The sequence below is a fragment of the Methanoculleus formosensis genome (assembly GCF_025384765.1).
Classification (GTDB): domain Archaea; phylum Halobacteriota; class Methanomicrobia; order Methanomicrobiales; family Methanoculleaceae; genus Methanoculleus; species Methanoculleus formosensis.
The window spans coordinates 165,107-211,569 of the sequence record NZ_VHLL01000004.1 but is presented as its reverse complement, the minus strand read 5'-3'; the positions used below and the strand labels follow the sequence as shown (position 1 = coordinate 211,569).

General features: G+C 61.5%; 41 protein-coding genes and 2 tRNA genes (1 of these 43 cut by a window edge). 27 read left to right on the top strand and 16 right to left on the bottom strand.

The window, feature by feature from the left end:
- Positions 1–155 precede the first annotated feature (155 nt).
- The 5 genes from FKB36_RS09185 to FKB36_RS09165 all read right to left on the bottom strand — a co-directional run bounded on the left by FKB36_RS09185 (position 156) and on the right by FKB36_RS09165 (position 5,712).
- A complete protein-coding gene (locus FKB36_RS09185) occupies positions 156–524 on the bottom strand; it encodes a hypothetical protein (RefSeq protein WP_261597760.1) in 369 nt (122 codons plus the stop codon).
- Between the two features lie 264 nt (positions 525–788).
- Positions 789–1,742 (bottom strand): methyltransferase domain-containing protein, encoded by a 954-nt coding sequence (locus FKB36_RS09180; RefSeq protein WP_261597759.1) that lies wholly within the window; start codon positions 1,740–1,742, stop codon positions 789–791.
- 472 nt (positions 1,743–2,214) lie between these two features.
- Complete coding sequence (gene dnaJ / locus FKB36_RS09175; RefSeq protein ID WP_261597758.1) at positions 2,215–3,366, bottom strand: molecular chaperone DnaJ; 1,152 nt, start codon at positions 3,364–3,366, stop codon at positions 2,215–2,217.
- Between the two features lie 5 nt (positions 3,367–3,371).
- Positions 3,372–5,198 carry a molecular chaperone DnaK gene (gene dnaK, locus FKB36_RS09170; RefSeq protein ID WP_261597757.1) on the bottom strand — a complete coding sequence of 609 codons (1,827 nt, stop codon included), beginning with the start codon at positions 5,196–5,198 and terminating at the stop codon, positions 3,372–3,374.
- Between the two features lie 4 nt (positions 5,199–5,202).
- Positions 5,203–5,712: a nucleotide exchange factor GrpE gene (locus FKB36_RS09165; RefSeq protein ID WP_261597756.1), complete on the bottom strand. Its 510-nt coding sequence runs from the start codon at positions 5,710–5,712 to the stop codon at positions 5,203–5,205.
- Between the two features lie 257 nt (positions 5,713–5,969).
- Between FKB36_RS09165 and purH the strand changes: the two genes are divergently transcribed.
- The 3 genes from purH (at position 5,970) to FKB36_RS09150 (ending at position 8,744) form a co-directional block, all read left to right on the top strand.
- The gene (gene purH, locus FKB36_RS09160; protein ID WP_261597755.1) at positions 5,970–7,454 is read left to right on the top strand and encodes a bifunctional phosphoribosylaminoimidazolecarboxamide formyltransferase/IMP cyclohydrolase; all 1,485 of its coding nucleotides are present in this window, start codon (positions 5,970–5,972) and stop codon (positions 7,452–7,454) included.
- A 14-nt stretch (positions 7,455–7,468) separates the two neighbouring features.
- The gene (locus FKB36_RS09155; protein WP_261597754.1) at positions 7,469–7,912 is read left to right on the top strand and encodes a GNAT family N-acetyltransferase; all 444 of its coding nucleotides are present in this window, start codon (positions 7,469–7,471) and stop codon (positions 7,910–7,912) included.
- Between the two features lie 130 nt (positions 7,913–8,042).
- Positions 8,043–8,744, top strand: coding sequence for a DUF4013 domain-containing protein (locus FKB36_RS09150; RefSeq protein WP_261597753.1), 702 nt, complete (start codon positions 8,043–8,045; stop codon positions 8,742–8,744).
- Between the two features lie 592 nt (positions 8,745–9,336).
- Here the strand turns inward: FKB36_RS09150 and FKB36_RS09145 are convergent.
- A complete protein-coding gene (locus FKB36_RS09145; RefSeq protein ID WP_261597752.1) occupies positions 9,337–9,681 on the bottom strand; it encodes a zinc ribbon domain-containing protein in 345 nt (114 codons plus the stop codon).
- Between the two features lie 467 nt (positions 9,682–10,148).
- On the opposite strand from FKB36_RS09145, the gene FKB36_RS09140 reads away from it, so the two are divergent.
- From FKB36_RS09140 to FKB36_RS09075, 14 genes are all read left to right on the top strand, one after another.
- On the top strand, positions 10,149–10,823 hold the full coding sequence (locus FKB36_RS09140) for a DUF4013 domain-containing protein (protein ID WP_261597751.1): 675 nt from the start codon (positions 10,149–10,151) through the stop codon (positions 10,821–10,823).
- Positions 10,824–11,237: 414 nt separating this feature from the next.
- On the top strand, positions 11,238–11,930 hold the full coding sequence (locus tag FKB36_RS09135) for a DUF4013 domain-containing protein (RefSeq protein ID WP_261597750.1): 693 nt from the start codon (positions 11,238–11,240) through the stop codon (positions 11,928–11,930).
- Between the two features lie 307 nt (positions 11,931–12,237).
- Entirely contained in the window at positions 12,238–12,948 is a 711-nt protein-coding gene (locus FKB36_RS09130; protein WP_261597749.1) for a DUF4013 domain-containing protein, read from the top strand.
- Positions 12,949–13,042: 94 nt separating this feature from the next.
- On the top strand, positions 13,043–14,554 hold the full coding sequence (locus tag FKB36_RS09125; RefSeq protein WP_261597748.1) for a 2-isopropylmalate synthase: 1,512 nt from the start codon (positions 13,043–13,045) through the stop codon (positions 14,552–14,554).
- A complete protein-coding gene (gene ilvB / locus FKB36_RS09120) occupies positions 14,526–16,202 on the top strand; it encodes a biosynthetic-type acetolactate synthase large subunit (RefSeq protein ID WP_261597747.1) in 1,677 nt (558 codons plus the stop codon). Before FKB36_RS09125 ends, ilvB begins: the two co-directional genes overlap by 29 nt.
- Positions 16,199–16,702: an acetolactate synthase small subunit gene (gene ilvN, locus FKB36_RS09115; RefSeq protein WP_261597746.1), complete on the top strand. Its 504-nt coding sequence runs from the start codon at positions 16,199–16,201 to the stop codon at positions 16,700–16,702. Before ilvB ends, ilvN begins: the two co-directional genes overlap by 4 nt.
- A gap of 207 nt (positions 16,703–16,909) precedes the next feature.
- Positions 16,910–18,493 (top strand): sodium:solute symporter family protein, encoded by a 1,584-nt coding sequence (locus FKB36_RS09110; protein WP_261597745.1) that lies wholly within the window; start codon positions 16,910–16,912, stop codon positions 18,491–18,493.
- Positions 18,494–18,615: 122 nt separating this feature from the next.
- Positions 18,616–19,407 (top strand): EFR1 family ferrodoxin, encoded by a 792-nt coding sequence (locus FKB36_RS09105; protein ID WP_261597744.1) that lies wholly within the window; start codon positions 18,616–18,618, stop codon positions 19,405–19,407.
- On the top strand, positions 19,304–20,263 hold the full coding sequence (locus FKB36_RS09100; RefSeq protein WP_315901832.1) for an EFR1 family ferrodoxin: 960 nt from the start codon (positions 19,304–19,306) through the stop codon (positions 20,261–20,263). Before FKB36_RS09105 ends, FKB36_RS09100 begins: the two co-directional genes overlap by 104 nt.
- A gap of 450 nt (positions 20,264–20,713) precedes the next feature.
- Positions 20,714–22,105, top strand: coding sequence for an NAD(P)H-dependent oxidoreductase (locus tag FKB36_RS09095; protein ID WP_261597743.1), 1,392 nt, complete (start codon positions 20,714–20,716; stop codon positions 22,103–22,105).
- Between the two features lie 108 nt (positions 22,106–22,213).
- Entirely contained in the window at positions 22,214–23,527 is a 1,314-nt protein-coding gene (locus FKB36_RS09090; RefSeq protein ID WP_261597742.1) for a protoporphyrinogen/coproporphyrinogen oxidase, read from the top strand.
- Positions 23,524–24,501: a glycosyltransferase family 4 protein gene (locus tag FKB36_RS09085; RefSeq protein ID WP_261597741.1), complete on the top strand. Its 978-nt coding sequence runs from the start codon at positions 23,524–23,526 to the stop codon at positions 24,499–24,501. The genes FKB36_RS09090 and FKB36_RS09085 overlap by 4 nt, the downstream gene beginning before the upstream one ends.
- A 70-nt stretch (positions 24,502–24,571) precedes the next feature.
- Positions 24,572–25,270 (top strand): glycosyltransferase, encoded by a 699-nt coding sequence (locus tag FKB36_RS09080; protein WP_261597740.1) that lies wholly within the window; start codon positions 24,572–24,574, stop codon positions 25,268–25,270.
- Between the two features lie 4 nt (positions 25,271–25,274).
- On the top strand, positions 25,275–25,700 hold the full coding sequence (locus tag FKB36_RS09075; RefSeq protein ID WP_261597739.1) for a PaaI family thioesterase: 426 nt from the start codon (positions 25,275–25,277) through the stop codon (positions 25,698–25,700).
- Between the two features lie 418 nt (positions 25,701–26,118).
- Here the strand turns inward: FKB36_RS09075 and msrA are convergent, their stop codons facing one another.
- Positions 26,119–26,613, bottom strand: coding sequence for a peptide-methionine (S)-S-oxide reductase MsrA (gene msrA, locus FKB36_RS09070; protein ID WP_261597738.1), 495 nt, complete (start codon positions 26,611–26,613; stop codon positions 26,119–26,121).
- An 88-nt stretch (positions 26,614–26,701) separates the two neighbouring features.
- Here msrA and FKB36_RS09065 point away from each other — a divergent pair, with 88 nt between their 5' ends.
- Positions 26,702–27,253, top strand: a complete 552-nt coding sequence (locus FKB36_RS09065) for a ferredoxin domain-containing protein (RefSeq protein WP_261597737.1) — start codon at positions 26,702–26,704, stop codon at positions 27,251–27,253.
- A 15-nt stretch (positions 27,254–27,268) separates the two neighbouring features.
- Complete coding sequence (locus FKB36_RS09060) at positions 27,269–28,351, top strand: GHMP family kinase ATP-binding protein (protein ID WP_261597736.1); 1,083 nt, start codon at positions 27,269–27,271, stop codon at positions 28,349–28,351.
- A gap of 332 nt (positions 28,352–28,683) precedes the next feature.
- On the opposite strand, the gene FKB36_RS09055 is transcribed toward FKB36_RS09060, so the two are convergent.
- From FKB36_RS09055 to FKB36_RS09045, 3 genes are all read right to left on the bottom strand, one after another.
- Complete coding sequence (locus FKB36_RS09055; RefSeq protein WP_261597735.1) at positions 28,684–29,640, bottom strand: endonuclease NucS domain-containing protein; 957 nt, start codon at positions 29,638–29,640, stop codon at positions 28,684–28,686.
- A gap of 20 nt (positions 29,641–29,660) precedes the next feature.
- Positions 29,661–29,840, bottom strand: a complete 180-nt coding sequence (locus tag FKB36_RS09050) for a hypothetical protein (protein ID WP_261597734.1) — start codon at positions 29,838–29,840, stop codon at positions 29,661–29,663.
- A gap of 194 nt (positions 29,841–30,034) precedes the next feature.
- Complete coding sequence (locus tag FKB36_RS09045; RefSeq protein ID WP_261597733.1) at positions 30,035–30,346, bottom strand: nucleotidyltransferase family protein; 312 nt, start codon at positions 30,344–30,346, stop codon at positions 30,035–30,037.
- Positions 30,347–30,776: 430 nt separating this feature from the next.
- On the opposite strand from FKB36_RS09045, the gene FKB36_RS09040 reads away from it, so the two are divergent.
- The gene (locus tag FKB36_RS09040) at positions 30,777–32,504 is read left to right on the top strand and encodes a TIGR03768 family metallophosphoesterase (RefSeq protein ID WP_261597732.1); all 1,728 of its coding nucleotides are present in this window, start codon (positions 30,777–30,779) and stop codon (positions 32,502–32,504) included.
- A gap of 129 nt (positions 32,505–32,633) precedes the next feature.
- Here FKB36_RS09040 and FKB36_RS09035 read toward each other — a convergent pair whose 3' ends face one another.
- Together FKB36_RS09035 and FKB36_RS09030 are read right to left on the bottom strand one after the other, a co-directional pair.
- Positions 32,634–34,115 (bottom strand): PH domain-containing protein, encoded by a 1,482-nt coding sequence (locus FKB36_RS09035; protein WP_261597731.1) that lies wholly within the window; start codon positions 34,113–34,115, stop codon positions 32,634–32,636.
- Positions 34,112–34,630, bottom strand: a complete 519-nt coding sequence (locus tag FKB36_RS09030; protein WP_261597730.1) for a PH domain-containing protein — start codon at positions 34,628–34,630, stop codon at positions 34,112–34,114. Before FKB36_RS09030 ends, FKB36_RS09035 begins: the two co-directional genes overlap by 4 nt.
- 401 nt (positions 34,631–35,031) lie before the next feature.
- Between FKB36_RS09030 and FKB36_RS09025 the strand changes: the two genes are divergently transcribed.
- Positions 35,032–35,436 carry a hypothetical protein gene (locus FKB36_RS09025; RefSeq protein WP_261597729.1) on the top strand — a complete coding sequence of 135 codons (405 nt, stop codon included), beginning with the start codon at positions 35,032–35,034 and terminating at the stop codon, positions 35,434–35,436.
- Between the two features lie 527 nt (positions 35,437–35,963).
- Here FKB36_RS09025 and FKB36_RS09020 read toward each other — a convergent pair.
- The gene (locus tag FKB36_RS09020) at positions 35,964–37,145 is read right to left on the bottom strand and encodes a bifunctional 5,6,7,8-tetrahydromethanopterin hydro-lyase/3-hexulose-6-phosphate synthase (RefSeq protein WP_261597728.1); all 1,182 of its coding nucleotides are present in this window, start codon (positions 37,143–37,145) and stop codon (positions 35,964–35,966) included.
- A gap of 247 nt (positions 37,146–37,392) precedes the next feature.
- On the opposite strand from FKB36_RS09020, the gene FKB36_RS09015 reads away from it, so the two are divergent.
- Positions 37,393–37,917: a DUF421 domain-containing protein gene (locus tag FKB36_RS09015; RefSeq protein ID WP_261597727.1), complete on the top strand. Its 525-nt coding sequence runs from the start codon at positions 37,393–37,395 to the stop codon at positions 37,915–37,917.
- 202 nt (positions 37,918–38,119) lie between these two features.
- Here FKB36_RS09015 and FKB36_RS09010 read toward each other — a convergent pair.
- A tRNA-Trp gene (locus tag FKB36_RS09010) sits at positions 38,120–38,272 on the bottom strand.
- Between the two features lie 94 nt (positions 38,273–38,366).
- Here FKB36_RS09010 and FKB36_RS09005 point away from each other — a divergent pair.
- Positions 38,367–40,067, top strand: a complete 1,701-nt coding sequence (locus FKB36_RS09005) for an AMP-binding protein (protein ID WP_261597726.1) — start codon at positions 38,367–38,369, stop codon at positions 40,065–40,067.
- 18 nt (positions 40,068–40,085) lie between these two features.
- On the opposite strand, the gene FKB36_RS09000 is transcribed toward FKB36_RS09005, so the two are convergent.
- Positions 40,086–41,393 (bottom strand): amidohydrolase family protein, encoded by a 1,308-nt coding sequence (locus tag FKB36_RS09000; RefSeq protein ID WP_261597725.1) that lies wholly within the window; start codon positions 41,391–41,393, stop codon positions 40,086–40,088.
- A complete protein-coding gene (locus FKB36_RS08995) occupies positions 41,390–42,061 on the bottom strand; it encodes an MTAP family purine nucleoside phosphorylase (protein WP_261597724.1) in 672 nt (223 codons plus the stop codon). The genes FKB36_RS09000 and FKB36_RS08995 overlap by 4 nt, the downstream gene beginning before the upstream one ends.
- Before the next feature lie 140 nt (positions 42,062–42,201).
- Here FKB36_RS08995 and FKB36_RS08990 point away from each other — a divergent pair, with 140 nt between their 5' ends.
- The 4 genes from FKB36_RS08990 to FKB36_RS08975 form a co-directional block, all read left to right on the top strand.
- Positions 42,202–43,326 carry a nicotinate phosphoribosyltransferase gene (locus FKB36_RS08990; protein ID WP_261597723.1) on the top strand — a complete coding sequence of 375 codons (1,125 nt, stop codon included), beginning with the start codon at positions 42,202–42,204 and terminating at the stop codon, positions 43,324–43,326.
- Between the two features lie 58 nt (positions 43,327–43,384).
- A tRNA-Ala gene (locus tag FKB36_RS08985) sits at positions 43,385–43,456 on the top strand.
- Between the two features lie 306 nt (positions 43,457–43,762).
- Positions 43,763–44,950 carry a hypothetical protein gene (locus FKB36_RS08980; protein ID WP_261597722.1) on the top strand — a complete coding sequence of 396 codons (1,188 nt, stop codon included), beginning with the start codon at positions 43,763–43,765 and terminating at the stop codon, positions 44,948–44,950.
- On the top strand, positions 44,934–46,463 hold the 5' portion of the coding sequence (locus tag FKB36_RS08975; RefSeq protein WP_261597721.1) for an AAA family ATPase. It continues 126 nt past the right edge of the window; the window shows 1,530 of its 1,656 coding nt (coding positions 1–1,530); the start codon lies at positions 44,934–44,936; its stop codon lies off the right edge, out of view. The genes FKB36_RS08980 and FKB36_RS08975 overlap by 17 nt, the downstream gene beginning before the upstream one ends.

The window sequence follows — 46,463 nt, the reverse complement described above, 5'->3', positions numbered from 1 at the left end:
GGGAGGGGGGAGTACTCCCCCCTCCCCGTCAGCCCCTCCCCCAGACGCGATATCCACGGGAAACCCGTACACGGGCAGACACGACCAAAAAAAAGGCGCATGAACCCTCAGCACCATCTTATCAGATCGTGCTGACTCCTCTGGGGTTCCCTCCTTCAGTGCTTCACACCCCGTTTCTTGAGCTCCTCCGACTTCTTCTTCGAGCACGCCTCGCACCGGAACTCGGGCGCCGGATCGTTCGATTTGTCGTAGTTCTCTGCCCGGACCAGGCGGTAGCCCCGGGCGACCTTCCTGCAGTCCACGCACCGGACTTCCTCTTTGACCTCCCACTGGGCGGCGAGCGTCTCGGAGGTGAAGATGAACCGGTCGACCCAGAAGAAGATGAGGCCGCCGATGAGGTTCGCGACGACGGTGGCGGCGAGCGCCCCGAGGCCCGCGAGCCAGTAGAGCACGCCGGCGAGGATCGGCGTCGAGAGCTGCCACCGGATGAGATACAGGCCGTATCGCTTAAGATTTACTCCCACATCTAACCCTTGACGGGCGACCTCATAAAACCGGGGTCGGCATCAGTACCTCGCTAACGATCTTGAGGAAGTTCCCGGGAGATCAAACCACCGATCGTTCTTCGCACCTCTCGGTGCTCATGCTCTTGTCGTTCCGACAGTCTCACTTCGCGTCCTTCGCGGCTTCGCGTGAGCTAACCGGAATGGGCAACAATACGGTCTCACGCGAAGAACGCGAAGCCGCGAATGCCGGTGCCCGGTGCTGCTGAATCCGCGTTTAAGGCGTCACCCGAGCACCAGTATCCGGCGGGTCAGGCTCTTGTGCACCCGCTGCTCGTGCTCCTGCAGGACGGTGAAGTGGCGGGCGGCGATCCCCTTGATATCGCGGTGCGTGACGACGACCGCGCGCCGCCCCGGCCGGAGGACACGCCGGATCTCCGCAAGCGATCCGTCGTAGAGCCGGTCCATGCTCTCGCCGTGGATCCTGACTGACTGGCCGTAGGGCAGATCGGTCACGACCGCATCGAGCGCTCCGTCGCAGATGGGAACCATCGTAGCGTCGGCGGTCATCACCTCCGAGCCCGGGAGGTTCTGTCGGTAGCCGTCGACCATCGCGGGGTCGAAGTCGCTCCCGAGCACCCGGACGCCGATCTCCCGGGCTTCGAGGAGGATCCCGCCGGTGCCGCAGAAGGGGTCATAGACCCATTCCCCGGGCGCAACCAGGGAGATGTTCACGAGCGCCCGGCCCATCCGGGGCATCATCACGCCGGGGTGGAAGAACGGCCGGCGCATGGGGTTTCGCGCCTCGAACCCGCCCCGGTCGATCTTCAGGATGACGCGGCCGAAGTAGCAGCGGTCATCCGAGACGACGGCGCGGTACTCTTCGACCGGGTCGCGGAGCGATACCGGGCCGGCAATCAGGCTCCCGATCAGCCGCTCCAGGTCGAGCCGCTCGATATCCATCCGGGCGCCCTGGATCATCTTCCCCCGGCCGACGAACGGTTTTTCGGTCGTGATCGCGAGGTCGCGGAGGAGATCCGTAAACGCCGCCCGCGTGGGTTCGCACTCCCCGAGGTACTCCATCACCACGTGCGTCAGGGCAAGTCGCCCGGCGGCCAGGGGGTTGGGGCACTCGGCGACCGCGACCTGGGTCCCGCGGTCGAGGACGGTTCCCACGCACTCCAGTTCCATGGCGGGGAGGTCGGGGTGCTCGCCGGAGAGTTCGAAGAGCAGCTTCATTCCTATGGTATTGGGCCGGGAGGGGGATAAAGCGGGGGGATGAGGAGTTGATTGGTGATGAGGTCTGTATATCCGACCGGTTGGACTCGAAGCCAGGTGACCGCTCAGGCTCCCCGAAACTGTAAAAGCGAAGAAAAAGCCCTGTACTGCGGACCGTGGGGATATCGCCACGCGGGGAGGGGCTGACGGGGAGGGGGCCTGTCCCCTCCCCTGTCTCTACCCCATAAGGGGATACCCGTAACCCCCACCCCGCCCGGCCTCCGGCCTCCTCCCCCGCCCCGAGGGGCGGGGGCAGTGCGTGACGATATCCCCACGAAATCCGTGTCTGGGGATGCTGTTGAGTAGGAGATTACGCATTGCCAGATGCGAGTAACAACGTCCTACAGGAGAGGTTAACTGCATTTCCCCGGCCGTGGCTCATACCTAAATCGTTACCCAAAAAACCGAGCCGCCGAAGCGAGAGGGCCTCCCCTCACTTCACCGACTCTTTCACCTTGTCGACGACGTCCTGAAAGAAGCCCTTGCCCTTCTTGCCGCCCTTCGCGGAGGGCTTGTGCCCCCCGATCTCGAGCAGGCGCTCGTAGAGTTCGCGCTCCTCGTCCGAAAGACGCGTGGGCACGACGATCCGCACCCGCACCAGCATATCCCCGGGCTTCGTCTGCCACCGCACACCCTCGCCCGGGATCTTCAGCCCGGTGTTGTACTGCACCCCGGCCGGGATGTTGAGGGCGACCGTCCGCCCGTCGATCGTCTTCACCTCGACCTCGGAGCCAAGCACCGCCTGGGCCGGGGTGACATCGACCGTCGTCTCCAGGTCGTCGCCCCGCCGGGTGAAGGTCCGGTGCGGCGCGACGCTGATCTCGATGTAGAGGTCCCCCGGCGGCGCCCCATAGTCCCCGGCGTCGCCGTAGCCCTCCATCCGGAGGCGCATCCCCGTATCCACGCCCGGCGGAACCCGGACGCTCACCTTCTGACGGCCGCGCCGGTGCCCCGTTCCGCCGCAGGCCTTGCACCGGGTCTCGGGGACCCTCCCCCGCCCGCCGCAGGCGGTGCAGGGCGCCATCCGGACGAAGTTCCCGAAGATCGACTGGCTCATCTGCCGCATCTGACCGCTGCCGCCGCAGGTCGGACAGGTGGTGGTCTTCTTCGTCTCGCTCCCCGACCCGTCGCACTCAGGACAGGGCTCGATATGGTCGACGGCGACCTCCTTCTCCGTCCCGAGCGCCGCCTCCTCGAGCGTGATGCGCATCTTCATCAGGAGGTCGGCACCGGGGCGCGGGCCGGCACGCTGCCTGCCCCCGCCGCCGCCGAAGAAGGTCTCGAAGATGTCCCCGAACCCGGAGAAGTCGGCGCTGAACCCGCCTCCGTATCCGCCGCCGGAGTACGAGCCCTTCGACGCGTTGCTGTATGCCTCGTGGCCCATGTTGTCGTACTGGGCGCGTTTCTGCGCATCAGAGAGGACGCTGTAGGCCTCGTTGATCTTCTTGAACCGCTCCTCGGCCCCCGGTTCTTTGCAGACGTCGGGGTGGTACTTTCGTGCCAGGCTCCGGTAGGCTTTCTTGATCTCCTTATCATCGGCGTTCTGCGAAACACCGAGGATATCATAGTAGCTGTCCGGACCCATCGACCTCACTCTTTGACTTCGTAGTCGGCATCGACGACGTTATCGTCTTTCTTTGCGGCCCCTTCCGCCTTCTCCTGCTGGGCGGCCGCCTGTGCCTGCTGGTACATCTTCGTCGTCAGTGCATATACCGCTTCGGTCAGGGCATCCATCTTCTGCTTGATCGCCTCCAGGTCGTCGCCCTCGAGCGCCTTCTTGAGGTCGACGATCGCGCTCTCGATCTTCTCCTTATCCGCGGCCTCGATTGAATCGCCTGCATCCTTCATCGCCCGCTCGGCGGTGAAGATCGCGGTGTCGGCGGTGTTTCTGAGTTCGATCTCCTCGCGCTTCTTCTGGTCTTCCTCCTCGAACTTCTTCGCGTCGTCCATCATCCGCTGGATCTCGGCCTCAGACGGGCGGGAGTCCTGCGGCTTGATGGTGATCGACTGCTCGTTCCCCGTGCCGAGATCCTTCGCCGATACATGGACGATACCGTTTGCGTCGATATCGAACGTGACCTCGATCTGCGGGATGCCGCGCGGCGCCGGCGGGATACCGGTGAGCTGGAACCGGCCGAGCGTGAAGTTGTCCTTCGCGAGCGCCCGCTCGCCCTGCATCACGTGGATCTCGACCGAGGTCTGGCCGTCGGCGGCGGTCGAGAAGATCTGGCTCTTCCGTGTCGGGATGGTGGTGTTGCGCTCGATCAGCTTCGTCGCGACGCCGCCGAGCGTCTCGATGCCGAGCGAGAGCGGGGTCACGTCGAGGAGCAGCACGTCTTTCGTCTCGCCGGTCAGGACGCCGGCCTGGATGGCGGCGCCGAGGGCGACGCACTCATCGGGGTTGATCCCTTTGTCGGGCTCCTTCTTGAGGACCTTCTTCACCGTCTCCTGCACGAGCGGGACGCGGGTCGACCCGCCGACGAAGAGGACGTGGTCGATCTCGTCGGCGCTCAGTTTGGCGTCGGCGAGCGCCTGTTTCACCGGGCCGAGGGTCGAGTCGACGAGATCGGCGATCAGGCTCTCGAACTTCGCGCGGGAGAGATCGGTGTCGAGGAACTTCGGGCCGCTCTCTGTCGTGGTGATGTAGGGGAGGTTGATGCTGGTCTTCTGGACGGTGGAGAGTTCGATCTTTGCGTTCTCGGCTGCGTCCCGGAGCCGCTGCATCGCGACCGGGTCCTTCCTGAGGTCGGCGCCCTCCTTCTTCTTGAACTCATCGGCCAGGTAGTCGACGACCCTCTTGTCGAAGTCGTCGCCGCCGAGGCGGTTGTTGCCTGCGGTCGACTTGACCTCGAAGACGCCGTCACCGAGCTGGAGGATCGAGACATCGAACGTCCCGCCGCCGAGATCGTAGACGAGCACCGTGGAGTCGCCTTCCTTGTCGATACCGTAGGCAAGGGCGCTCGCGGTCGGTTCGTTGATGATCCGGAGCACTTCGAGGCCGGCGATCGTCCCGGCATCCTTCGTCGCCTGCCGTTGCGCGTCGTTGAAGTAGGCGGGCACCGTGATGACGGCCTTCGTGATCTTCTCGCCGAGGTACTCCTCCGCGTCCAGTTTCATCTTCTGGAGGATCATCGCGGAGATCTCCTGCGGGGTATGCGTCTTGTCCCCGATGGTGACCGTCTCGCTCGTGCCCATCTTCCTCTTGATCGACTGGATGGTGCGGTTCGGGTTCGTGATCGCCTGCCGTTTTGCGACGTTGCCGACAAGCCGTTCGCCCTCTTTGGTGAACGCTACGACGGACGGGGTGGTCCTGCCGCCTTCGGCGTTGGCGATGACCGTCGCCCGCCCGCCTTCCATGATTGCCATGCACGAGTTGGTTGTCCCGAGATCGATACCAAGAACTTTTTCCGAAACCATTCTGTTATTCCTCCTTTCCTTTAGATACGACGACTTTTGCGCATCTGATGATCTTATCCTGCATACAGTATCCACGGACGGCCTCGTCGATCACGGTGCCCTCCTCCGCGTCCGAGGGGACGTAGGCTATCGCCTCGTGCCGCTCGGGGTCGAACGGAAGGTTCCGACATTCGATGGGGGTGATGCCGTGCCGCTCGAGGATGGTCATGAAGAGTTTCCTGATCTGGGCCATCCCTTCCGTGAGGCCTGCACCCTCGGCCTTCTCGGCCCGCTCGAAGTTGTCCAGGACTTCGAGTAACTCCACCGCGAAGTTCTCGATGGCGAAGGTTGTGCGGGCATCGATCTCCCGGGCCATCCTTTTGCGGTAGTTGTCGAAATCCGCTGCAAGGCGCAGGTAACGGCCGCTCTGGTCGTCATACGCCTTCTGCAGCTCTTCAAGCGCCGGGGATGCTGCATCCGCCTCGCCTGCGAGATTCTGGTGCTTCTCGGTTGGTCCGGATGTATCCTCCTTCATACGCTTAACCTGCTTGAAAACGATGTAATGGGTTTGTTCGATTATTTATTGTAATGTGGTTCTATATAAATATAACTGATAGTGCAGGCATCCGCCCCCGGCAAGATGCCGGATCTCCGATTGGACACTCATCAACCGGTATTCTCCCTCCGATACCGGGATCCGCGCAAGATGTGACGTTCTCCGCGCGAGAGAAAACGCGGCGGATTTCTGCGGACAGCGCCAGATATATCTCTCCACTCCCCATATGTGTACCCATGAAGTGGGCACTGTTGTCTGTCTGGGACAAGGCAGGCATCGTCGATCTCGCAAAGGTGCTGGTTGAACACGATTACGGGCTCCTCTCTTCCGGCGGCACCGGGGCCGCGCTCGCAGAGGCAGGGATCCCGTATACCGACGTCTCGACATACACCGGCTCTCCGGAGATGATGCACGGGCGGGTCAAGACCCTCCACCCGAAGATCCACGGGGGCATCCTCGGCCGCCGGGGGATCGACGACGCCGTGATGCAGGAGCACGGGATCGAGCCGATCGACCTCGTTGTGGTGAACCTCTACCCCTTCGAGGCGATGAGGGACGCGGGGCTCGGCACCGACGAGATCATCGAGTACATCGATATCGGCGGTCCGGCGATGGTGCGGGCGGCGGCGAAGAACCATAAGTACGTCGCGATCGTCATGGACAGCGCCGACTACGACAAGGCCGCGGAGGCCGTCCGGCGGGGCGGTTTCTCCCCTGAGGAGCGCCTCGCCCTTGCCGCGAAGGCGTTTTCCCGGACGGCGGCCTACGACGGCGCGATCGCGAACTACCTCACCGGGATCGACCGGCCGTTCCCCGACGTCCTCACCCTCCAGTACCGGGGCGGGAGGACGCTCCGGTACGGCGAGAACCCCCACCAGGCGGCCGCGGTCTACGGCGATGCCGGCATTGCAGGCGAGCAGCCGCTCCAGGGCAAACAGATGTCCTACAACAACTACCTCGACGTCGACGCCGCGGTCGGCCTGCTGCGGGAGTTCGAGGAGTGCGCCGTCGTCATCGTCAAGCACAACAACCCATGCGGTGTCGCGACCGGCGAGACCCTCCTCGAGACCTACATCGCCGCCCGGGAGATCGATCCGGTCTCGGCCTACGGCTCGATCGTCGCGATGAACCGCGAGGTCGGGGCGGACGTCGCCCGGGAACTGACCGGGACGTTCGTCGAGGTCATCGTCGCCCCGTCGTTCACGCCTGAGGCCCTCGAGATCATGAAGGCGAAGGAGAACATGCGGGTGCTCCGGCTGCCCGAGCCGGTGGTGCAGGACGCGGTCCGGAGCATCGACGGCGGGGTGCTGGTCCAGCGGACGGAGCCGTTCCGCGAGGACTGGCGGGTCGTGACCGAGCGGGAGCCCACCGCCCACGAGATGGAGGCGATGCAGCTCGCCCTGAAGGTCTGCCGGCACACGAAGAGCAACGCCATCATCTTTGCGAACGAAAAAGCGGTCATCGGGATCGGCGCCGGGCAGATGAACCGGGTCGAGTCGGCGGAGATCGCGGTCAGGAAGTCCCGGACCCCCCTCGCCGGGTCGGCGGTCGCATCCGACGCCTTCCTCCCCTTCCCCGACACCCTGGAGGTCGCGGCGGCGGCGGGCGCGACGGCGCTCGTCCAGCCCGGCGGCTCTATCCGGGACCAGGAGGTCATCGACGCGGCGAACCGGCTCAATGTCGCGATGGTCTTCACCGGTGTGCGGCACTTCCGGCACTGATCCTTTTTTTCTCCATGAAGATCGAACTGCTCCGGGAAGATAAGCGGCGGTTCCTTGACCTGCTGCTCGAAGGCGACGAACAGGAGTCGATGATCGATGCCTACCTCGACCGCGGGGATATGTTTGTTCTCTATGACCGGGATCCGGTGAGTGTCTGCGTGGTGACGTGCGAAGGCGACGGCGTCTATGAACTGAAGAACATAGCCACCTACGAGGAGTTCCGGGGCCGGGGCTACGGCAGGCGGCTGATCGAGCACATCTTCGAGCACTACCGGGGCCGGTGCCGCACGATGCTCGTCGGCACCGGCGATTCGCCCCGCATCCTCCGATTCTACGAGCGGTGCGGGTTTACCGTCTCCCACCGGGTCGAGAACTTCTTTATCGACCATTACGACCATCCTATCTTCGACTGCGGCGAACGGCTCGTCGATATGGTCTACCTGAGACGGGATCTTTGACCATTCGGGGCTTTATCGGGCCCTGGTCTGGGTGCGGGCAGGGTATCGGAACGGCAAACCGGCTCAAAAACGTGACTGTTCAAAACGTTTATACGGCCCACCGCCCCTCCACGGCCGAAGGTGGTGTGGTATGGACTACGGCAATCTCATCTCAAGAGCATTCGGCTACACGAAAGAGGCCCTCTGGGGCGAATGGGGGCGGTGGCTCCTCCTCGTCCTCCTCTCGCTCGTCCAGACGTTCACGCTCTTTTTGGTCCCGCTCTACAACGGCTACATCGTCTACATCGTCCGGGTGCTCGCCGGCCGGCGGCCCGCTCCCGAGGTCGACGACTGGGGCAGGCTCTTTCTCGACGGGTGGAAGTTGAACATCATCAATCTTATCTACCTGATCCCGGTCATCGTGGCCCTGGCCGTCTTCGGCGGGGTTGCGGTTCTCTCCGCCGTAGCGGCGAGAGGGCTCGACAACCCGGACGTATGGGCCTCGGCCGTCGCCGCCGCCGTCACCGGGATCGCGATTGCCGCCCTCGTCTGGATCGTCATATCGTTCGTCTCCCTCCTCGCGGTCGTGCGGTTCGCCCACACGGGAAGCCTCCTCCAGGCGTTCAACATCACCGCGATCCTCTCGCAGATCAGCTGGATCGGGTGGGGCGCCTGGATCGCCGCGGTCGTCATCCTCATCCTCATCGGCCTCGTGTATACGGCCGCGACCGCCCTCATCACCTCGCTGCCTGTCCTCGGGTGGATCGCCAACCTCTTCATCGGGGTCGTCTACGGCATCTTCCGCGCCCGTTACCTCGCGGTGGCTTACGAGAGCGCTCCGGCGCCGGGGTGACGCGGGGGACGCCGTCCCTGATGGTTACGACGGGAACCCTTACGGGTTTTTCAAAAATCTGAGGAAAATACTTGTGCAATAGATTATCATCAAGGAAAATACCAATAAATAGTTCCTGTTGGACGCCTTCAAGATAGTCATTCAGCGGGAGCAAATATCAAATGGTAATGTTTAAGATACGCTTCATAAAATTACCTAATTATGTTCGATGACGGAACGGATACATACAGTTACAAGGGTTGGTTGACATCAGACCATTTCTTAAAACGCGCATTCGCGGTATTTGGCTACTATATCGTTGCAGCTCTACTCTTCTGGTTTTGTTTGTTTGCTATCTTCATGCTTTTTGCAATAATGGCAGGGATTGTATTTGGAGCTTACTAACTAATTATAGTACAAGTTGTCAATCTCCTCCTCGGGGTGGTGTACAGCATCTTCCGCGCCCGCTATCTCGCCGCGGCCTACGAGAGCGCTCCGGCTCCGGCGTGAGGCATCAACCTTCATTTAAAGTGGTCATCAGCGTTTCATTGCTTGGTGGAGGTAGATTCTCTCCGGCAAGAGAACGATGTCACTTGATGATTCGTAAAAATAATTAGGTATTAATGAATTTGGATGCATCCTCGCCAGCATTAATCCTTGTGGCAGAGACATATGCATCGACGATCCCGATGAGCCACCAGAGCGGAATCAATAGAAAGCCGATCAGGAAGAATAAGGATAGAAAACAGAACATATAGATGATAAAGTACGCAATGCCCTTGCCAAACTGTCCGTTATATATCTGACCCAACCCAGAGATGAAGAAGGACAATATCGCAGCGAGGACCGGGCTCCTCCGGTTAATCACTATCTCTTTAAGCCTAACGCCACAATGTGGACAAATTTCAGCATTTGGACTGATCAACTCTTTTCCGCATTCGGGACAGTAATTTGGCATAATGTTCCTCCCTGATTTCCGAATTGAATGTGTGTCTACTTAAATATTCTCTTTTTAGTTCTTTGCCTGACATTCTGTTTTAAATAATAGGGCGGTTGCAGAACCTGATCCTGGTCGAAGCACCCCGGCATGCTTGTCGAGGTACCTCCCTGAGGCTGTGGCGTCGTTGCAGATCAAGAGTCCCGGTGGATCATGAGCGCCGCGCTACCGCCCCGCTGCCCGTTCCCGGTTGGATCGCCAGTATTTTCCACCAGGCGACTCACGTCACCTCTTTGTTCCTTTTACGGTCCTGCCTCTGGTTTTACGCCTCGCCGCGCCCTGATCCACAGATAACGCTTCTGCACCATGATTGTCAGATTTTGGTCGAAAAGATTGCTTAATTTCTTCAAAAGAGGGATGTGTGACAAGGGATTATGACAATCCTTTTATACCATTTGGTATTACGTAAAATCATAGGGGTCATACCTATGGATTTTGGAAACATGCTGAGCGATTCGCTCAGCTATGCAAAAGACGCGGTCTGGGGCAAGTGGGTCCAGTGGATCCTGCTCGCCATCAGCACGATCATATTCCCGCTCATCATGGGATATATGGTCCGCATTTACAGCGGTATAAAGCCGGCTCCCGAGGTAGGGAACTGGGTGGAAACGTTTATCGACGGTCTGAAATTCCTCGTCATCGGCATTATCTATGGCATTCCGATGTTTGTCATTACGATCATTTTCATGGTGCCGGCACTCATGGCCGCCATTAACGGGGATTTCATGCTCGCCCTTGGGTCGGTGGGCATCGGCTTCTTGCTCTTGCTCGTCGTCGGAGTCATTATCACCCTGATCTCGGCGATCGGGGTTATTCGGTTCGCACACACGGACAGCATGGGCCAGGCGTTTGCCTTCAGTGCCATCTTCGAGCACATCGGCAAGATCGGCTGGGGGAGCTACATCATTGCCCTCATCATCCTCTGGATTGCCGGAATTGTCTTTGACGTCATCGTCTTGATACTCGCCACCGTATTCGGCCTGATCCCATTCCTCGGCGGGCTCCTCGTCTGGCTGATCATGCTCTTCCTGTTCCCCGTCTGGTTCATCTTCGCGGCACGGTACATGGCGCTGGTCTATGAGAGCGCTCCTGCGCCGGCGTGAGGCTCCCCCCTTCTTTTTGTGACTGCGGTCATGAGAAATTAAAATACATGTCGGTACAACCTTCAGGCACCGGGCAAATGGAATGAACAGCCCAGTGGATTCAGGTGTGCGAATTTTGGACTCGGTTTGGTGCATATATTATCGACATGCTCTTACTTCTGATACCTTATTTTGTCGCCTTGAGTTTTTGGGCTGCATGAGGCCAAGCGCCTCGAAATTGTGATCAGAGTCCGATTAACCTATCCTTTGATCGGGTCCTTGGGCATGAGCAAAAAAAGTTTTCAATAGATGAAGATAGGGAAAAGAACATTATTGTGGCTTTACTTTTCAAGTAACTGACATGACGTTTCTGATGCATATGCAAAAGAATAAATATGATGACCCTAGAGTCTCATTATAAATAGGTGATTGACTATGGAGTACGGATCTATGCTTCGCAATTCCTTCGACTACACCGTAAATGGGCTGTGGGGGAGCTGGGGCAAATGGCTATTGCTATTCATTAGCATGATTATCTTTCCTCTATGGTTGGGATACCAATGGGTGATTTACAAAGGCGAATCCCAACTGCCGCCCCTTGACGACTGGGTTGAGATGTTCATCAACGGCATTAAACTCTTTATTGTAGGTCTCGTCTACAGCATCATACCCTTGATAGTACTCATGGTCTTTGGTGGTGCAGGCGTTTTAATGGGTGGAGCACTGGAGAGTCCGGGTGCTGGAGCACTGGTCGGTCTGCTCATAGGGCTAATTGTCGCTTTCATTTTCTCGCTCATCGCTTTGATGGCCCTGATACGCTTCGCAAGGACTGACAGTTTCGGGGAGGCATTCAATATCAGTGCCATCGTCGCTCACATTGGAAAGATCGGATGGCTGAGCTATATCCTCGCGTTGATCATACTGTGGATTGTTTCTGTTCTGGCTACTATTGTTTATACAATCGTTGTAGCCATTGCTGTTTTCATCCTTGCGCTGATCCCCGTTATCGGTTGGCTCCTAGCACTTATTCTGGCTATCGTCGTGGCGATCCTCATCGGTCCAGTTGTAGCGGTATTTGTGACGAGATACTACACCCTCATCTATGACAGCGCAGCAGCACCTGCCTGAACCGTCTTCCTTTTTTTGAAGCCGCTCCTCACGCCAAGGTCAGCTGTCTTCCCCACCTGCTGCGTCAACTCTCTCAGATGTTCTAAATTGAGGATACAGAGTGGGAATCCGAAAGTTTCCACTGCCGGATCTCAAGCACAACAGGATAGCACCCACATCCTGAATTCAGATGGAGCGCCTTTCGGTGAACACTCAACACCCCCCGACGGTATTCATCCGCAAGTGACAAATCCTCCTTCCGCAAACAAAACAACGCGTTTATCTTCCCAAACGCACGATCCTACATCCGAACAATGCGGTGATACTCATGGACTTAATGCGATTACTCGGCGACTCCTTTGAATATGCAAAGGACGCCATCTGGGGCAGGTGGGTCCGCTGGCTTCTCCTGCTCATCAGCACAATCATATTCCCGCTTATCTACGGCTACACGGTGCGGGTCATGAGCGGCGCAAAGCCCGCTCCTGAGCTCGAAGACTGGATCGGGCTCTTTATCGACGGTATCAAACTGATCGTCATCACGATCATCTACTCGATCCCGCTCATGATCCTCACGCTCCTGCCCGTTGCGATGTACTTCATCCCGGTCTCATCGACGGTAACCCCGGCGGGATCAGGCCCCGAATCGCTTCTGAGCCCGGAACTGGCCGCCTTTGCAGCCCTTGCGATCTTCGTCATCTTCATCGTCGCCGCCATCATCATCGGGATCCTCTCGACGTTTGCGATGGTCCGGTTCGCCCGGACGGGGAGAATGGGCGAGGCCTTCAGGATCCGCACCCTTCTCACTCATATTGGCAGGATCGGATGGCTGAACGTCTTCATCGCCCTCCTCGTCATGGGTATCGTGATCGCGATCGCGGAGTTCATCCTCATGCTCGTCGTGCTGTTCGCCCTTATGCTCGTCCCGATCGTCGGCCCTCTCTTCCTGCTCCTCCTCTTCCTCCTCATGCCGGCGTTCATCATCTTCTCCGCCCGCTACGTCGCCCTCCTCTACGAGAGTGCCCCGGCGCCGGCCTAAAACCCCCTTATTTTTTGCCCTGCACCAGGTTCCCCGAATGCCCAACGTTTAAGTATCCCTGCCGCCAATTTCTTGACGGTGAATTGCACTATGTGTGATTGTTTTATTTGTTGAATCGATCCGCTTTTTTGACACTACCTTACGGGACGGGGAACAGACACCGGGTGTCTCTCTCACGCCGGCACAGAAACTCGAGATTGCAACGCACCTTTCCGACGTCGGCGTCCACGTGATAGAAGCAGGATCAGCCGCCGCATCTGTTGGAGAACGCGAGTCGATCCGGGCCATCGCCGACGCCGGGCTTGCCGCCGAGTGCTGCACCTACGTCCGGGCGCTTGCAGGGGACATCGACCTTGCCGCCGATGCCGGTGCCGACTCAGTCCACCTTGTCGTCCCGGTGAGCGATCTCCATATCAGTAAGAAGCTCAGGAAGACCCGCGAGCAGGTCTGTGATATGGCCTGGAGCGCCGTCGAGTACGCGAAGAGCCGCGGCCTGATCGTGGAGTTATCCGGCGAAGACGCCTCCCGCGCCGACCAGGATTTCCTCGCGACGGTCTTCCGGGAAGGGGTCGAGCGGGGCGCCGACCGGCTCTGCTTCTGCGACACCGTCGGGCTCCTCACCCCCGAGCGGGCGGCCGCGATCATACCGCCGCTCCTCTTTGCCCCGCTCTCGATCCACTGCCACGACGACCTCGGGTTCGGGCTTGCGACCACCGTCGCCGCCCTCCGGGCGGGGGCGACCTGTGCCCACGTCACCGTCAACGGCCTCGGGGAGCGGGCGGGAAACACCGCCCTCGAAGAACTGGTGATGGCGCTCGAGGTGCTCTACGGGGTCGATACCGGGATCAAGACCGGGGAACTCTACCCCCTCTCGACCCACGTCGCCCGGCTGACCGGGGTGCCGCTCGCGACGAACAAGCCGATCGTCGGCGAGATGGCCTTCACCCACGAGAGCGGCATCCACGCTCACGGGGTGATGCGGGACGCGAGCACCTACGAGCCGCTCCAGCCGGAGCGGGTGGGCCGCAAGCGCCGGATCGTCCTCGGGAAGCACTCGGGGTCGGCGGCGGTCGAGGCCGCCCTCCACGACATGGGGTATACCCCGGACGGCGCACAGCTCGCGGAGATCGTCGGCCGGATCAAGCAGATAGGGGATGCCGGGATGCGGATAACCGACGCCGACATCATGGCGATAACCGATACCGTCATGGATATCGCGTTTACGCCCTGCCTTGAACTGCGCCAGTTCACCATCGTCTCGGGGAGCAACGCGGTCCCGACCGCCTCGGTGACGATGCTCGTCCGCGGCGAAGAGGTCACCGGCGCCGCAGTCGGGACCGGGCCGGTGGACGCGGCGATCCGCGCGCTCCAGCGGTCGGTCGCGGACGTCGGGAGCGTGAGGCTCGATGAATACAGCGTCGATGCCATAACCGGCGGCACGGACGCCCTCGTCGACGTATCGGTGAAACTCAGCAAGGATGGGAAGACCGTGACCTCGCGGGGTGCGAGGACCGACATCATCATGGCGAGCGTCGAAGCAGTTATCGCCGGGATGAACAGATTACTCAGGGAAGAGCATGAAGACCGGAGCAAAGACTCTGATTGAAGCGCTGCAGCGTGAAGGGGTGGATACCATATTCGGCTACCCCGGCGGCGTGGTGTTGCCGATCTACGATGAACTCTACGATTCGTCGATCCGGCACATATTGGTAAGGCATGAGCAGGCAGCGGCGCACGCGGCCGACGGCTACGCGCGCGCGAGCGGCCGCGTAGGGGTATGCCTTGCCACCTCCGGCCCCGGCGCGTGCAACCTGGTCACGGGGATCGCGACGGCCTACATGGATTCCATCCCGGTCGTGGCGCTCACCGGTCAGGTGCCGACCGGTCTCCTCGGGAACGACGCCTTCCAGGAGTCGGACATCACCGGGATCACGATGCCGGTGACGAAGCACAACTACCTGGTCAAAGACGCCGCCGACCTCGACCGCGTCGTCCAGGAGGCGTTCTACATCGCCAGGACCGGCAGGCCCGGCCCGGTGCTGGTCGATATCCCCAAAGACGTCAGTACCGGCGTGGTGCAGGAGGGAAGACCCGTCCCGGAGACGGTCTCCCTCCGCGGCTACCAGCCCACCTACCAGGGGCACGTCCGCCAGATCGACAGGGCGCTCGACCTGATCGCGGGAGCGGAGCGGCCGCTCGTCTACGCCGGCGGCGGGGTGGTCCTCTCGGAAGCGTCAGCCGAACTCCTGGAGTTCGTCGAGACCGCCGCCGTCCCGGTGACGACGACCCTGATGGGGCTTGGCGCCGTCCCCGGCGACCACCCGCTCAACCTCGGGATGCTCGGGATGCACGGCACCCAGTCGGCGAACTACGCGGTGACGGAGTGCGATCTCCTGATCGCCGTCGGCGTCCGGTTCGATGACCGGGTGACGGGCAAGATCGAGACGTTCGCGCCGAACGCCGCGGTCATCCACATCGATATCGACCCGGCGGAGATCGGGAAGAACAAGGCGGTCGACGTCCCGATCGTCGGCGACGTGAAGGCCGTTCTCCAGGCGCTCCTCCGCCGTATGCAGAAACGCGGTGATACGGCGAACTGGGTCGCCCGGACGAACGCCTGGAAGGCGCAGTACCCGCTTCGCTACCGCGACGACGACCGTCTCCGCCCGCAGTACGTCGTGGAGCAGCTCTCCGATCTCCTGAAGGGCGAGGGGATCATCGTGAGCGAGGTCGGCCAGAACCAGATGTGGACGGCGCTCTACTACTGCTTCAAGAAACCCCGGACCTGGATCACCTCCGGCGGCCTCGGGACGATGGGCTACGGGTTCCCGGCGGCCATCGGCGCCCACTACGCCCGGCCGGACGTCCCGGTCGTCGACGTCGCCGGCGACGGGAGCATCCAGATGAACATCCAGGAACTCGGGACGGTGGCGCAGTACGATATCCCCGTCAAGATCGTGATCTTGAACAACATGTACCTCGGGATGGTGCGGCAGTGGCAGGAGCTCTTCTACGACCGCCGCTACTCCTACACGGAGCTGCCGTCGGTGGACTTCGTGAAGATCGCGAACGCTTACGGGGTCGAAGGGCTCCGGGTCGACGAGAAGGCCGGCGTCCGGGAGGCGCTCGAGACCGCGCTCGCCACCGACGGGCCGTTCGTCCTGGACTTCCGGGTCGAGCGGGAGGAGAACGTCTTTCCGATGGTCCCGGCGGGTGCTGCGATCAACGAGATGATCGGGGTGCGCCAGCGATGAAATCGCATACATTGAGCGTCCTCGTCGAGAACCGGGCCGGTGTCCTGAGCCGGGTCGCCGGGATGTTCTCGCGGCGGGGGTTCAACATCGAGAGCCTCGCCGTCGGGCCGTGCGAGGAGCCGAACATGAGCCGGGTCACGATCGTGGTGAACGGCGACGACGGGGTCGTCGAGCAGGTGATGAAGCAGACCAACAAGCTCATCGACGTCATCAAGGTCTCGGACCTGACGAAGCGGGAGAGCGTGGAGCGGGAACTCGCCCTCATCAAAGTGGCCGCCGAATCCGGCCCGGCCCGCGCCGAGATCCTCCAGATCGCCGATATTTTCCGTGCCCAGGTCGTGGATGTCGGGTCAAAGACTCTGGTCCTCCAGGTGACCGGGGATACGGAGAAGATCGATGCGCTGGAGAAACTCCTGCGCCCCTACGGTATCAAGGAACTCGTCCGCACGGGTAAGATTGCTCTCCTCCGGGGCGCAAAGACCGTGAAGAGTTCCAAATAACTTTTTTTTTACGTACCCTTCGTCCGGGACCGGATCGCGGCGATCCCCTCCTCTTCCAGCGATCGTGTTATATGTTAGCACGGCTCACACTGACATAGTATGTTCTTAGGCTTACCACCGCATACGGTGCTCATCGTGGGCGGCTCCGCCGTCCTTGTCGTCGTGTTGCTCGCTATCTGGGGCCTCCGGTTCAGGGAGGACGCTTGAATGGCTGACCTCGTAACGCTCGCCGTGATCGTGCTCTACTTCGTGGTGCTCATCGGCATCGGGAGCTGGGCCTCAAAGAAGATCAAGAACACCGAGGACTACATCCTCGCGGGGAGATCGCTCGGGTTCTGGGTCTTCACGATCCTGATCGTCTGTTCGATCTGCAGCGGAATGAGCCTCCTCGGCGTCAGCGGGTTCGGATTCACATCGGGCTGGCCCGGGATATGGGAGCAGATCTTCGTGCCCCTCGCGGCCTCGTTCTGTATCATCTTCTTCGGGGTGAAACTCCACACCCTCGGGAGGGAACGGGGCTACATGACCATCCAGGACTACTTCGCGGACCGGTTCGAGAGTCCGCGGGCGGTCCGGGCGCTCGCCGCGGTCTCGGGGATCGTCGTCTCGCTGATCTACCTCGTCGGGCAGTATGCCGCGATCAGCATCGTCCTCGTCTGGCTCTTCGGGATCCCGCACTGGCAGGCGCTGCTCATATCCGGGGTCATCATCACGGCCTACACGGTCGTCGGGGGGCTCTACGCCGTATCCTGGACGGGCCTCGTACAGGGCCTCATCCTGATCTTCGGCGTCCTCCTGATGGCTCCGCCGGTCATCATGAGCGCCGGCGGCCTGACCCACATCAATACCGTCATCGCCGGGATCGACTCGAACTTCGTCGAACCCTGGTTCCCGACGGCCTACGCACCGTACGCCTACACGACGCCGGAGTTCCTCTTCTCGTTCGGAATCCTCCTGATGGTCGGCCTCGCCTGCGCACCGCACGTCGTCAACAACGTCCTGGCGGTGAAGGAGAAACGCTACTTCAAGTGGGCACCGCTCATTGCCTTCCTGATCTACGCGGTCGTGATGTTCCTCGTCAAGATCGTCGGGTTCGCCGTGCGGTCGCTCGTCGAGGAGGGGACGCTCGTCCTCCCGGACGCCGTGAACGCCCAGGACTTCGCCTTCATCGCCGGTGTCGAGCACGCGATGCCGAGCCTGGCGTTGTGGGCGCTCTTCGCGGTGATCGTCCTCGCGGCGGTGATGTCCACGACCGACCGGCTGATGCTCACCGTCGGCACCTCGTTCGCGTGGGACGTCTACAAGAACATCCTCCGCCCCTCGGCGACCGATAAAGAGGTGCTCCTCGTCTCGAAGGTCGTGATCGTCCTCGCGGCCGGCGGCACGCTCCTCGCTGCCATCAACCCGCCGCCGATGCTTGCCTTCCTGATCTGGATGGGCATCGGGGTGATGCTCGCGACGTTCGCCGTTCCGCTGCTCGCCGGGCTCTACTGGCGCCGGGCCACGGGGAAGGGAGCGGTCGCGAGCATGGCGGTCGGGCTTCTTGCGTCCGGCATCTTCGGTTACTGGCACCAGTTCGTGGCGCCGCTTCCCATGCACTTCAGCATCTACGCGCTCGCCTGCTCGATCCTTGCCATGATTGTCGTCAGCCTCATGACCACCCCGAACGCCGAGACCACCCTCGACGGCACCCGGACCGGCTGGTACATCCAGCCGCCTCCCCTCTCTTCTCCGGCCGCGAGCCCCGGAGAGACCCTCTTCGTCGACCGGGAATCGCCCCGCCGGCAGTGACGGCGGGGGGCTCCCGCCATTTTTCACCGTTGCATCCGGCCGTCCGTTCGCCTTCGCAAAGTCCATATCCCCTTGAGCAGACACTAGACTGCCGACACAACCGGTGGAGAGCGGAGACTGCCATGAAGACCATCATCTACTATTTTACCGGCACGGGGAACTCCCTTGCAGCGGCAAAGAAGATCGCCCAATCCCTCGGGGATACCGAGACCGTCCCGATAGCAGCGTTCAGGAGTATCGCGGGCGAGATCCGCCCCGCCGCCGACCGGGTCGGGATCGTCTGCCCGGTCTACTTCTCCGGGCTCCCGGCGATGGTGACGGCGTTTGCGGAGCGTCTCGACCTCGCCGCGGCAGACTACGTATTCGCGGTCGTCACGCACGGAGGGGGTGGCGGCGCTGCCGCTCTCCGACAGCTCGACGGCATCCTCGGGGAGCGGGCCGGAAGGGGCCTCGATGCAGGGTTCGCGGTGAGCATGCCGGGCAACTACGTCCTGATGTATGAGCCGCCTGCAGGGGAGAAGCGGGAACGCCTGCTTGCCGCGGCGGACGCGGAGTTCGAGGCGGTCGCGGGCCGGATCGGGAAGGGGGAGCGGCGAAACCTCCCCTACGCACCCCTGGGACGCCTCATCAGGGCCGTCATGTACCCCCGGTTCCTCTCCCGCGTCCACGGCGACGACCGCAAGTTCACGGTGGACGATCGATGTACGTCCTGCGGCACCTGCGCCGCCGTCTGCCCGGCAGAAAACATCGCTATGGTCGAGGGAAGGCCGGTCTGGAACCACCGCTGCGAACTCTGCTGCGGGTGCATCCATCTCTGCCCGACCGGGGCGATCCAGGTCGGAAAGGGCACCGAAGGCAGGCAGCGCTACCGGAACCCGTCGGTCGAGCTCGCCGAGCTGGAGCGCCGGTCATGAAGACCGTCATCTACTACTTCACCGGGACGGGCAACTCCCTTGCCGCGGCAAGATCGCCGGCACTCTCGGGGAGACCGAACTCGTCCCGATCGCGTCGCTTGCGAATACCCCGGGAACGATCACCCCGGAGGCCGATCGGATCGGGATCGTCTGCCCGGTCTACGACTGCGGAGTTCCGGTGATGGTTGCCAACTTCACAGAACGGCTCGACCTCTCACGGGCGAAGTATACCTTCGCCGTCGTTACGATGGGCGGGATAGGCGTCTCGGCACTCCACCAGTTAAACGGCATCGTCCGGGAACGGCGGGGCCGCGGACTCGACGCCGCGTTCGCCGTCAATATGCCCGGCAACTTCCCACCGCTCATGCGGTCGGTGCCGGCCGGGAAGTGTGGTGAGATCCTCGAGAGAGCAGATAGACGGCTCGATGAGATTGCGGAGGCGATCGGGAGCGGCCGGCCGGTCTCCCCGGGGTTCGCACCCCTCTCCGGGCTCGTAAATGCCCTGAGTTACGGGTCGCTTGCAAAGAGCGCTCGCGATGCGGGCGAACTCTTCTCCGTATCGGATGCCTGCACCGGCTGCGGCACCTGCGCGAGGGTCTGCCCGGCGGGGAACCTCACCCTCGTCGACGGCCGCCCAATGTGGGGCCGGCGGTGCGAGCTCTGCTGCGCCTGCCTCCACTTCTGCCCGACCGAGGCGATCCAGCTCCACGTGATGTTCGGGACCGAGGGGCGGGGGCGCTACCGCCACCCGGATCTCACGGTTGCGGCTATGGAGGCACAGCGGGGGCAGAACGTGCCGGCTCCGGATACTCCGGCCGTACAGGGACGGTTGCCCGGAGCCCCAGTACTTTTCTAATTTCAGCGTCTGCAATCGACCCATGCAGCCTCGCGTAGCGACCTACAACGGGATCGACAGCACTCGGGCACCGGACTTCGCGCTCAACGCGTTCTTCGCGTGAGACTGTATTATTATCAACAATCGATATAGCACGCGAAGCCGCGAAGAACGCGAAGTTTGGTATAATTATCTATAACGCCCCTTCGCGGCTTCGCGCTCTTCGCGTGAGACTGTATCATCACTTATAGGCTGTTAGTTCACGCGGAAGCACGCGGGAGAACGCGAAGAGTGGTCGATGGGTTGACCTCTTGAAGATTGTCTCAACCGTTTTAGCGAAGTACTGAGCCCGGGAGGAGTATGAATAGACAGAAAACACTCTTTCATAACCGGCGCATCACTCCCTCTTCCCGCAAGGTATATCTCCCCGCCTGCTTCAGATCCGTACATAAAACGCGAACAGGCAAAACCATGCGGATCTCTGTCATCTCCGGGAGCCCCAAGGGGGAGAAGAGCGTCACCCTGCAGTACGTCCGGTTCCTCGAGGAGGCGTTCCCCGACCACACCTTCACCGTTATACATGCGGGACGGGATATCAGGGCGATCGAGCACCAGGAAGAAGCGTGGAACGGGCTGCTCGCCGCGGTGAAGGACTGCGACGGGGTGCTCTGGGCGACCCCGGTCTACGTCATGCTGGTTCCGGCGCAGCTGAAGCGGTTCATCGAACTGGTCGGTGAGCGGGACGTGGAAGGGGCGTTCTCCGGGAAGTACGCCGCCTGCCTCACCACTTCCATCCGCTTCTTCGACCACACCGCTCACGCCTACCTGCACGGGATCTGCGACGATCTCGGGATGCGCTACGTCGGTTTCTGCTCCGCCCACCTGGAGGATCTCCGGAACGAGGCGTTCCAGGAGCAACTTATTCTCTTCTTCACCGACTTCCTCGAGGCGATCGCGGAGCGGCGGCCGATCCAGCGGGTGTTCCCGCCGCTCCCCGCTCCTTCCTCCCCGTATGCCCCGGTGACCCCGCCGGCCGCGGTCGATACCCGCGGGAGGAGGGTGGTCATCCTCCACGACACAGAACCCGGTTCCGGCCTCGCGGCGATGGTCGGCGGGCTCGCGGCGTGTTACGGGGATTCTGTCCGGGTCGCCCACATCCGGGACGCCGCGATGAAAGGCGGGTGTCTCGGGTGCTGCCGGTGCGCCTTCGAGAACACCTGCGTCTACGATGACGGGTTTTTAGCGTTCTGGGAAGAGTACGTCGCCCCGGCGGATATCCTCGTCATGGCCGGAACCGTCCGCGACCGCTTCCTCTCGGCCGCCTGGAAGCAGTTCTTCGACCGGAGTTTCTCGAACGGTCACGTGCCGGCGTTCGCGGGGAAACAGATCGCGTACCTGGTGGAAGGGCCGCTCGGTCATCTCGCGACCCTCCGGGAGGTTCTCGACGGTCTTGCGGCGATGGAAGGAGCAAACCTCGCAGGGATCGTGACCAGCGAATCGGGCGAGACCGATGCCGCCCTGCACACTCTCGCCGAGCGCTCCGTGCGGCTCGCGGACCGGGGATACATCGCGCCGCCCACCTTCCCGGCTGTCGCCGGGCATAAGATCTTCCGGGACGAGATCTGGGGAGGGATGCGGGCGATCTTCAAGGCGGACGACCGGTATTACCGGCAGCACGGGCTCTATGACTTCCCCACCCGCGACTACCGGCAGAGGATCGTCACCCGGGCGACCTCTCTTGCGATGAGCATCCCCGCCGTCCGGCGGGACGTGGTGAAGAATATGCCCGACTACATGATCCAGCCGCTCGAGAAGGCGATCGAGTCGAGCAGGGTTCTCGCAAAGCGGAAGGCGGAGCGGTAGCGCACTCCGCGTTCCTGCCCGGGAACTCCCGCGTTTCGCTCCAATATCGAGCGTCCAGTGGGAAACGGATGGTCAACCATATATGGTTTCGGCATAAACACTATAAGCGTGAAAACGGCGGTACTGGGTGGCGGTCTCACCGGGATAACGCTCGCTCGCCTGCTCCACGAACGCGGCGACGACGTGACCGTTCTCGAACAGGGTGAGAGGATCGGGGGGCTCTGCCGCTCAAGGACGGAAGCAGGGTTCACGTTCGATGCCGGGGGCTCGCACATCATCTTCTCCCGCGATACGGAAGTCCTCTCCTTCATGCTCTCGGTTCTCGGCGAGAACGCCGACCGGAGGACGCGGAACACAAAGATCCTCTACAAAGGCCGCCATGTCAAGTACCCCTTCGAGAACGGCCTGTATCAACTCCCTGACGAGGACCGTTTCTTCTGCATCAACGAGTTCGTCAAGAACCTCATCGCCGTCGAGAAGGGCGAGGTTCCGCAACCGACGAACTTCGCCGAGTGGATCGCCTATACCTTCGGCCGGGGCATCGCCGAGTGCTACATGCTCCCCTACAACGAGAAGATCTGGAACTACCCGGCGGAGAAGATGTCGCACCACTGGGTAGAGGGGCGTATCCCCCGCCCGCCGGTCGAGGATATCATCAAGTCGGCTATCGGCATCGAGACCGAGGGCTACACCCACCAGGCGGTCTTCTCCTACCCGGTTACGGGCGGGATCGAGGCGCTTGTCGGGGCGATCGCGGAACCGGTCACCTCCTCTGTTCGGACCGGCTTTGCCGTCGCCTCCGTCCGCGAGGAGAACGGCGGGTTTGCCGTCAGCGACGGCGAAGAGACCGTCCACGCGGACCGCCTGATCTCGACCATCCCGCTCCAGAACCTGCTCCCCTGCCTTACGGACGTCCCGGCTGAGGTGCAGGCGGCCTGCGACGCCCTCCGCTACAACTCGCTCTGCTCGGTCTTCATCGGCCTCTCCTGCGATGTTCCCGATATCTCGTGGCTCTACGTCCCCGACGAGAAGACCGGACTCTTCAACCGGATATCGTTCCCCTCGAATTACAGCACAGAGGTCGCCCCAAGGGATCACTCCTCGATCCTCGCCGAGATCACCTACAACGAGGGGGACGCGGTCTCCCGGATGACGGACGCCGAACTCATCGAGCATACCGTCGCGTCGCTCGCCGCCGCGGGTTTCATCCCGTCGCGGGAGAGCGTCGTCTACACCGGCGTTTCGCGGGAGAAGTTCGCGTACGTCGTCTACGACACTGAATACAAAAAGAACATCGGAATCGTCCGGGAGTTCTGCCGGGAACGCGGGATCGACCTCGTCGGGCGGTTCTCGCAGTTCGAGTACCTTAATATGGACGGCTGCATCAGGAGCGCGATCGACTTCGTGAGGGGATATCCATGAAACTCAACTTCTTTGTCGAGGACATGCTCTTCTTCAAGTACATCGGGTGCGCCACCCTGGCGAAGATGCTCTACAACGCGCTCGCGAGGGAGGAGTCCTGCCCGAAGATGGCCTGGAACGCCCGCGGCCGCGACTTCGATCTCGTCCACTACCACACCTTCGGCCCTCTCGCCCTGACGAACAGGAAGTACAGCCACGGCGTCAAGGTGCTCACGGCTCACTCGACCCCCCGCCTCAACACGGGGAACGTCGCCTTCTCCGAGACCGTAAACCACTTCTACCCGAACATCTACGGGGGTTTCGACCACATCATCACCATCTCGCCCCTCTGTGATGCGGAGGTCCACGAGATCGCCCCGGGCGTCGAGACCACCCTCATCCCGAACGGCGTGGACCGAGAGAAGTTCCAGCCGAACCCGGAGAAGCGGGCGGCATTCAGAAAGCGGTACGACATCGGGGAGGAAGAGTGGATGGTGCTCACCGTCGCCCAGCAGACGCCGAGGAAGGGCATCTACGACTTCCTCGCCCTCGCAAACAGGCACCCGGACGTCCGGTTCGTCTGGGTCGGCGGGTTCCCCTACGGGAGGCTCTCCCAGGACTACAGCATGATCGAGGAGCGGAAAAGCCATGCCGGGAAGAATGTCCTCTTCACGGGTTTTGTCGATGACATCACCGCCGCCTACTGCAGCGCCGATCTCTTCTTCATCCCCTCCTACGCGGAGGGGCTCCCGATGGTCGCATTGGAGGCGTTCGCGACCGGCCTGCCGGTCGTCGCCCGGAGGATCCCTGAGTTCACCGGGAACTTCAGCGACACCGCCGTGTACTTCGACGACACGGAGGAGGCCGGGACGCTGATCGAGGATCGGGGTCTGCTCGGGCGGCACGCGGCGCTCTCCCGGCCGTTCACGGAGGGGTTCGATATCAGGACGATCGCGACCCGCCACATCGATCTCTACCGGGAGCTGGCCGGATAACGGCCGGGAGATGCGGCATCACGCTTATAGGAGCGCGGTATCAACAATTATACCGGGAGTTGATCGAGGAATGATCTCCGTAGTCGTGCCGACTTACAACGAAGAGCAGAACATCGAACGCTGTCTTAGGTCGCTCGCCGACCAGACGGTGCCGCGGGAGTCCTACGAGATCATCGTCGTCGACGGAGACTCGAAGGATAAGACCCGGGAACTGGCCGGGCCCCTTGCGGATAAGGTCTTCATCCAGACGAGCAAGCGGGTTGGAGGAGCCCGAAACGACGGGGCGATGGCGGCCAGGGGCGATATCGTCGCGACGACAGATGCCGACTGCATCCTCCCCCGGGACTGGGTGGAGCGGATCGAGAGGAACTTCGCGGAGCGGGATATCGTGCAGCTCTACGGCACGGTCTATCCGATCGAGGACTCTTTCAGGAACCGGCTCTCGCTTCTCGGCGCAAATATCTTCTCGCGCCTGGGCTACCACACCCGGACGATATACTTCACGCTCGGGTGCAACACGGCCTTCGACCGGGAGGCGTTCATGCGGGCGGGGATGTACCGCTGCATCGATGCCGGGGACGATCTCGAGATCGCGCAGAGGATGCGCAAGCTCGGGAAGGTCTACCTCGATCCCCGCCTGAAGGTCGGGTTCTCGATGCGGCGCTACCAGCAGTTCGGGACGCTCAAGTCGCTCTGGGAATGGTTCTATATCGTTCTTCGCGGCGGCGAGACCGGCAATGCCACCTACACGCAGCGGGAGTACAAGTAGCGCTATGGGTGAGACCGGATCCATCCCGGAGGCTTATGGCGATGTGGTGCGCCGGTCCGACGCCTGCCCATTTGCACGCCGCCTCGGGATGAGGGTGACGGCGATCGAGGGCGATCGCGTCCGGGTCTCCATGCCGACCGCGGGGATGAAGAACGGTCACGGCACGACCCACGGGGGCGCGATCTTCGCCCTCGCGGACCACGCGTTTGGTATCGCCGGGAACCTGAGCGGGGAGGACCAGATAGGGCTCTCGGCGTATATCCAGTACCTCTCCGTGCCTGCAGGAGCGACGCTCGAAGCGGTCGCCCGCAAGGTCTCTGAGACGGAGAGGACCTCGGTCTATGCCGTCGACGTCTACTCGGGCGACCGCCGGGTCGCCTCGTTCGAGGGCGTGGGGTTCAAGATCGGGGTTCCGGCGCAGAAAGAGTGAAGGGGGGTTGGTGCCGATTTAGCGGTGCCTGCCCTGCATCCGGCCATGAGCCTATTTTTCTAAACAGTGGCATGAGCGTAAGCCCGATACCGTGGACATGGGGCTGCGCACCTCGAAGCCTCAACGCTTTTCGTGCTCCGATCCTGTCGCGCAACGAACCACGGATTTCGTGGGGATATCGCCATTGGGGGTGGGGCCGACGGGGAGGGGGGGCATCCCCCCTCCCCTGTCTCTACCTCGTAAGGCTAACCTGTAACCCCCACCCCGCCCGGCCTTCGGCCTCCTCCCCCGCCCCTGGGGGCGGGGGCAGTCATGGCGATAGCCACTGGAAAGCCGTGTACGGACTTTACGAAGTTAAATGCCACATAGTAGCGCTGCGAGTTAAAACCCGGGCCTCCTGGCAGTCAGAAGAAATCCCCTACCACATCGTCCGGCACTGCCCGCCCCCGCGCTTCGCGAAGTACTGCTGGTGATACTCCTCGGCCCGCCAGAACGTCCCCGCGGGCTCGATCGCGGTGACGATGGGGCGGCGGAACCTTCCCGAGCGGCCTGCCTCCTCCTTTGAGGCCCGGGCCTCCGCCTCCTGCTCCGGGGTGTGGAAGAATATCGCCGACCGGTACTGCGCCCCGATGTCGGGTCCCTGCCGATTCGGGGTGGTCGGGTCGTGGGCGTCCCAGAAGGCGTCGAGGAGCGTCCGGTACGGGACTTCATCGGGGTCGTAGGTCACCTGCACGACCTCGGCGTGCCCGGTCCTTCCCGTGCAGACGCCCTCATAGGTCGGGTTTGAGGTGGTGCCGCCCATGAACCCTACCGCGGTATCCTTGACCCCCGGCACGCGCCGGAACGCCTCCTCGACGCCCCAGAAACATCCAGCGCCGAATGTGGCAAGTTCGAGGTTCTTCTCCGGTGCCATGATAGTTGCGTTTCTTTGCGGGTCTGTGGAAAAAGGTATCGCCCCTCTCCGGGCATACCCTTATCTGGGGTAGAGGATACGTATTCTCATGTTCGTTGAATCAGACGCCGTAGAGATGGTCGCCCGGCTGATGGCGCTCTCTGCCCGCACCGCTCCGAAGGCGAAGGGCACCGACGTCATCAAGACGCTGATCGTCACCGGCATAGAGAAAGAAAGGCTCGCCGGGGCGATGCGGGAGTACGGCGAGAAGCACGATGTAGGGTTCTTCCTCAGGGACGCGGGAAACGTGGCGGCAAGCGATGCCTGCTTCCTCGTCGGCTCGCTCTTCACCGACGCCGTGGGCCTCGACTGCGGGGCGTGCGGGTATCCCACCTGTGCAGACCTGCTCGAAGCCCAGAAGAAAGGCCTCCCGGTATCTGTCCCGTTCCGGGGCCCGAACTGCGCCGTCAGGATGGCGGATCTCGGTATCGCCGTCGGCTCCGCGGTGAAGACCGCGAGCATCCACAACGTCGACAACCGGGTGATGTACTCGGCCGGGGTCGGGGCGCTCTCGCTCGGGTGGCTGGAGGGTTGCGGCGTCGCTTACGGCATCCCGCTCCGGGCATCGGGAAAGGATATCTTCTTTGACCGTACACGCTGAAAGCGAAGTGACAAAATGGCTATAATGAAGATCCGGGGCGGTGACCTCGACCTCGTCGAGTACGAGTTCACCTCCTTCTCCCCCGGCGAGAAGATCCGGCCGTGTGGCCTCAAGAAGGACTACCGGCTCAGCCCGGTATCCGGCACCGTCGTCGTCTGCGCTCCTGCACGGATCCATCTCACCGTGCTCGACATGAACCGGTTCTCCCCCGACCGGCCCGGGGGAGGCGGGATCGGGTTTGCCATCGGTGTCTACTGCACCGCCGAGGTCGAGTGCACACCATCAGGGCTCGAGATCGACTACACCCGCGAACCCATCCTCCGGCACTTTGTGGAGGCATTCCGGCAGGTCGTCGGGTATGAGGGCGGGTTTAAGATCCGCGCCCGCGACCACCAGCACGAGCACGTCGGGCTCGGGTCGACGAGCACCATCCTGACCGCGGTCGCAACCGCCCTCAACACCGCGGTGGGCTCACCGCTGACGAGCGACCAGCTCCGCCTCCTCCTCGGGTGCAACTTCGTCGAGGAGACGGCGACCGGGAGCGTCGCGTTCGGGTTCGAGACCGGTGTCGGGCCTGCCGCGAGCATCCACGGCGGCATGGTCGTGATGGGCGACGACCTGGCGCTCGTCTACCGGCACGCGTTCGCCGAGGGAAAACAGGTGTATATCGCCATCCCGTCCTCTGATATATCGTCGGCGGGGGAGAAGGAGTTCGACCTCCTGATGAACAAGGCCCGGACGCTCGACTACCGCGACCGCGAACTGAAGTCCTACCTCGTCCTGATGGACCTCATCCCGGCGCTGGAACGCGGCGATCTCAGGAAGGCCGGCGACGTCATATGGGAGATCGAGTTCCGGGGCTCGAAGCGCGCCGAGGTGGAGCACCACGGGTTCGAGATCTACCGCTACATGGCGGCGCTCCGCGACGCCGGCATCGAGTTCGTCGGGATGAGTTCGGTCGGCCCGTCGATCGCGGTCATCACGGACCGGCCCGAGGAGGAGGTGGCGGTGATCCTTGAGAAGGCGGGGCTCCGGGTCGCGATCGCTACGACGGTCGATAACGAGGGGCTGAAGGTTCACCTGGAAGAGAGGGCGTGAGGGGCGGGGGGTTACCCGGCTTAAAAATTTCATTTTGCAGATTCCGGGGTGGATTGGGGATCCCGGTCGCAGCAGAACATGCATGCAGAGCGTATGGTCTGCCCGTGCAGGCTACCGTGACTTGTTCTTTTGATGATGAAATAGGGGCACACTATCGTCCGATGCTATTTACGTGTCCCAATACAGTGGACCGTGGGGATATCGCCATGGGGGAGGGGCTGACGGGGAGGGGGCATGCCCCCTCCCCTGTCTCCGTCACACCTGCGGTGCTTACCCATATTTATGGATAAATTGAGTCACAGCAGTCGATAATATGGTGCTCTCCTCCAAAATCACATACAACTATACTCCATTTTTAAGTTGAACTCAATTACAGAGATGTTGCTGTCTTCGGGCAGACTGCCTTGGATTGCACCTAATGCAGACTTGGTTCGCCGATCTATTTCCTTGCATATGAGAATCCCTGCTACTTTCTTAGTATCAAACTCCTCCATTATCTGATTCATGTAGTCCAAGAGTTGGACTAATGCATTGGAGGGCGGTTTGTCCCTTTTTAATTCAATGACGGTATATTTGTCATCCTGCTTATGCTTACAGAAGATATCGATATAGGTGCCATCTCTTGTACGATAATGCTGGTTCTTATCAACAATCTCTAAATCCGGGAACAGTTGATGAAAATTTCGCCGAACTACATCCTCTAAATGCAATTCTAACATATTGTCTATGACTAACGTTGTGATTCCTTCAGAGTTGGCCTCTAAATCCGTTTTTCCGGGATCATTTGTTAAGAAAAATTTCTCAAGAGCATCGAATTCTGCAACGATTTGGGATAACTCTTCGACCGGCAAATCGATTGGGGCGATAGTGCCGACAATTGTGTTTCTCAAGGCCAGATCACAAACCTTCCCTACGATATCATCTGCTCTTCCACATCTTTTGGCAACGTTTTCTATGAACTCCCTATAGGATGTGAAATCCTCCTCGGAAAGATCTTCATCCTCATCTCCCCTTCCGCTAAAAATAGACTTTCTTATGCTTGCTCTCTTCTCTTCTGATGTCGTAACAAACTCTCTGTAACAGGCGAGGAAGACATCAGGATGTTTTGTACGTCGATATTTATCTGTTAAGAGTATCTTACCAAGATAGTACTGTTTATTTTCACTTTTGAGAAAGTTAAAACCCCTTCCAGTCGCTCTTAGTCTGCGCTTCTTAACAGATATTAGTTTATAGGATTTTAGGGCCGTCAACCTTTCAAAGGTGGCTTCAGACAACTTATTTTTATTCATGTGTGTCATGGATTTCGTATTCAGATATCTGTCTCTTCGACCAGCGTTGCTTCCAGATCTTCATCGATAACTTTGAGGATAAAACGGGCAATCTCTCTTCTTTCATCCATGGTAGTTGGTATATCAAAACCACCAATAGTTTCAAGCTCTGAGATAAGTTGAAAAATAATCTCTTCGTTTTCTTCGAAGTTGATTGCCATGGGAACTATCCTGCAGATATGCTTTTATCCATATCTGCAATGAAGGAATATAATCTTCTCTTTAGTGCAGGGAATGTTTAATCTTGCCCTTAGACTACGGTCCAAGGAATGTGCCGATTTCTCCTCGTAACTATCCCTGACGTTTTTGCATCAGGTCCATCCTTCTACGTCGGTCTGGGAAATGCCCTCCCCCCTCACGCGACGGCATAGATCTCCCTCGAGGTCTCTTCCACCGCCTGGCGGAAGATCGGGTTTCGCACCGCGGACAGTTCAACCAGATCGATCTCGCACCCGAAGGCCCGGGCCAGGTCTTCGGCGAGACCGAAGTACGCCCGTGCATGCTCCACCGGGGTCATCGGCTCGAACTCGACGACGAAGTCGATGTCGCTTGCCGTCGGGTCGAACCGGTCGCTCGCCGCCGAGCCGAAGATACCCAGTCGCCTCATGCGGTGACGCGCCGCGATGCCGGCGAGATCGGGGATCTTCTCGCGGATGATGGGGTGCACCGGAGTCCTCTATGACGGTATTACCACTCCTGAGACATTAGCCCTTTCGGGTGAACCGTTCCAGCCTGGTCCCCCGGCTTCGACACAGGACCCGATAGCGGGCGCCGTAATCGTGGCGGGAGTTCGCCGGGGGGCCAATTACTCGTTTATTTCCCGCCGCGCCTCGCACTGAAGAAAACGACACCAACCCCGATAATGAACATAATCGCCCCGGCTGCCGCCCAGAACGGGGATCCGCCCACGATAGGTTCCCAATTCGCGTCATGGGGTGTCGGACTTTTGTGAGCCTCGTTATGAATGGGCGCAGCTGCAGGACGAAAAGGAGTATTGTTATCCGTACTGTCGTATCCCGTCATTTCCGGTATATATATCTGACGATCTGGCACTCTCCCGCAAAAAGCCTTATCTCCAATTTGATCCTAAAAAAAATATGTACAATTCTAAAGTAGGCGCCATACTGGCTCTCCTGCTCGCGGTCTTCATCACTGCAGCAGGATGTACTGCTCCGGGCACCCAGCCCCCTGAAGAAGGAGAACCGGATTATCCAATAGATTCTCTGGTCCTGACAACAGTTGACAGAACTGTTCTTCCCGTCGGCGTCCCTTCGACGTCGCCTGCCCTGCATCCGGATCAGGTCGCGAACTTTTCAGAGTATGGGTATGGGGTCTGGGAGTTTGGCGAGGGGCTGGACTATGAGAAGAGACTGGACCTCATGCCGGATGGATACACCCCTGGATCTGATACCAATGCAGAGCAACTTTTGACCTTCTTTGCCATGAGCGATATCCATATCACCGACAAAGAGTCTCCTGCTCAGGTGGTCTATTATGGCTATAAATGGGGTGTAATTTCTGGATACTCTCCGGCCATGCTGTATACCACCCATGTCCTCGACGCAGCGGTCCAGACGGTGAACGCCCTTCACAAAGAGGATCCATTCGACTTCGGCATATTCCTTGGTGACGCAATCAACAGCGGCCAGTACAACGAACTGCAATGGTATATCGATGTGCTCGACGGCAGGATGGTCAACCCCGATTCGGGTGACAGGGACGATCCAATCCCCGGCCCTCTCAACGATTACCAGGACCAGTACAAAGCGGCAGGGCTTGATGAATCGATCAGATGGTATCAGGTTCTCGGCAATCACGATCACTTCTGGATGGGTCTCTTCCCTCCGGATGATCACGTCAACAGTGCCTTGACCGGTACCGCCGTACTCGAATTAGGTAATATCTTCTCCGACCCGCGCCAGTTGAAGAGCCGTGGCTTCTATATGGGAGCAATCGATGGTCGGACACCCCATGGTGACATTATCGGTGCAGGCTCTGTCACCGACTTCCCTGATGGTTCCCCAACAGTCCCGGCCGATCAAAATCGCAGTTTCCTCTCAAGAACAGAGTGGATCGGTGAGTTTTTAGACTCCTCTTCAAGCCCTAAAGGACATGGATTCAACCAGTCCGATAGAACAACGGGATTTGCCTGTTACTCATTCGAACCGAGATCGGATGTTCCGATAAAGGTCATTGTGCTTGATGATACCCAGAGGGACGATGATCCCGGTGAAGGCAGCTCCGGGTTTGGTTCTATCGATCAGGAACGCTACGACTGGCTGGTACAGGAACTCGAGAGTGGTCAGGCTGAAGGACAGCTCATGATCATCGCAGCACACATCCCGATAGTCATCCAGGAGGATGAAGCCGGTCTGAGTTCGTTAATGAAATGGAGTCAGTACGCCGCGGTATCTGATGTTGATCTGATAGCCAAACTTCAGACCTATCCAAATCTCATGGCATGGATCTCGGGGCATCGTCACCAAAATACCGTGATCCCTATCAAATCTCCGGATGTCGACCGCCCTGAACTCGGTTTCTGGCAGGTTGAAACCGCATCACTGCGGGAGTTCCCCCAGCAGTTCCGGATCTTCGAGGTCGTCTATAACGGCGACAATACCGTCTCAATCTTTACGACCAATGTTGATCCGGCGGTCAGAGACGGATCGCCCGCTGCCCAATCGCGGTCGTATGCTATCGCAGCCCAACAGATATTCCAATCTCCCGTAGAGATGAAACCGAGCGGTGCATATAACGCAGAACTTGTTCTCCAGTTGACCCCGGAGATGCAGGAGATACTTCAGAAGACCAGAAGAGATCTCTAGGCAGGCGATCGCACTTTTACCGGGCCCGGTCTACCGGTGAGCCCTGACCTGCCACCCTTTTTCTCATACCGATCGAGCTGATTCCTCTTCCCGGATTCGAGATCTCTCACAGCCGGGGCCTTCCCCCGCTCAGATACTGTTCTTCCGGTAATCGTACTCCCCGCTCGCGATCCGCGCCATGACGGTCTCGCCGATGGCGGCGAGCCGGCCCTCCTCGAAATATCCTGATCCAACGCTCGCCCCCCCGATCGCCGAGAGAAGGTACACCTTCCCCCGTGCGACGCCGAAGAACCGGGCGACCGGGCCCTCGGTAATCCTGACCATCTGCACCCTGTCGTAGTTCATCACGACGGTCTCGCGGTCGACGGCGCCGTTCACGAACGTGAAGAGGTCGCTGTCCGTGCCGAACTCCGTGATCCGGTAGGAGACGGATGTCGCATACCATATCACGAGGATGGCGGCTGCCGTCGCGAGCGGCAGCGCGAACGGGAGGACCGTTCCGGCGATCCCCGGGAGGGGTGCCGTCGTGCGGTAGACGGCGATCGACGGGTAGATCATCGCGAGAGCGAGCGCGAAGGACGCTACAGCGGCCCGGACCCGGAGCACGCCCTTCGCCCCCTCCGGCTGCTTCTCCCGAACTCCCTCATACACGAACTCCGGCACAATTTCTGCGAGGAGCCTCTGCTGCGTCGCATCGTCTTTCAAGAGGCAGAGGACGGGGCGGAGGCTCTCGGCGCTCCCGGACGCGAGCCCCACCACCTCCGCCTCGATGCAAGACCGGCCAAGGAGCCGGGCGGCGAGCGTCCGCTTTACCCGGACGGCGTTGATCCTCGATACGGCAAACGACGTCTTATACGTCCGGATAAGGCCGTGCTCCAGGTATATCGTGTCGCCCCGGCGGTAGACCCGGTAGTTGTAGTAATGGGATATCAGCGAGACCGACGGCGCCACCTGGACGACGACGAACATCAGCAGGGAGACCAGTGCTCCCCCGCCCACCCCTGCGGAGGTATATAACTGGAAGACGGAGTAGACCAGGAACGCAAACCCCGATACCGTCTGGTAGGTCGAGACGCTGAAGAGGCCGTGGACGATCACGTCCGCCGGGGAGAAGACGACCGTGGGTTCGGCCGGCTCGTCTTCCAAAACGTTCTCGCTGCCGTAGAGCCGCTCTGCCATCCCCGCCCGTATCTCCTCCGCCAGATCCTCGCGAAATGTCAGGACGGCCTCCGGCACCGTGGCGCCGCTCCCCGAGTTGATGTTGATCTGCAGCCTCGCCGTCCGAAAGACCCTGTTCAGGACGCCGCGGTTGATGTTGACCGACGCCATCTTCGCGTAGGGGAGCGTCTTCTTCGTCTTGAAGAGAGTGTTCCTCTCCACCACCACGTCTGTTGCGTTGAACCGGACGGTCGTCCGGCTCCACTGCCGGTAGTTGAAGAGCACCAGCCCGACGAAGAGGGCCGCGAGCAGGGCCGGTAGAGCGCCCCTGCCAAGTTGCATGACGAGGATGCCCAGCACCACGATTCCCGAGAGCGACCGCTCCACCACGATGCTCGGGTGGCACCGGATCGGCTCGCCATGACGGGCGGGCGCGCCTGTATCGTCGGTCATGCGCCTGCAGGCCCCGGCACCCTCTCCCGGAGCATCCTCCCGACCAGGTCGTTGAGCCGGTCGGCCACCGTCTCCGCCTCGTCGACCTCCAGGTACCGGATGCTCGCCTCGCCTCCTGCCGTGGTTATGGTGACGTCGGCGAGGCCGAGGAGGTTGTTGATCGGGCCACGCGCGATCTCCACCTGGTGCACCCGCTCGATCGGCACCAGGGTATGGCGGATGAAGAGGATCCCGCAGAGCACGTCCACCCGGTCTTCGGTGATCCGGTAGCGGTAGCGGGCGTAGAAGACCGGCGGGGCCACCGCTATGTAGACCAGGGTGATCGCGAGGACCAGCACGAGACCGTACCCGACGGCATCGTAGTAGGGGCCCAGGAATCCCTCTGCGTAGGTCCTCACGGCGAAATAGGCCGCGAGCAGGAGAAGATACCACACGGCGTAGTCGATGTACATCGAGAGCATGCACTTCCGGTTCAGCCGCCGATACCCGTCCGTGCCCGCTCCGGGAGAGAACATGGTTATTCGTTGCCGTTCTGGTTACGTTAACTTATTCTTCGGGACGGCTTCGGTCTCCGCGCCGCCGGGCAATTTTTGCCGGAAAAAGGTCTCGACCGACTGAGAAGCCGTTCATGACTGTAGATCTTCGGTCATGAGAACCTCGCCGACGGCGGCCCACTTGCGTGCCGGGTGAACCGCAGTAGCACCCACACCTGGAACGCGACCACCAGCACACCCACGCTCACGGAGAGGGCCAGAGCCCCGCGCGTGCCGCCCGATGGTGTCGAAGGTTCTGCGCCGCTGCAGATCGATCTCTGTAGGTCGTACGCTCTTAAAAAGTGATATTTTACCAGAGCAAAGAGGGCGTGCGCCGTGCAATTAAGTTATGTTTATATAAACATGCACACGATTTTCATGGTATGAAACCAGTTGTCGTATTACTAGCGCTGTTAGTTGGCTTTCTGTTGGTCTGTGGGTGCACTCTCAATAGCGATACCGTTAGTACCTCTGAAACCCCCCAGCCGACGGTGCAACAGCCCACTGCAGTTTCAGGACTATCATCGGCAAATGCGCCGAAATACCGAGCAGGGGATATCATCGATGATGCTCCAACAGACGACGGCCCTTGCTGGCTGGTTCTCTCATATGATCCGGAAATAGACATGTATGAGACGGCTGTTATTTTTAAGCACGACGACGGTTCATGGGGATATCTGCTGGACGAAGATACCGATTGGGATGAAAGAGAGTTCATCGACACGGAGTACCCTGTGTATATCGCTTACGTCGAACTGTCTGATGTAAAAATCGGGTCCTCCATATGATCTAGAGACGGATGAGTAAGAAAAAGATGTTATTTTAAGCACGAATCATTTTTTTCTGCCGCCTGCCAATGTGCTGGGTCCAGAAAGACGGTCGAGAGCCGTCCTGCCCCTCTCCTGGTTCGTGCGGCCTGTATCAACCCCGCGTCTGTCCACCCCCGGAGGTTGAACGTCGTCAGACCGTGATATCCCGCAGCTGGCGGATAGGCTGCTATAGTTCGGGAAGTAGTCAGACGACCGGAGGGCGCCGGTGGCCTGTAGCAGATCGGTGATGGTGCCACGCATCGAGCGTTCTTTGGGTCTGCTCGTGCAAGGTCTGGACGCCCCGGTAGATCAGGTGATACCTGTTCTTCATCCGGTCCGGGGAGCCCCCGTCCTGAGACTGCGTCTCGGCGATGTATGTGAGGAGGAGATCTCCTTTCTGCCGGGATTGGTTGCCCTCTCTGCGATGGTATCGGAGATATGATTCTTGAGGGCAACATGGTTCATGCACGAAAATAGGGTTGAGAATATAGGGTTGTAATGACCGATTAGAAGTCGGTCATGATCCGGAACTGGTCGATCTCTTCGGTGCTCAGTTCCTGGAGGAACTCTTCGGCCGCGTGCTGGATGTTCTTGCTCGCGGTGATCGCCCGGCCGACGACCAGGATGTCCGCGCCCGCCTTGAGCGCGTCCTTCACGACGGGCTGGCGGATGCCGCCCGCCGTCGCGACCAGCAGCCGCTCGCCGCCGGCCTTCTTGATCGCCGGGATGTCGCCCCAGGCATACGCAGTATCCTCGACGTCGATGCCCCGGTGGAGTTCCACGACGTCCGGCTTGACCTTCAGATCCTTGACGACGGCGACGGGGTCCTCGACGTTGAGCATGTCGACGACCGTGTAGATCCCGGTCTTGCGGGTATCCTCGATCGCCTTCTCGATCGTCGAGAGGGGCGCGAGGCCGGAGATCACGACGGCGTCGGCGCCGGCGTCGGCGGTCATCCGGGCCTCGAGGTTGCCGGTGTCGAGGGTTTTGAGGTCCGCAACGATGAACGCGTTCGGCCGGATCTCGCGGATCTCGGAGATGATCGAGAGCCCGAACTTCTTGATCAGGGGCGTGCCCGCCTCGATGATCAGGTGGTCGTTCTGGGGCAGCGACTCGAGGACCTTCCGCATGTGGTTCCTGTCGACGAGGTCCATCGCGACCTGGAGGTAGGGCGGGTCCCAGAGGCGCTGTACCTTGAATCCCATGACCGCGTGGGCCGCCCGGTCCTTCTCGTGCAGGAGCGTCTCGACGTCGGGGAACCGGTCGAGAGCCCGGCGGAGCGCGAGTTTCACCGCGCCGTAGTTGAACCGGTAGATCTTGTTGTAGTCCTCTGCGGCGGTGTCGAGGTAGACGCTCGCCATGATGACGGTGTCCTCGATGTCGATCCCTTCAAAGACGCCTTCCTCGACCGAGTCCGCGACGGCCTTCGCCACCGCCGCCTGGACGGGCCCGAACATCTGGTTCACCTGGTACCCCTTCCTCATGGTGACCTTCGGGATGATCAGCGTCGAGGGCTTCGTCGGCAGGTTTGGCCTGATGACCGCGAGGAGCGGTGTGTGCCCCTTCGAGAGCTGCGAGATCGAGTTCGCGAACGCCTGTCCTACCGCGCCCTCTTTGTTCCCCATTACCAGATCGATGTGCGCAAGTTCTGCGCCGTCTCCAACCAATGCTTCGCCGATGAGATACATATTGATGCCCTCAGATAGTGCTCAAATATTGGTGAGGCAGGTATTAAAGACCTCCCGGTGGGACCGATTCCATTTTACGCGAAACGCCCGATCTGGAAGGCCGGAGAAGGCGATCGGTTCGCGTGCTGAGGGTCGCGGCGGCGGGGTTCACCCGGCAGCGGGTCCCCGCCCCGCCCGGGATGGGGCGCGAGCGCTCTTCCCGGGCGGGGAAAAGGTATATTGCCCGGTCGCGGTGCAGTCGCGCCCTATGTCGGACCTCTTCGTCCTCCAGACGCCGCTCGCGGAACTCGTCCTCCGGGCGGTCGTGCTCTACTTCTTCCTGCTCCTCGTGATGCGGCTCATCGGCAGACGTGAGTTCGGGCAGCTCTCGCCGTTTGACCTCATCCTCTTGCTGCTCATATCCGAGAGCGTCGCTGAGGCGCTCACCGCGGGGGAGAAATCCCTCCTTGGAGGGCTCGTCAGCGCCTCGACCCTCCTCATCCTCTCGGTGCTCATCTCCATCGGACAGTATAAGAGCCCGTGGATCCGCAAAATCTTCACGCCGGACTCCCTGAAGGTGATCGAGGACGGTAAGATCATCGAGAAGAGTCTCCGTCGGGAGATGATGACCCACGACGACCTCATCGAGCGGCTCCGGGCACGGGGTATTGCCGGGGTCGAGGAGGTGCGGGTCGCCTACATCGAGAGCGACGGCGACATATCGGCGCTCACCTGCCGGGAGACCGACCGGCGCCAGGTGGCGGCCGCAGAGGAGGAGAAGAAGACTGAGTGACCTGCTCTGCAGGACATCTTCGCGTTCTTCGCGGCTTCGCGTGCGATATCGATTGCTGATAGTAATACCGTCTCACGCGAAGGACGCGAAGCCGCGAAGAACGACAGGCCGAAGGGCCGGAGTTCGAGCACCGCCAGGCGTGAAGCCGCGAAGGAGAAGTTCCAGAGATACCCTGCGGTATCCGATGAAGATCATAAGAATGTGGGGTCGGTGAGATTTGAACTCACGATCGACGGGTCTCTCCGACATGCATCAGTGCTCCAACGGGTCATCATCCGTTAGTCAGGAGACCCATTGTTCATCACGTGCAAAGACCGCTGGAGCCCGTCGCCATTCCGGGCTTGGCCACGACCCCTCTGTCCTCTACATCATTGACGGCAAGCAGTATAAGGATTACGCTCGGAGTGAACCATTAATCATATAACCGTCGCAGAACCCATTTATATAGAATGGTTGAGGGCAGTTACGCGTGTGGGAACTCGCAGATACCCCTGCTCGGCATCACCGTCGGTGAGATGCTGAACCGAATCGCAGCGGCGCATCCGAATAGCGATGCGCTCGTCTCCGTCCACCAGAACATCCGCTGGACATATGCGGAGTTTCTTGAGCGCGTCGACACCCTGGCGCGTGCCCTGATGGCGCTCGACGTGGAGCGCGGTGACCGGGTCGCGATATGGGCGCTGAACTACGCGGAGTGGGTGCTCACCCAGTTCGCCACGGCGAAGATCGGCGCCATCATGGTGAACATCAACCCGGCCTACCGGACCTACGAGTTCGATTACGCCATGAAGCAGTCGGAGGTCCAGACGCTCCTCATCCAGGGGCGGTTCAAGACCTCCGACTACGTCGGGATGTTCTACGAGTCCTGCCCGGAGGCGTTCGAGGCGAAACCCGGCCGGATCAACAGCGACAAGTTCCCGTTCCTCAAAAACGTCGTCTTCATCGGGGATATCCCCTACAACGGGATGTACACCTGGGACGACCTCATGGCGAAGGCCGCCCTCATCAGCCCCGACGAGCTCCGGGAGCGGGAGGAGTCGCTCGACTTCGACGACGCGGTCAACATCCAGTACACGAGCGGGACGACCGGGTTCCCGAAAGGCGTCGTCCTGACCCATCACAACGTCCTGAACAACGGGTTCATCATCGGCGAGGGGATGAAGTTCACCCACGAGGACCGGCTCTGCATCCCGGTGCCGTTCTACCACTGTTTCGGGATGGTCCTCTCGAACATGGCCGCCGTCACCCACGGCACCGCGATGGTTCTCCCCGCGCCCATCTTCAACGCCGAATCCGTCCTCCAGACCGTCCAGGACGAGAAGTGCACGGCGCTGCACGGGGTCCCGACGATGTTCATCGCGGAACTCGCCCACCCGGACTTCGCGAAGTACCGGCTCGACACCCTCCGCACCGGGATCATGGCCGGGTCGCCCTGCCCGACCGAGGTGATGCGCGAGGTCAACAAGAAGATGAACATGTCCGAGATCGTGATCGTCTACGGGCAGACGGAGACCTCGCCGGGCGTCACGATGACGACGACCGCCGATCCCCTGGAACGGCGGGTCTCGACGGTCGGAAAACCCTTCCCCCACACCGAGATCAAGATCATCGACCCGCACACGAAGAAGATCGTCCCCCGGGGCGAGACCGGGGAGATCTGCGCCCGCGGCTACTGCGTGATGCGCTGCTACTACAACAACCCGAACGCCACCCGGGCGACGATCGACGAGAACGGCTGGAACCATACCGGTGACCTCGGGACGATGGACGAGGAGGACTACGTCAAGATCGTCGGCCGCCTGAAGGATATGGTGATCCGCGGCGGGGAGAACATCTACCCGCGCGAGATCGAGGAGTTCCTCCACACCCACCCGCAGATCGCCGACGCCTACATTATCGGCGTCCCGGACCGGAAGTACGGCGAGGAACTGATGGCCTGGATCAAGACCGACAACGGCGCGGTCCTCACGGAGGACGAGGTGAAGGAGTACTGCCGCGGGAGGATCGCGCACTTCAAGATCCCGCGCTACGTCAAGTTCGTCGACGAGTTCCCGATGACGGTCTCGGGCAAGATCATGAAGTTCAAGATGCGCGAGATGGCGATCGATGAACTCGGGCTCGAGAGCGACTCGAGGATCGAGACCGCGTAATCTTTTTTGAAAAATTGGTCAGGAGGAGTCTTGTGCCCGGTCGACGAGCGACCGTGCCGCGGCGGCGGCCTCCCGGACGATCTCCTCTTCTCCCGGGACCTCCCGCTCGTGCATCAGGACTCTTCCCTGGCAGAGGACGGTCATGACCGCGCCGCCGTTACAGGCGTAGACGGCGTTTGAGTCGGCATGGAAGAGCGGGGTGTTGCAGACCGCGCGGGCGTCGAGGAGGACGATGTCGGCCGGTGCGCCGACGGTCAGGGTGCCGGGGCCGGTGCCGAGCGCCCGGGCGCCCGCCGCGGTCGCCATCTCGATCGCCTCGCCCGCGGGCAGCAGGGTCGGCGAGTTCCAGGCGAACTTCTGGAGGAGCGCGGCGAACTTCATCTCCTCCATGAGGTCCAGGTTGTTGTTCGAGGAGCAGCCGTCCGTCCCGAGGGAGACGTTCGCCCCGGCTGCCTTCAGCCAGTGGTAGGGCATCGCCCGGTTGACGGCGAGTTTCATGTTGCTTGCCGGGTTGTGGGAGGCGGTGACGCCGCGCTCGGCGAGGAGTCGGCACTCGGCCTCGTCGAGCCAGCAGCAGTGCGCGGCGACGGTCCGGGGGGTGAGGCACCCGCAGTCGTCGAGGAGGTATGCGGGGCGTTTGCCGAACCGGGCGACGCAGTCGACGACCTCCTTCTCGGTCTCGGAGAGGTGGACGTGGATGCCGATCTCCTGCTCGGCCGCGTATTCGGCGCACCAGCGGAGGCCTTCGGGGGAGACGGTGTAGACGGAGTGGGGGCCGACGGCCACTCTGATCCGCGGGTTATCGAGCGATCTGACGTGGGCGACCAGGGTCTCCGTCGCCTTGATCTCGGCCTCCCGCTTCTCCTCCATCCCGAGGTCGATGAACCCGTAGGCGAGCGTCGCCCGCATGCCCATATCATCGACCGCCGCTGCGGCCCGGTCCATGAAGAAGTACATGTCGTTGAACGCGACGGTGCCGCTCTTGATCATCTCCAGGCACGCGAACCTGGTGCCGGCGTAGACGTCGTCGCCGGTCAGGTGCGCCTCGAGCGGCCAGATCTTCTGCGAGAGCCAGTCCTGCAGGATCATGTCGTCCGCATACCCGCGCAAGAGGCTCATCGCGGCGTGGGTATGGGTGTTCACGAGGCCGGGGACGGCTATCCGGTCGGAGCCGTCGATGACGATATCGGCGTCGATGGTCTTCTTCGCGTCCTTTCCTATCGCGGCGATTGTACCTTTCTCGTCGACCGCGATATCGACGGTCGCTCCGTCGATGGTGACCCCGGCGATCAGGAGCGATCCCCGGGCGGTAATTATCTCGTTCATGCAAGTCGCTCCACAATCTTTTCGAGGATGAGCTCCGTTCTCCGGCAGTTCGCCCGGGAGGTCGCGAGGATGTGCTCGTAGGTCAGGGTCTCTTCTCCGAGGCCGTTCGCGTAGTTGTCCACGGTGCAGACGGCGGCAAACCGCATCCCGAGTTCGAGGGCGAGCGTCGCTTCGCTCGCGACCGTCATCCCGACGATGTCGGCGACGCGGGCAAGCGCTTTGACCTCGGCGACCGTCTCGATCCGCGGCCCGCGGGTCTGGGCGTATACCCCGCCCACCCGGGCGTCCGGCACCAGTCCGGCGAGGGTGCGGACCAGGTCGGCGTCCAGTTCCGGCCGGACGTGGCCGATGGTGCACTCGTGGATGGACGGGATGTCGGTGACGCTCAAGTAGTCAGTCGGGATGACGATCGAGCCCGGGGCTATCTCCGGTTTCAGGGAGCCGGAGGAACCGAACGCGACGATCTCCTCCACCCCGAGGACGGCGAGCGCGGCGAGGCACGCCCGGTAATTGATCCGGTGCGGGGGGAGGTTGTGCTGGTGGCGCAGGAGGAGCGCGAACTCTCCGGTATGCACTTCCACCGGCCCGTAGGGCGTCGCGACGGTCGTCTTCTCAAGCGCCGGCAGGTCGGCGAAGAGGAGGCTCGTGCCCCCGATGATCCCGAGCACCTAGACCTCCTCCCCTGTACACGCTTCTCCGTACGACATTCTCCTTAGAGTGTAGACGCCCCCGCGGTAAAGATTCACCGTTCGGGCGGAGCAGGATCGGTTCAATACACATTTACGCCATCGCGACGACCGGAATAGGCATGGGCAGGTTTCTGGTGGTCGGCGAGGATGCCATCAAGAACGGTGAGTGTACGGACGTCTACTTCCGGCGGGTCGCGGAGGTGATGGAGCGGGACGGCATCAACCCGCGCGTCACGATGGAGGTGACGGCGGCGGCGCTCCCCGACCCGTGGGGGGTCTTCTGCGGGCTTGACGACGTCCTGCGGCTGCTCGAAGGCCTTCCGGTGGACGTGGACGCGATGCCGGAGGGCTCGGTCTTCTATCCGAACGAGCCGGTCCTCCGGATATCGGGGCGCTACCGGGACTTCGCGGTCTACGAGACGGCCATCCTCGGGTTCCTCTGCCACGCCTCAGGGGTGGCGACGGCGGCCGCCCAGATGAAGCTGGCCGCGGGGGGCCGGCCGGTCTTCTCGTTCGGCTCCCGGCGCCAGCATCCGGCGATCGCGGCGATGATCGAGCGGGCGGCCTGGATCGGCGGGGTGGACGGCGCGAGCAACACCTGTGCGCCGGCGGGGATCCCGCTCGCGGGCACGATGCCGCACGCGTTCGTGATGTGCTACCCGCGCGAGGAGGAGGCCTGGCGCGCGTTCGACCGCGGGGCGGGCCCGGAGGTGCCGCGGATCATGCTCGCCGACACCTTCTCCGATGAGGCGGATGAGGCGGTCAGGGCGGCCGCCTCGGGGGCGACGGCGGTGCGGCTTGACACGCCGCGGTCGCGCCGGGGGGACATGCGGGCGATCATTGAAGAGGTGCGCTGGGAACTCGACGTCCACGGCTACCCGGACGTGAAGATCTTCCTCTCGGGCGGGTTGTCGCGCGATGAGGTCGCGGCCTACCGCGACGTCGCCGACGCCTTCGGGGTCGGGGGCGCGATCGCGAACGCCCCGGTGATCGACTTCGCGTTGGACATCGTGGAGATCGAGGGGAGGGCCTCCGCGAAGCGCGGGAAGCGAAGCGGCGTGAAACAGGTCTATGAGGTGGCCGGCCGGCGGGTCACGCTGCCCCTCGGGGCTCCTGCGCCGGAGGGGGGGGTGGGGCTCCTCGTCCCCTGCATCAGGGGCGGCGCCGTTCTCGTCCGCCCGAAGATGGAGGATGCGCGGGAGCGGGTGATCTCCCGGCTTTCGGCCCTTGCTCGCGGGGGATAGGGGAGCGGCCCGCCCCAATCCTTATTATGTGATCACGATCAACATTGTAGGGTAACAGGGGCCGATAGATCAGGGGTAGATCGCTTCCTTGGCATGGAAGAGGCCGCGGGTTCAATTCCCGCTCGGTCCATGTTGTTCTTTTGACAGTGTTTTTCCGTGAGATGCATCTCGCGTAGCCTCTGCCCGCAAGGCGTTTCTAGTCAACTGTTCCAGCACTTCTCTTGCTCTGGAGAACGGTCGCCTCTGCTCCCGGGGCCGCCTGCCGTCGCGGTCCACTGCCATTCTTCCGGTCTCCTGTCCAGGTGCCGCTCGCGTATACGCTGGCACAAAGGATGGTGCCGCCCCCCCGCTCCCCGGGAGAAGCAGGCCCGGCAGGTGAATAACGAATTTGTTATATAACAGATTTGTTATACACTTGATCTGTCAGGTGTCGTACATGCTGCCCGTAGGAAGCCCCGCAACCGGCGACGACTTCGTCGACCGCGAACGCGAGACCGTGTTCATCCTGAACACCATCACAAACGACCACGTCATGCTCGTCGCCCCCCGGCGGTTCGGCAAGACCTCGATCATGCGAAAGATCGAGAGAGATCTCGCGAGCAAGCACCAGCCGTGCGTCTTCCTCGAGGTCGAGAGCGTCAACTCGCCCGGGGAGTTCATCACCGATCTCGTCACGGCGCTCGTCGAGTGCGAGGGAGCGAGTGTCAAGGCCCGGATCTCCTCGGCACTCGGCAGGGCGTTTGCCCTGGTGCAGGAGAACATCGATGAGATCGAGACCCCGGCCTTCAGGGCAAAGCTCCGGAGCCGGCTGCGAGCGGAGTTCTCGGACGACTGGCACGAGAAGGCAAAGAAGGTGGATGAGATCTTTGCAGGGCTCACCGGGCCGGTCTGCATCATCCTTGACGAATTTCCGGTTGCCATACAGAACATGGAGGAGGACGACGCGAGGAAGTTCCTGCAATGGTTCCGGCGGCTGCGGCAGGTCTCGCCCAACGTGAGGTTCATCGTCGGGGGCTCGGTCAGCATCGACCACGTCGTCTACCATATCGGCGGGACTCCGGTCATCAACGACTTCCGGAGAGTCGCCGTCGGCGGGTTCAGCGAAGATGTTGCACTCTCCGTCGTCGAACGCGTCTTTCAGGGGGAGGGGTGGGAGTATTCACCGGAGATCGGGAGAGCGGTTCTCGACTGCGTGGGCGAGCCCTACATCCCCTACTTCCTCATGATCGTCCTCTCCGGCTTAAAGGAAGAGGCGGATATCTCAGGAGGGGTGCCCTCCCCGGCGCTGGTCGTGCGGGTCTACAACAGGAGGATCCTCGGCAGCGAGGGACGCCACTACTTCGAGCACTACTCGCGCCGTCTCCAGACGACCTACTCCGGGCAGGAGGCGAAGGCCGCCCGCGCCATCTTGAGCCGGGTGAGCCTCGCGGAATCCCTGCCCACGGGGATTGCCTACGAGATATTCCGGCAGAGCACCGGATCGGGGAGCGAGGATGCGTTTTTAGCGCTGCTGGCGCAACTGAACCACGACTTCTACGTCGCTTCGGAGACTCCCGGCGAGTTGCGGTTCTACTCGAAGATGCTCCGGGACTGGTGGAGGATCTATCATGCCGGCACCTGGTAGGTGTTACCGCTCTTTCCCCGCGGCCCTTGAGAGGGAGACGTTTGAGCACCTTCTCGTCGGCCGGCAGGAACTCCTGGGGAGCCTGTTCGACGAAATGGACCGGGCGTCCGGCTCCGGGACGCCGCGGTTCTTCCTCCTGGTCGGGGACCGGGGCGCCGGGAAGTCCCACCTGATGAGCCTGCTCTGCCACAGGATGCTTGATGGGCTCTCCGGCCGGGTGATCCCGGTAAACCTTGCAGGGGAGGAGTACTCGATATTCAGGGCTTCCGACTTCTTTCTCCAGGTGCTCGCGGGGATGGGGGTCGAGACCTCCGATGTGGCCGCGCTCGGCGAGGATTCGCTGGTCCGCGAGGCCGCGGTCGAGAGGATCGCCGCATCGGCCGGGGAGAGGCAGGTCGTGGTCTTCGTCGAGAACATCCACGATGTCTTCTCCCAGATGGGGAGGCCCGAGGTCCGGGCGCTGCGGTCGGTCTTCCAGCGGGCAGATAACCTCTCGGTCATCGCGTCGGCGCCGTCGCTCTTTCCCGGCGTCCTCGATCACGAGGAACCGTTTTACAACTTCTTCCGGGTCTTTCACCTCCGGGAGCTCGACTGCGCCGAATCAAAGGACCTCATGCGGAGGGTCGCGGAGGTCGACGGCAACACCGCCTTCATCGAGCACTTCGGCGACTACGAGTCCGGCATCGAGGCCCTCTGGCACCTCGTCGGCGGCAACCCGGGGCTGGTGGTCCGGGCTTGCGAGATCCTCTCGCTGTGCGGAGCAGGCAAGGCGGCGGAGGCCTTATTTCAGCTGGCGGACGAGCAGACGCCCTACTACCGGGAGGTCTTCCGGAGGCTTCCGGGGCAGCGGCGGCTCATCCTCGACACGATCCTCGCCGCAGAGACCCCGCTCACGCCCAAAGACGTCGCAGAGCGCGCCCGGCTGAACCTCGCGACGGTGAACGCGCAGCTCCGGCGGCTGGAGGCCGAGGGCTACGTCGTCTCCCGCCCGATGAAGAAGAGGACGACCTACGAGGCCCGGGATAGGATTTTCGCGCTGTGGCGGGCGATGCGAACGCCGGCCGGCCGGGACCGGGTGTTTGCCCTCATCGGGTTCCTGGAGGTCTGGCATGAGCGGCCGGCAGCCGTCGATACAACGCACCGGGGGGCGTCGGGTGTTATGGAAGGCGTTGCCCTGCCGGCCCGGACCGCGGCCGGGAGGCGGGTGGATGTGCTCGCGGCGCTGCAGGCCGGGGAAGAGCCCGACGACCCGGACCAGTTCGTGCACCTCGCGCTCGATCTCGCGGGCGAGGAACTGCTGGCCGGGAACCGGGCAAACGGCCTCTCGCTGATCCGGGCGGTGTATGGGCACGCGGGCCGCCTGGACCCGGCAACGGCACGGAGGATGACGGCAGGGTTCCTGAAACGACTCGCAAGGAAGGGGGAGGTCTCCGCGGTCGGGAGCGCCGTCCGCGAGATCATCGTGTCCGGGGGCGCCGGGTGGGAGGAGTTCCTGAAGCCGGTCGCGGATGCC

Excerpts from the sequence above, each read along its gene's own strand:
- FKB36_RS09180 (WP_261597759.1), bottom strand. The coding sequence starts at position 1,742 with ATGAAGCTGCTCTTCGAACTCTCCGGCGAGCACCCCGACCTCCCCGCC.
- dnaJ (WP_261597758.1), bottom strand. The coding sequence starts at position 3,366 with ATGGGTCCGGACAGCTACTATGATATCCTCGGTGTTTCGCAGAACGCC.
- dnaK (WP_261597757.1), bottom strand. The coding sequence starts at position 5,198 with ATGGTTTCGGAAAAAGTTCTTGGTATCGATCTCGGGACAACCAACTCG.
- FKB36_RS09165 (WP_261597756.1), bottom strand. The coding sequence starts at position 5,712 with ATGAAGGAGGATACATCCGGACCAACCGAGAAGCACCAGAATCTCGCA.
- purH (WP_261597755.1), top strand. The coding sequence starts at position 5,970 with ATGAAGTGGGCACTGTTGTCTGTCTGGGACAAGGCAGGCATCGTCGAT.
- FKB36_RS09155 (WP_261597754.1), top strand. The coding sequence starts at position 7,469 with ATGAAGATCGAACTGCTCCGGGAAGATAAGCGGCGGTTCCTTGACCTG.
- FKB36_RS09150 (WP_261597753.1), top strand. The coding sequence starts at position 8,043 with ATGGACTACGGCAATCTCATCTCAAGAGCATTCGGCTACACGAAAGAG.
- FKB36_RS09145 (WP_261597752.1), bottom strand. The coding sequence starts at position 9,681 with ATGCCAAATTACTGTCCCGAATGCGGAAAAGAGTTGATCAGTCCAAAT.
- FKB36_RS09140 (WP_261597751.1), top strand. The coding sequence starts at position 10,149 with ATGGATTTTGGAAACATGCTGAGCGATTCGCTCAGCTATGCAAAAGAC.
- FKB36_RS09135 (WP_261597750.1), top strand. The coding sequence starts at position 11,238 with ATGGAGTACGGATCTATGCTTCGCAATTCCTTCGACTACACCGTAAAT.
- FKB36_RS09130 (WP_261597749.1), top strand. The coding sequence starts at position 12,238 with ATGGACTTAATGCGATTACTCGGCGACTCCTTTGAATATGCAAAGGAC.
- ilvB (WP_261597747.1), top strand. The coding sequence starts at position 14,526 with ATGAAGACCGGAGCAAAGACTCTGATTGAAGCGCTGCAGCGTGAAGGG.
- ilvN (WP_261597746.1), top strand. The coding sequence starts at position 16,199 with ATGAAATCGCATACATTGAGCGTCCTCGTCGAGAACCGGGCCGGTGTC.
- FKB36_RS09110 (WP_261597745.1), top strand. The coding sequence starts at position 16,910 with ATGGCTGACCTCGTAACGCTCGCCGTGATCGTGCTCTACTTCGTGGTG.
- FKB36_RS09105 (WP_261597744.1), top strand. The coding sequence starts at position 18,616 with ATGAAGACCATCATCTACTATTTTACCGGCACGGGGAACTCCCTTGCA.
- FKB36_RS09095 (WP_261597743.1), top strand. The coding sequence starts at position 20,714 with ATGCGGATCTCTGTCATCTCCGGGAGCCCCAAGGGGGAGAAGAGCGTC.
- FKB36_RS09085 (WP_261597741.1), top strand. The coding sequence starts at position 23,524 with ATGAAACTCAACTTCTTTGTCGAGGACATGCTCTTCTTCAAGTACATC.
- FKB36_RS09080 (WP_261597740.1), top strand. The coding sequence starts at position 24,572 with ATGATCTCCGTAGTCGTGCCGACTTACAACGAAGAGCAGAACATCGAA.
- FKB36_RS09075 (WP_261597739.1), top strand. The coding sequence starts at position 25,275 with ATGGGTGAGACCGGATCCATCCCGGAGGCTTATGGCGATGTGGTGCGC.
- msrA (WP_261597738.1), bottom strand. The coding sequence starts at position 26,613 with ATGGCACCGGAGAAGAACCTCGAACTTGCCACATTCGGCGCTGGATGT.
- FKB36_RS09065 (WP_261597737.1), top strand. The coding sequence starts at position 26,702 with ATGTTCGTTGAATCAGACGCCGTAGAGATGGTCGCCCGGCTGATGGCG.
- FKB36_RS09060 (WP_261597736.1), top strand. The coding sequence starts at position 27,269 with ATGGCTATAATGAAGATCCGGGGCGGTGACCTCGACCTCGTCGAGTAC.
- FKB36_RS09055 (WP_261597735.1), bottom strand. The coding sequence starts at position 29,640 with ATGAATAAAAATAAGTTGTCTGAAGCCACCTTTGAAAGGTTGACGGCC.
- FKB36_RS09050 (WP_261597734.1), bottom strand. The coding sequence starts at position 29,840 with ATGGCAATCAACTTCGAAGAAAACGAAGAGATTATTTTTCAACTTATC.
- FKB36_RS09040 (WP_261597732.1), top strand. The coding sequence starts at position 30,777 with ATGTACAATTCTAAAGTAGGCGCCATACTGGCTCTCCTGCTCGCGGTC.
- FKB36_RS09035 (WP_261597731.1), bottom strand. The coding sequence starts at position 34,115 with ATGACCGACGATACAGGCGCGCCCGCCCGTCATGGCGAGCCGATCCGG.
- FKB36_RS09030 (WP_261597730.1), bottom strand. The coding sequence starts at position 34,630 with ATGTTCTCTCCCGGAGCGGGCACGGACGGGTATCGGCGGCTGAACCGG.
- FKB36_RS09025 (WP_261597729.1), top strand. The coding sequence starts at position 35,032 with ATGAAACCAGTTGTCGTATTACTAGCGCTGTTAGTTGGCTTTCTGTTG.
- FKB36_RS09020 (WP_261597728.1), bottom strand. The coding sequence starts at position 37,145 with ATGTATCTCATCGGCGAAGCATTGGTTGGAGACGGCGCAGAACTTGCG.
- FKB36_RS09015 (WP_261597727.1), top strand. The coding sequence starts at position 37,393 with ATGTCGGACCTCTTCGTCCTCCAGACGCCGCTCGCGGAACTCGTCCTC.
- FKB36_RS09005 (WP_261597726.1), top strand. The coding sequence starts at position 38,367 with ATGGTTGAGGGCAGTTACGCGTGTGGGAACTCGCAGATACCCCTGCTC.
- FKB36_RS09000 (WP_261597725.1), bottom strand. The coding sequence starts at position 41,393 with ATGAACGAGATAATTACCGCCCGGGGATCGCTCCTGATCGCCGGGGTC.
- FKB36_RS08990 (WP_261597723.1), top strand. The coding sequence starts at position 42,202 with ATGGGCAGGTTTCTGGTGGTCGGCGAGGATGCCATCAAGAACGGTGAG.
- FKB36_RS08980 (WP_261597722.1), top strand. The coding sequence starts at position 43,763 with ATGCTGCCCGTAGGAAGCCCCGCAACCGGCGACGACTTCGTCGACCGC.